45 protein-coding genes (1 of these 45 running past the window's edge) are annotated in these 57671 nt (G+C 73.4%); 34 read left to right on the top strand and 11 right to left on the bottom strand.

What is annotated here, in order from left to right; all coding sequences use genetic code 11:
- Positions 1-4129, bottom strand: partial view of an ATP-dependent helicase gene (locus tag ACWCYO_RS21125; protein WP_449785077.1) — the 5' portion only. Its footprint begins 641 nt before the window's first position; only the first 4129 of its 4770 coding nucleotides appear in the window; it begins with the start codon at positions 4127-4129; its stop codon lies off the left edge, out of view.
- A gap of 192 nt (positions 4130-4321) precedes the next feature.
- Between ACWCYO_RS21125 and ACWCYO_RS21120 the strand changes: the two genes are divergently transcribed.
- The 6 genes from ACWCYO_RS21120 (at position 4322) to ACWCYO_RS21095 (ending at position 10352) form a co-directional block, all read left to right on the top strand.
- Positions 4322-5869: a S8 family serine peptidase gene (locus ACWCYO_RS21120; RefSeq protein WP_270143681.1), complete on the top strand. Its 1548-nt coding sequence runs from the start codon at positions 4322-4324 to the stop codon at positions 5867-5869.
- Positions 5870-5900: 31 nt separating this feature from the next.
- Positions 5901-6095, top strand: a complete 195-nt coding sequence (locus tag ACWCYO_RS21115) for a DUF3046 domain-containing protein (RefSeq protein ID WP_153462919.1) — start codon at positions 5901-5903, stop codon at positions 6093-6095.
- A 36-nt stretch (positions 6096-6131) separates the two neighbouring features.
- The gene (locus ACWCYO_RS21110; RefSeq protein ID WP_405000638.1) at positions 6132-7358 is read left to right on the top strand and encodes an AI-2E family transporter; all 1227 of its coding nucleotides are present in this window, start codon (positions 6132-6134) and stop codon (positions 7356-7358) included.
- Positions 7359-7569: 211 nt separating this feature from the next.
- The gene (gene recA, locus ACWCYO_RS21105; RefSeq protein WP_270143678.1) at positions 7570-8682 is read left to right on the top strand and encodes a recombinase RecA; all 1113 of its coding nucleotides are present in this window, start codon (positions 7570-7572) and stop codon (positions 8680-8682) included.
- A 4-nt stretch (positions 8683-8686) separates the two neighbouring features.
- A complete protein-coding gene (locus ACWCYO_RS21100; protein ID WP_449785076.1) occupies positions 8687-9787 on the top strand; it encodes a regulatory protein RecX in 1101 nt (366 codons plus the stop codon).
- Positions 9788-10169: 382 nt separating this feature from the next.
- Positions 10170-10352, top strand: coding sequence for a hypothetical protein (locus tag ACWCYO_RS21095; RefSeq protein ID WP_449785075.1), 183 nt, complete (start codon positions 10170-10172; stop codon positions 10350-10352).
- A gap of 19 nt (positions 10353-10371) precedes the next feature.
- Here the strand turns inward: ACWCYO_RS21095 and ACWCYO_RS21090 are convergent, their stop codons facing one another.
- From ACWCYO_RS21090 to ACWCYO_RS21070, 5 genes are all read right to left on the bottom strand, one after another.
- Positions 10372-12105, bottom strand: coding sequence for an FAD-dependent monooxygenase (locus ACWCYO_RS21090; protein ID WP_270143675.1), 1734 nt, complete (start codon positions 12103-12105; stop codon positions 10372-10374).
- Positions 12106-12227: 122 nt separating this feature from the next.
- On the bottom strand, positions 12228-13079 hold the full coding sequence (locus tag ACWCYO_RS21085; protein WP_270143672.1) for an amino acid ABC transporter permease: 852 nt from the start codon (positions 13077-13079) through the stop codon (positions 12228-12230).
- A 73-nt stretch (positions 13080-13152) separates the two neighbouring features.
- Positions 13153-13803 carry an amino acid ABC transporter permease gene (locus tag ACWCYO_RS21080; protein WP_270143671.1) on the bottom strand — a complete coding sequence of 217 codons (651 nt, stop codon included), beginning with the start codon at positions 13801-13803 and terminating at the stop codon, positions 13153-13155.
- Between the two features lie 43 nt (positions 13804-13846).
- The gene (locus tag ACWCYO_RS21075; protein ID WP_270143669.1) at positions 13847-14749 is read right to left on the bottom strand and encodes a glutamate ABC transporter substrate-binding protein; all 903 of its coding nucleotides are present in this window, start codon (positions 14747-14749) and stop codon (positions 13847-13849) included.
- Positions 14750-14868: 119 nt separating this feature from the next.
- A complete protein-coding gene (locus tag ACWCYO_RS21070) occupies positions 14869-15642 on the bottom strand; it encodes an amino acid ABC transporter ATP-binding protein (protein WP_270143666.1) in 774 nt (257 codons plus the stop codon).
- A gap of 391 nt (positions 15643-16033) precedes the next feature.
- Between ACWCYO_RS21070 and ACWCYO_RS21065 the strand changes: the two genes are divergently transcribed.
- The gene (locus ACWCYO_RS21065; protein ID WP_270143664.1) at positions 16034-16792 is read left to right on the top strand and encodes a response regulator transcription factor; all 759 of its coding nucleotides are present in this window, start codon (positions 16034-16036) and stop codon (positions 16790-16792) included.
- 6 nt (positions 16793-16798) lie between these two features.
- Positions 16799-18232 (top strand): sensor histidine kinase, encoded by a 1434-nt coding sequence (locus tag ACWCYO_RS21060; RefSeq protein WP_270143662.1) that lies wholly within the window; start codon positions 16799-16801, stop codon positions 18230-18232.
- Positions 18233-18247: 15 nt separating this feature from the next.
- Here the strand turns inward: ACWCYO_RS21060 and ACWCYO_RS21055 are convergent, their stop codons facing one another.
- Complete coding sequence (locus tag ACWCYO_RS21055; protein ID WP_449785074.1) at positions 18248-19267, bottom strand: TAXI family TRAP transporter solute-binding subunit; 1020 nt, start codon at positions 19265-19267, stop codon at positions 18248-18250.
- 141 nt (positions 19268-19408) lie between these two features.
- Between ACWCYO_RS21055 and miaB the strand changes: the two genes are divergently transcribed.
- Entirely contained in the window at positions 19409-20911 is a 1503-nt protein-coding gene (miaB, locus tag ACWCYO_RS21050) for a tRNA (N6-isopentenyl adenosine(37)-C2)-methylthiotransferase MiaB (protein WP_270143658.1), read from the top strand.
- A 109-nt stretch (positions 20912-21020) separates the two neighbouring features.
- Positions 21021-21719 carry a class III extradiol dioxygenase subunit B-like domain-containing protein gene (locus ACWCYO_RS21045; protein ID WP_270143656.1) on the top strand — a complete coding sequence of 233 codons (699 nt, stop codon included), beginning with the start codon at positions 21021-21023 and terminating at the stop codon, positions 21717-21719.
- A 5-nt stretch (positions 21720-21724) separates the two neighbouring features.
- Here the strand turns inward: ACWCYO_RS21045 and ACWCYO_RS21040 are convergent, their stop codons facing one another.
- Entirely contained in the window at positions 21725-21994 is a 270-nt protein-coding gene (locus ACWCYO_RS21040) for an antitoxin (protein ID WP_449785073.1), read from the bottom strand.
- A 165-nt stretch (positions 21995-22159) separates the two neighbouring features.
- Here ACWCYO_RS21040 and miaA point away from each other — a divergent pair, with 165 nt between their 5' ends.
- The 5 genes from miaA to hflX all read left to right on the top strand — a co-directional run bounded on the left by miaA (position 22160) and on the right by hflX (position 28837).
- Positions 22160-23095, top strand: coding sequence for a tRNA (adenosine(37)-N6)-dimethylallyltransferase MiaA (miaA, locus tag ACWCYO_RS21035; RefSeq protein WP_449785072.1), 936 nt, complete (start codon positions 22160-22162; stop codon positions 23093-23095).
- Positions 23096-23324: 229 nt separating this feature from the next.
- Complete coding sequence (locus ACWCYO_RS21030; protein WP_270143651.1) at positions 23325-23837, top strand: hypothetical protein; 513 nt, start codon at positions 23325-23327, stop codon at positions 23835-23837.
- A gap of 32 nt (positions 23838-23869) precedes the next feature.
- Positions 23870-24802: a diaminopimelate epimerase gene (dapF, locus tag ACWCYO_RS21025; protein ID WP_270143649.1), complete on the top strand. Its 933-nt coding sequence runs from the start codon at positions 23870-23872 to the stop codon at positions 24800-24802.
- 169 nt (positions 24803-24971) lie between these two features.
- Positions 24972-27338, top strand: a complete 2367-nt coding sequence (locus ACWCYO_RS21020) for a RelA/SpoT family protein (RefSeq protein WP_270143647.1) — start codon at positions 24972-24974, stop codon at positions 27336-27338.
- Positions 27335-28837, top strand: coding sequence for a GTPase HflX (gene hflX, locus ACWCYO_RS21015; protein WP_449785071.1), 1503 nt, complete (start codon positions 27335-27337; stop codon positions 28835-28837). The genes ACWCYO_RS21020 and hflX overlap by 4 nt, the downstream gene beginning before the upstream one ends.
- A gap of 71 nt (positions 28838-28908) precedes the next feature.
- Here the strand turns inward: hflX and ACWCYO_RS21010 are convergent, their stop codons facing one another.
- Positions 28909-30102 (bottom strand): trypsin-like serine peptidase, encoded by a 1194-nt coding sequence (locus ACWCYO_RS21010; protein ID WP_449785070.1) that lies wholly within the window; start codon positions 30100-30102, stop codon positions 28909-28911.
- 27 nt (positions 30103-30129) lie between these two features.
- The gene (locus ACWCYO_RS21005; RefSeq protein ID WP_449785069.1) at positions 30130-31305 is read right to left on the bottom strand and encodes a trypsin-like serine peptidase; all 1176 of its coding nucleotides are present in this window, start codon (positions 31303-31305) and stop codon (positions 30130-30132) included.
- 352 nt (positions 31306-31657) lie between these two features.
- Between ACWCYO_RS21005 and ACWCYO_RS21000 the strand changes: the two genes are divergently transcribed.
- The 5 genes from ACWCYO_RS21000 to ACWCYO_RS20980 are packed head-to-tail and all read left to right on the top strand — an operon-like array spanning position 31658 to position 39645.
- Positions 31658-33634: an IucA/IucC family protein gene (locus ACWCYO_RS21000; RefSeq protein WP_449785068.1), complete on the top strand. Its 1977-nt coding sequence runs from the start codon at positions 31658-31660 to the stop codon at positions 33632-33634.
- A complete protein-coding gene (locus ACWCYO_RS20995; RefSeq protein WP_405000635.1) occupies positions 33598-34257 on the top strand; it encodes a GNAT family N-acetyltransferase in 660 nt (219 codons plus the stop codon). The genes ACWCYO_RS21000 and ACWCYO_RS20995 overlap by 37 nt, the downstream gene beginning before the upstream one ends.
- 8 nt (positions 34258-34265) lie before the next feature.
- Complete coding sequence (locus ACWCYO_RS20990; protein WP_449785067.1) at positions 34266-35708, top strand: lysine N(6)-hydroxylase/L-ornithine N(5)-oxygenase family protein; 1443 nt, start codon at positions 34266-34268, stop codon at positions 35706-35708.
- On the top strand, positions 35686-37509 hold the full coding sequence (locus ACWCYO_RS20985; RefSeq protein WP_449785066.1) for an IucA/IucC family protein: 1824 nt from the start codon (positions 35686-35688) through the stop codon (positions 37507-37509). The genes ACWCYO_RS20990 and ACWCYO_RS20985 overlap by 23 nt, the downstream gene beginning before the upstream one ends.
- A gap of 12 nt (positions 37510-37521) precedes the next feature.
- The gene (locus ACWCYO_RS20980) at positions 37522-39645 is read left to right on the top strand and encodes an ATP-dependent DNA helicase (RefSeq protein ID WP_270143634.1); all 2124 of its coding nucleotides are present in this window, start codon (positions 37522-37524) and stop codon (positions 39643-39645) included.
- Positions 39646-39739: 94 nt separating this feature from the next.
- On the opposite strand, the gene lexA is transcribed toward ACWCYO_RS20980, so the two are convergent.
- Positions 39740-40525 (bottom strand): transcriptional repressor LexA, encoded by a 786-nt coding sequence (gene lexA, locus ACWCYO_RS20975; RefSeq protein ID WP_449785082.1) that lies wholly within the window; start codon positions 40523-40525, stop codon positions 39740-39742.
- 437 nt (positions 40526-40962) lie between these two features.
- Here lexA and nrdR point away from each other — a divergent pair, with 437 nt between their 5' ends.
- The 14 genes from nrdR (at position 40963) to ACWCYO_RS20905 (ending at position 57597) form a co-directional block, all read left to right on the top strand.
- Positions 40963-41460, top strand: a complete 498-nt coding sequence (nrdR, locus tag ACWCYO_RS20970) for a transcriptional regulator NrdR (protein ID WP_270143632.1) — start codon at positions 40963-40965, stop codon at positions 41458-41460.
- 238 nt (positions 41461-41698) lie between these two features.
- Positions 41699-44581: a vitamin B12-dependent ribonucleotide reductase gene (locus tag ACWCYO_RS20965; protein WP_270143630.1), complete on the top strand. Its 2883-nt coding sequence runs from the start codon at positions 41699-41701 to the stop codon at positions 44579-44581.
- Between the two features lie 163 nt (positions 44582-44744).
- On the top strand, positions 44745-45503 hold the full coding sequence (locus tag ACWCYO_RS20960) for an SDR family oxidoreductase (RefSeq protein ID WP_449785065.1): 759 nt from the start codon (positions 44745-44747) through the stop codon (positions 45501-45503).
- Positions 45504-45533: 30 nt separating this feature from the next.
- The gene (locus tag ACWCYO_RS20955; protein WP_449785081.1) at positions 45534-45701 is read left to right on the top strand and encodes a Clp protease N-terminal domain-containing protein; all 168 of its coding nucleotides are present in this window, start codon (positions 45534-45536) and stop codon (positions 45699-45701) included.
- Between the two features lie 227 nt (positions 45702-45928).
- Positions 45929-47683 carry a sensor histidine kinase gene (locus tag ACWCYO_RS20950; protein WP_449785064.1) on the top strand — a complete coding sequence of 585 codons (1755 nt, stop codon included), beginning with the start codon at positions 45929-45931 and terminating at the stop codon, positions 47681-47683.
- Entirely contained in the window at positions 47683-48120 is a 438-nt protein-coding gene (locus ACWCYO_RS20945) for a roadblock/LC7 domain-containing protein (RefSeq protein ID WP_270143624.1), read from the top strand. The genes ACWCYO_RS20950 and ACWCYO_RS20945 overlap by 1 nt, the downstream gene beginning before the upstream one ends.
- The gene (locus tag ACWCYO_RS20940) at positions 48117-48485 is read left to right on the top strand and encodes a DUF742 domain-containing protein (protein WP_270143622.1); all 369 of its coding nucleotides are present in this window, start codon (positions 48117-48119) and stop codon (positions 48483-48485) included. Before ACWCYO_RS20945 ends, ACWCYO_RS20940 begins: the two co-directional genes overlap by 4 nt.
- A complete protein-coding gene (locus ACWCYO_RS20935; protein WP_270143621.1) occupies positions 48466-49152 on the top strand; it encodes a GTP-binding protein in 687 nt (228 codons plus the stop codon). The genes ACWCYO_RS20940 and ACWCYO_RS20935 overlap by 20 nt, the downstream gene beginning before the upstream one ends.
- A gap of 25 nt (positions 49153-49177) precedes the next feature.
- Positions 49178-50416: a cytochrome P450 gene (locus ACWCYO_RS20930; protein ID WP_449785063.1), complete on the top strand. Its 1239-nt coding sequence runs from the start codon at positions 49178-49180 to the stop codon at positions 50414-50416.
- Between the two features lie 76 nt (positions 50417-50492).
- Entirely contained in the window at positions 50493-51707 is a 1215-nt protein-coding gene (locus tag ACWCYO_RS20925) for a cytochrome P450 family protein (RefSeq protein WP_270143618.1), read from the top strand.
- 366 nt (positions 51708-52073) lie between these two features.
- On the top strand, positions 52074-53459 hold the full coding sequence (locus ACWCYO_RS20920; protein ID WP_270143616.1) for an ABC transporter substrate-binding protein: 1386 nt from the start codon (positions 52074-52076) through the stop codon (positions 53457-53459).
- A gap of 210 nt (positions 53460-53669) precedes the next feature.
- Positions 53670-54692, top strand: coding sequence for a carbohydrate ABC transporter permease (locus ACWCYO_RS20915; protein ID WP_449785062.1), 1023 nt, complete (start codon positions 53670-53672; stop codon positions 54690-54692).
- 80 nt (positions 54693-54772) lie between these two features.
- Entirely contained in the window at positions 54773-55687 is a 915-nt protein-coding gene (locus ACWCYO_RS20910) for a carbohydrate ABC transporter permease (RefSeq protein ID WP_270143613.1), read from the top strand.
- A gap of 164 nt (positions 55688-55851) precedes the next feature.
- Positions 55852-57597, top strand: coding sequence for a DUF4153 domain-containing protein (locus ACWCYO_RS20905; RefSeq protein WP_449785061.1), 1746 nt, complete (start codon positions 55852-55854; stop codon positions 57595-57597).
- Positions 57598-57671 lie beyond the last annotated feature (74 nt).

Raw genomic sequence — 57671 nt, 5'->3', positions numbered from 1 at the left:
TCTGCGCCTGGGCGGTGGCCCGGACCGTCGGATCGGCGGCGAAGGCGGGCAGCAGCGACCAGCGCCCGGCCACCGTCGGCGGGCCGCTGCGCAGGGCGCCGCCGGGCCGGCCGAAGGCGCGGCCGGCGCCGCCGTAGCGGCCGCGCGGGGTGGCCCGGGTCGCCCGGTGGGCGGTGGCGCCGGGCGTCCGGCCGGAGCCGAGCAGGGCGCGCAGCGGGGCCAGGGTGTCATTGCTGACGTACCCGGCCCAGACCAGGTCCCAGAGGGCCTCGACCACCTCCGGTTCCGGCGTCTCCTCCGGCAGCTGCTGGACGAGCTGGCGGAAGAACAGGCCGTAGCCGCCGGCGAGTGCCTGCAGCAGAGCGCTGTGCAGCGGGGTGAGCGCGGGCGGCACGGGCTCGGGGCGCAGCAGGTGGGCGTTCTCGGCCAGGTGCAGGCTGAGCCAGCCGTCCTTGCCGGGCAGCGCGCCCGCACCGCACCAGCCGATCTCGCCGGCCGCCATCAGCTCGTCCAGCAGACCGGGCGAGTAGTCGCCGAGCCGGGCCGGGAGGATCAGCTTCTCCAGGGCCGAGGCGGGCAGGGCGGTGCCCTGGAGCTGTTCGACCACCCGGAGCAGGCCGTCCGGGCCGCGCAGCCGGTGCCCGGCCAGGTGCTGCCACTGCGGCAGGAAGGCGGCCAGGGCGCGCGGCGGGACGGGTTCGACCTCCTGGCGCAGGGCGGCCAGCGAGCGGCGGCGCAGCCGGCGCAGCACCTCGGCGTCGCACCACTCGGGGGCGGTGTGCCACTCGGGGTCGGTCTGGCCTCCGGCCGGCCGGAACTGGCCCTGGACCAGGCGGCCGGCCGCGGTGAGGCGCTGCAGGGTGCCGGTGACGACGGCGGTGCCCAGGCCGTAGCGGGCGCCGGCCTCGGCGGCGGTGAACGGGCCGTGGGTGCGGGCGTGCCGGGCGAGCAGGTCGCCCAGCGGGTCCTTGACCGGCTCGGTGAAGGCCTCGGGGACGCCGACCGGCAGCGGGGTGCCGAGCGCGTCGCGCAGCCGTCCGGCGTCCTCGATCGCGGCCCAGCGCTGCTCGCCGGCGATCCGGACCTGGATCACCCTGCGGGCGGCCTCCAGCTCCAGGGCCCAGAGCGGCTCGGCGCCGCGGACGGTCAACTCGGCCTCGGTGAGCGGGCCGAGCAGGCGCAGCGCGTCGGCGACGCCCTCGGCGTCCTTGATCCGGCGCTCGGGGGTGAGGCGTTGGAGCTCGGCCTCCAGCTCGGCGAGCACCTGCGGGTCGAGCAGTTCGCTCAGTTCGGCCTGGCCGAGGAGCTCGGACAGCAGCCGGGAGTCGAGCGAGAGGGCGGCGGCCCGGCGTTCGGCGAGCGGGGAGTCGCCCTCGTAGAGGAACTGGGCGACGTAGCCGAACAGCAACGAGCGGGCGAAGGGCGAGGGTTCGGGGGTGGTGACCTCGACCAGGCGGACGGCGCGGGATTCGAGGTCCCCCATCAGCTCGACCAGGCCGGGGACGTCGAAGACGTCCTGCAGGCACTCGCGGACAGCCTCCAGGACGATCGGGAACGAGCCGTACTCGGAGGCGACTTCGAGCAGCTGGGCGGCGCGCTGGCGCTGCTGCCAGAGCGGGGTGCGGCGGCCGGGGTTGCGGCGGGGGAGCAGCAGGGCGCGGCCGGCGCACTCGCGGAAGCGGGAGGCGAACAGGGCGGAGCCGCCGACCTGTTCGGTGACCAGCTGCTCGATCTCGGTGGAGTCGAACAGCGCGGCGTCGGCGCCGACCGGGGCCTCGTCCGGGGCCGAACCGGCGGGTTGTGACGGGCTGCTGAAATCGAAGTCGGGGGAGAGCAGGTCCGCGTCGGGCAGGCGGAGCACGATGCCGTCGTCGGCGTGCATGACCTGCGGGTCCAGGCCGTGCTTCTCGCGCAGCCGGGCGCCGAGGGCGAGTGCCCAGGGGGCGTGCACCTGGGCGCCGAAGGGGGAGTGGATGACGATCCGCCAGTCGCCGAGCTCGTCCCGGAAGCGCTCGACCACGATGGTGCGGTCGTCCGGGAGGTGGCCGCAGGCGGCCCGTTGCTCGGCGAGGTAGTCCAGCAGGTTGGCGGCGGCCCAGTCGTCCAGGCCGGCCTGCTTGAGGCGCTCGGTGGCGGCCTCGGGCTGGAGGGTGCCCAGCTCGCGGGTGAACGCGCCGAGGGCGCGGCCGAGTTCGAGCGGGCGGCCGAGGGTGTCGCCCTTCCAGAACGGGAGCCGGCCGGGGACGCCGGGGGCGGGGGTGACCAGCACCTTGTCGTGGGTGATCTCCTCGATCCGCCAGGAGGTGGTGCCGAGGGTGAACACGTCGCCGACGCGGGACTCGTAGACCATCTCCTCGTCGAGTTCGCCGACCCTGCCACCGCCCTTCTTGGGGTCAGCCCCGGCGATGAAGACGCCGAACAGGCCGCGGTCGGGGATGGTGCCGCCGGAGGTGACGGCCAGGCGCTGGGCGCCGGGGCGGCCGGTCACCGTGCCGGCCACCCGGTCCCAGACCAGCCGGGGGCGCAACTCGGCGAAGGCGTCCGAGGGGTAGCGGCCGGCCAGCATGTCGAGCACGGCGTCGAAGGCGGACTGCGGGAGGGTGGCGAAGGGCGCGGCGCGGCGGACCACGGCGAGCAGCTCGTCCACCGGCCAGGCGTCCAGCGCCGTCATCGCGACCAGCTGCTGGGCGAGCACGTCCAGCGGGTTGCGCGGGATGCGCAGCGCCTCGATCCGGCCCGCCCGCATCCGCTCGGTGACCACGGCGGACTGCACCAGGTCCCCCCGGTACTTGGGGAAGAACACGCCGGTGGAGACGGCGCCGACCTGGTGGCCCGCCCGGCCGACCCGCTGCAGGCCGGAGGCGACCGAGGGCGGGGACTCGACCTGGACGACGAGTTCGACGGCGCCCATGTCGATGCCGAGCTCCAGACTGGAGGTGGCGACCACGGCGGGCAGCCGACCGGCCTTCAACTCCTCCTCGACGAGGGAGCGTTGCTCCTTGGAGACGGAACCGTGATGGGCCCGGGCGATGACCGCGGGCGCGCCCTTGGCGGCGCCCGAGCCGCCCATCAGCTGGGCCGGGGCGTGCGCCTCGGGGAAGACGGCGCCGGTGGCGCGCTCGTGGGCGATCTCGTTCAGCCGGTTGCACAGGCGCTCGGCCAGGCGGCGGGAGTTGGCGAAGACGATGGTCGAGCGGTGCGCCTCGACCAGGTCGACGATCCGCTCCTCGACGTGCGGCCAGATCGAGGCTCCCCCGGCCTGGCGGCTGGGAGGTGCCCCCAGGCGCTGCGGGTCGGAGTCGGCGGCGCCGCCGGTGGCCGGGGCGGCGGGCAGGTCGTCCAGGTCGGGGACCGGGACGACCACCGAGAGGTCGAACTCCTTGGCGGAGGCGGGCTGGACGACGGCGGCGCCGCGCTGGGGGCTGAGGAAGCGGGCCACCTCCTCGACCGGGCGGACCGTCGCGGACAGGCCGATCCGGCGGGCCGGGCGGTCCAGTAGCTCGTCCAGCCGCTCCAGGCTGAGCGCGAGGTGGGCGCCGCGCTTGGTGCCGGCGACGGCGTGGACCTCGTCCAGGATCACCGTGTCGATGCCCCGGAGTGCCTCCCGGGAGGCGGAGGTGAGCAGCAGGAAGAGCGACTCGGGGGTGGTGATCAGGATGTCCGGCGGGTGGGTCGCGAAGCGGCGGCGGTCGGCGGCCGGGGTGTCGCCGGAGCGGATGGCGACCTGGACCTCGGGCTCGGGCAGGCCGAGCCGGACGGCGGCCTGGCGCAGGCCGGTCAGCGGGGCGCGCAGGTTCCGCTCGACGTCCACGGCGAGGGCCTTGAGCGGGGAGACGTAGAGCACCCGGCAGCGGCGCTTGGGCTCGGCCGGGGGCGGGGTGCTGCTGAGCCGGTCGAGCGCGGAGAGGAAGGCGGCGAGCGTCTTGCCGGAGCCGGTGGGGGCGACCACCAGGACGTCGGTCTCCCGCTGGATGGCGCGCCAGGCCTCGGCCTGGGCGGTGGTGGGGGCGGAGAAGGCGCCGGTGAACCAGGCCCGGGTGGCCGGGGCGAAGCCGGCCAGCGGGTCGGCGGGCCCGGGGGCGTCGGGCCCGGGGGAGCCGGCGGGCGGGTTCGGGTGCTGGGGCGCCATGCCCCCATGGTGCCGGGTGGGACTGACAAGCGGGGGTGGGGCGCGAGGAGGGTGTAGCTGCGGGAGCGGGAATGATGATCCGCTCATATGGTGAGGAATCGGACGCGTGATCAATCCGTGACCGTGGCTGTGACGGCAGTCGAACGGCTGCCCGGCCGGAACCTCGACGGACCGACGAGCGGAGAGCGTGGGATGGCGCAGGCGCACCAGTCCGGCGGTCCCGGCCGCGCCGGCCGCCGACGCCGGGTCTGCGGGCCGGCCCGGGCGCTGCTCGCGATGCTGCTCACCGCCCTGGTGGTCGGCGGCGCCGTGCCGTACGTGTCGGGGCCCGGACGGGCGTACCTCAGCTACCTGGTGCTGGCCGCGCGGGAGGACGCCGCCGGCGCGGCCCGGGCCGGGGCGGAGAGCCTGGCGGCGGGCGGACGGGTGGTGCAGGAGTACCCGCAGATCGGCGCGGTGCTGGCGTACGCGACCGGCGGCTTCGCGGACCGGGTGCGGAACAGGCCGGGGATCGCCGCGGTCGGGGCGACCCGGACGGCTCCGGTGGTGGGGCCGCCGCGGGCGGTGGACGGGGCCGGGGACTTCGCGGCGGGGGTGCGGCGCGGGGGCTCGGACGGGTGGGGCGGGGGATCCGGGCGTTCGGACGGGGCTTCGGACGGGCGGGTCAGGGGGACGGCCACGGTGCCCGATCCGGGGGAGGGCGGGGCCTGGAACCTCGCCATGCTGCACCAGGGGGCGGGGCCGGGGTCGACCGGTGACGGCGCCGGCGGCGTGCCGGGCCCGGAGGCGATGCGCAAGGTGCTGGTCGCGGTGCTGGACTCGGGCGTGGACGACACCCACCCGGACCTGCGGGCGGCCGTCGACCCGAAGGCCTCGGCCTCCTGCGCCGACGGTCGGCCGGACGCGCGCACCGGTGCCTGGCGGCCGGAGCCCGGGGTGGAGGAGGGCGGGCACGGCACCCACGTCGCCGGGATCATCGGCGCGGCCCGGGACGGGCAGGGCGTCACCGGCGTCGCCCCGGGGGTGCAGATCGCCGCCGTCCGGCTGCTCGGGCCGCTCGGGCAGTACTACGCGGAGAACATCGTGTGCGGCATGCTCTGGGCGGCCGACCACGGGGCCAAGGCGATCAACGACAGCTACTTCGCCGACCCGTGGAAGTACAACTGCCCCGGGGACCGGGACCAGGCGGCGCTGATCGCGGCCGTCGGCCGGGCCGTCGGGTACGCCCAGCGCAAGGGCGCGGTGGTGGTCGCCTCGGCCGGCAACGACGGGCAGGACCTCGGCGCGGCCCGGACCGACGAACGCAGCCCCAACGACCGGGGCTCCGGACCGGCCCGCACCCGCTACCTGGGCACCGAGTGCATCCGCCTTCCCGGCCAGCTGCCCGGCGTCGTCACCGTCACCGCCGTCAACCGGGACGGCCGTCCGTCCTCGTACACCAACTACGGGCGCGGTCTGGTCTCGCTGGCCGCCCCGGGCGGGGACCCGGACGGCGGGGCGCAGGGGGCGGTCGTCTCGGACTGGCCGGGTGGGCAGTACGCGGCGCTGGCGGGGACGTCGATGGCGGCGGCGCACGTGACGGGGGCGGTGGCGATCGCGGCGGCGCTGCATCCGGACTTCGGGTCGGCGCAGCTCGCCGACCTGCTGGCGAGCACGGCGGTGGCGGCGTGTCCGGCGGGGCCGCGGGGGTGCGGGGACCGGCAGTACTTCGGGGCGGGACTGGTGGCACTGCCCCGGTAGCGGGACCGGCGGGTCCGGGATACTGGGAGGCATGAGGCTGACCGAGTTCTGGCGACGGATGTACGCGCACTTCGGCGAGGCGTACGCGGAGTCCTTCGCGTCCGACCACGTGATGAGCGAGTTGGGCGGGCGGACGGTGCGCCAGGCGCTGGACGCGGGCTGGGAGGCCAAGGACGTCTGGCGGGTGGTCTGCGAGACCCAGGGGGTTTCGGCGCTGCTGCGCTGAGCACCTGACGCCGGGGTGGTGGGACAGACTGTCCGGGTGACTACGAACGGAGAGCGGGAGAGCCTCGGCGGGGCGGTGCGGGGCGCCGAGGGCGAACGGACCGGGCGGGGCGGGGCGCTGTGGGGCGGGATGCCGCCCTGGCTGCCCCGGGCGATGGTGCTGTTCCTGGTGCTGGTCGGGCTGTTCCAGCTCGCCGACTGGGCGTTCCGGCAGCTGATCGACCTGTTCGTGATGCTGCTGGTGGCGTTCTTCCTCTCGCTGGCGCTGGAGCCGGCGGTGGACCGGATGGCGGCGCGCGGGGTGCGCCGGGGGGTGGCCACCTTCCTGGTGTTCGTGGCGGTCGGGGTCGCGGTGGTGGGGTTCCTCGCCGCGCTCGGCACGCTGTTGGTGGACCAGGTGGCGAAGATCGCCGGGGACCTGCCGCACCTGGTCGACAACCTGATCGGCTGGGTCAACCGGACCTTCCATCAGGAACTGTCGCTGGGGGAGCTGCAGAAGCGGCTGCTGAAGGACTCCGGGACGATCGAGGGGTACGCCCAGCAGGCCGCGGACAACGTCTGGGGCGTCTCCTCGACCCTGATCGGCGGGCTGTTCCAGACGTTCACCGTGGGGCTGTTCACCTTCTACTTCACCGCCGAGGGCCCGCGGGTCCGGCGGACGGTCTGTTCGCTGCTGCCGCCCGACAAGCAGGGCGAGGTGCTGCGGGCCTGGGAGATCGCGCTCGTCAAGACCGGCGGCTACCTGTACTCACGGGCCGTGCTGGCGGTGGTGTCGGCGGCCGGGCACTGGGTGATGTTCGCGCTGATCGACCTGCCGTACTCGGCCGCGCTGGCGATCTGGGTCGGCGTCATGTCGCAGTTCGTGCCGACCATCGGGACGTACCTGGCGGGTGCGCTGCCGGTGCTGGTGGCGCTCACCGAGGAGCCGGTGGACGCGCTGTGGGTGCTCGTGTTCACGGTGGTCTACCAGCAGGTCGAGAACTACGTGCTGCACCCGAGGATCACCGCCAGGACGGTGGACGTGCACCCGGCGGTGGCCTTCGGCGCGGTGATCGCGGGCGCGGCGCTGCTGGGTGCGGTGGGCGCGCTGATCGCGATCCCGGCGGCGGCGACCCTGCAGGGCTTCGTCGGGACGTACGTGCGGCGGTACGAGGTGGCCACCGATCCGCGGATCGACCGGGGGGAGCAGCGGCGGGCCCGCCGGGAGCTGCGCCGGGAGGCGGCGCGGCGGCTGCGCCGGATGGTCGGCGGCGACGGGGAGTGACGGACGGTGCGGGGCGGGCGGCGGGGAGTGACCCCGCCGACCCGCCCCGCGGCGTGTTCGGACCTGTGAGGCTTGAATCGAACAGATGTTCTTTTGTACTCTCCGGCGAGGAGTTTTCCACAGGCCGAGCCGGGTGGGGCTCGTTTGTCAGTGGGACGCGCTAGCGTCGATGACGATGAAGCGCACAGCACAGAACCCGAGGGAAAAAGCCATGGCAGGTACGGACCGCGAGAAGGCCCTGGAGACCGCACTCGCCCAGATCGAGCGGCAGTTCGGCAAGGGCTCGGTGATGCGCCTCGGTGAGAAGGCGAACGAGCCGGTCGAGGTGATCTCCACCGGGTCGACCGCCCTGGACGTCGCCCTCGGGGTCGGCGGCATCCCGCGCGGCCGAGTGATCGAGATCTACGGCCCCGAGTCGTCGGGCAAGACCACCCTGACCCTGCACCTGGCCGCCAACGCCCAGCGGGCCGGCGGCACGGTCGCCTTCGTCGACGCGGAGCACGCGCTCGACCCCGAGTACGCCAAGAAGCTCGGCGTGGACACCGACGCCCTGCTGGTCAGCCAGCCGGACACCGGTGAGCAGGCCCTGGAGATCACCGACATGCTGATCCGCTCCGGCGCGATCGACCTGGTGATCATCGACTCGGTCGCGGCGCTCGTCCCGCGCGCCGAGATCGAGGGCGAGATGGGTGACTCGCACGTCGGTCTGCAGGCCCGTCTGATGAGCCAGGCGCTGCGCAAGATCGCCGGTGCGCTGAACCAGTCGAACACCACCGCCATCTTCATCAACCAGCTGCGCGAGAAGATCGGCGTGATGTTCGGCTCGCCGGAGACCACGACCGGTGGCCGGGCGCTGAAGTTCTACGCCTCGGTCCGCCTGGACATCCGCCGGATCGAGACCCTGAAGGACGGCACCGAGGCGGTCGGCAACCGCACCCGCGTCAAGGTCGTCAAGAACAAGGTCGCCGCGCCGTTCAAGCAGGCCGAGTTCGACATCCTCTACGGAATCGGCATCAGCCGCGAGGGCGGCCTGATCGACATGGGCGTCGAGCACGGCTTCATCCGCAAGTCCGGCGCCTGGTACACCTACGAGGGCGACCAGCTCGGCCAGGGCAAGGAGAACGCCCGCAACTTCCTGCGGGACAACCCGCAGCTCGCCGACGAGATCGAGCGGAAGATCAAGGGCAAGCTCGGCATCGGCCCGAAGACCGAGGAGTCGCCCGAGAACGCGCCGGAGGCCGCCGTCGACGGCGCCGCGAAGCCGATCACCGCGACCGCCGCCAAGACGGCCGCGGCGAAGAAGACGGCGGCGGCCAAGGCCTGAGCCGTTGACGCAGTACGACACGGTGGGCGGCGGCCCGGTGGGCCCCGAGGACGACGACTACGGGCCGCCGGACTGGTTCGCCGCCGTCGCGGAGGAGCCGGAGTCCGGGCCGGAGCCGGTGTTCGAGTCGGCGCCGGCGCGCTCGCGGTCCCGCAGGGGGCGGTGGGAGCGCGCGGCCACCACGCAGTGGGAATCCGGGCCGTGGGCATCCGGGCCGTGGGACTCCGGCCCGGAGCCGGAGTCCGATCGCGCTCCGGTCCGGGTGGCGCGCGGCGCGGCGCCCGGACCGGCTCCTGAACGGGAACGGCCGGCGCGGACCCCGGTCGAGGAGCTCGGCCTGGTCTCCGCCTCCGAGCTGCCCGCCGGCCGCCGTCGGCGCCGCTCGGCACTGGCGGCCGAGGATCCGGAGGTCGGGGGCGACGGCCTGCCCACGCGCCGGGATCAGGGCGAGGCCGAGGCGGCCGGTCACGGGGGTGTGGCCGCCTCGCCCGCCCGAGCGCGCCGCGGCAGTCGGAGCGCACGCTCCGGCGAGGGACTACCGGGCGAGGGACTGCCCGGCGAGGAGGCGAGCGCTGCCCGTACCTCCCGCAAGCGGGCCGAGGAGGAGGCCGACCCGGAGAGCCGCGCCCGGGACATCTGCCTGCGGCTGCTCACCGGCGCGGCCAAGTCCCGCAAGCAGCTCGCCGACGCCCTGCGCAAAGGGGAGATCCCGGAGGACGTCGCCGAGCAGGTGCTCACCCGGCTGGAGGAGGTCGGGCTGATCGACGACGCCGCCTTCGCCGCGGCCTGGGTGGAGTCCCGGCACGCCGTCCGGGGCCTGTCCCGACGGGCACTGGCCCAGGAGCTGCGTACCAAGGGCGTGGCCGCCGACCTGGTCGAACAGGCTGTCGCCCAGCTCGACCACGACGACGAGACGGACGCGGCCCGGGCGCTGGTCGAGCGCAAGCTGCGGTCCACCCGGGGGCTGGACCCGCAGGTCCGCACCCGGCGGCTGGTCGGGATGCTGGCCCGGCGCGGCTACTCCGAGGGGCTGGCCTTCCGGGTGGTGCGCGGCGCGCTGGAGGAGGAGGCGGCCGGCGAACCGTCCGGTACCGGATGGGAGTAGCGGCCGCTCCGGCCCGCTCTTGGCCCGCACCGGGGAGAGTCTTGACCCTTTCGTGACCCGCACCTAGCCTCGCACTCAGTGCGGGGCCGTGGCCGGACGGCGCCCCCGCAGGGAGGGCGCGCGCGGCGACGGCCCGCGCAGTGACGGGGAGTGGGGCGTATGCGGACTTCGCCCGGCGGCACGGGGAGTCCGACGAGGTGGTGCACGCGATCGCCGCGCACCACGGCGAGGGAGCCGCGTACCGTGACGGCCGTGCTGACCCAGGCCGCGGACGCCTGCTCGGGCGGGCGGCCGGGGGCGCGCAAGGAGTCGCTGGAGCTGTACGTGCGGCGGCTGGCCCGGCTGGAGGAGATCGCGCGCTCGCACCCCCGGGGTGGCGGAGGTGTACGCGATGCAGGCCGGGCGCGAGGTGCGGGTGATGGTGCGGCCGGACACGGTGGACGACTTCGGGGCGGAGCTGATCGCCCGTGAGGTGGCCCGGCAGGTCTCGGCGGAGCTGACCCAGCCGGGCCGGATCCGGGTGACGGTGGTCCGGGAGAGCCGGGCCACGGCGGTCGCGGGCTGAGGGCGCCCGGACCGGACACCTAGGCGGTGGGTTCCACCTGCTGCGCGGCGGGCTCCGGGGCTGCCTCGGGCTCGGGCTCGGGCTCGGGCGGGCCGGTGATCGGGGCGGGGCCGCCGCGGGCGCGGTCGGCGAGTGCCAGGAGGTCCTCGGCGGCGGCACCCTGGGTGACGCCGACCAGGTGCCCGTCCGGTCGGATCAGCAGCACGGTGTGCGGTCCGGCACCCGGGTACTCCTCGGTGACCAGCACCTCGGCCGGCACCGGCAGGGCGGCGGCGACCTCGGCGAGCCGGGGCATCAGTCCGGCGCCGAGCCAGTGCTCGGCCGACCAGACCGCGGTGCCGGGGGCGACCAGCAGCAGCAGGAAGGTGGCGCCGAGCCGGGCGTGCAGGTGGTCCGGGGTGCCGTCGGCGGCGAGCACCGGCAGGTCCGGGACGAGTACGCCGGGGGCGGTGGCGGGCAGCAGCTCGCTGAGCGAGGTGACTCCGCGCGCGCCGCGCTGCACCGGCACCCGGCCGGGGACCCCGGAGGGCGCCGCCGGGTACGCGGGCGCGCCGCCGAAGCGGCCGGTGCCCAGCTGGCCGTCGGCGAGCAGCGGGGCGTGCTTGCGGAAGCCGCCGACCAGCAGCGAGCGCCGGGTCTGCTGCCAGCCGCGCAGCGGGCGCAGCAGCGGCATGGACTGGTCGACGGCGCGCAGCCGGGCGCCGACCGCGCCGCGCCGCTCGGCCTCGTAGCCGTCCAGCAGGGAGCCGCCGGGCTGGGGACCGCCGGAGTGGAGGTGCCAGGCGAGGGCGAGCCGCCAGGCGAGGTTGTCGGCGTCGCGCAGCCCGTCGGCCAGGTTCTGCATGCCGAGGGCGCCGTGCAGGTGGGCGGCGTCGCCGGCCAGGAAGCAGCGGCCGCTGCGGAAGCGGGCGGCGAGGCGCTGCTGGGCGGTGTGGTCGGCGGCGGCGAGCAGCTCGTGGCGGGGGAGTTCGCCGCACCAGCCGGTGAGGGTGGAGGTGACCCGGGTGAGCAGGGTGTCGCCGGTGACGATGCCGGGCCAGGTGGCGTGCGGGTCGACCTGTTCGGTGGGGGCGGGCCGACCCGGGGGCAGCCGCCAGTCGAGCCGCCAGACGCCGTCCGGCAGCGGGCGGGCGGTGGCCTCGCGGTCGCCGCGCCACGGGGGTTCGCGGTGCAGCCGGGCGCCGTCGAAGGGCAGGTCGACCCGGACGGTGGCGATGGCGTTGCGGTCGACGGCCGGGCGGCCGGGGAAGCGGATCTTCAGCAGCTTGCGGACGGTGGAGCGGGCGCCGTCGCAGCCGACCAGGTGGCTGCCGCGCCACCAGGTGCTGGAGCCGTCCTGGGTGCCGTGGGTGCGGACGCTGACCCCGTCGCGGTCCTGTTCGAGCTCGACGACCCGGTTCAGCGGGACCAGCCGGACCAGCGGGGTGCCGGTCAGGGCGTCGCGCAGGCCGCGTTGGAGGCGGTGCTGGGGGAGGTGGAAGGTGGGCGAGTCGGTGAGGTCGATCCGCAGCACCTCCTGGCGGCGCCGCCAGATGGTGAAGGAGTCCCACAGCGCCGAGTCGGAGACGGCCCGGGAGTAGCCGATCCGGGTCAGGAAGGCGGTGGAGTCGGCGCCGAGGACGACGCTGCGGGGGCCCTCCGGGCAGAGCCCGGAGCCCTCGTCCAGGACGACGGTCGGCACCTCGTGCCGGGCCAGCGCGAGGGCCAGGGCCAGACCGACCGGTCCGGCCCCGACCACGATCACCGGGTCCATGCGGGGACCTCCGGGCACGAACCGGCCCATGGGCCGGCGTCAGTTACCGCTGCCGCATATGCCGCGTGGATGCTCCCGGGAGGTGTCACGAAGAGCAATGCAACAGTTCACCTGCGTGTCCGTCAAGCAGCAGCTGAAGTGCGCCGGTTCGCGCCGCGACGGCCGCGTGCTTCGATCCACCGCGCGAGCGCGGTCAGCAGCAGGCACAGCGCGATGTAGATCGGGGCGATCACCAGCACCACGGGGATGTAGGGGAAGCCCGCGGCGTTCATCGGCTGGCCGGCGATCTTCTTGCCCATGAACAGCAGCTCGTTGTACGTGATGATGTAGCCCAGCGAGGTGTCCTTGAGGGTGACGACCAGCTGGCCGATCATCGACGGCAGCATCGAGCGGACGGCCTGCGGCACCAGGATGGCGGACATCACCTGGGTCTTGCGCATCCCGAGGGCGTACGCCGCCTCGCCCTGCCCGCGCGGGACGGCGTTGACGCCGCTGCGGATGATCTCGGCCTGGACCGAGCCGTTGTAGAAGGTGAGGCCGAGCACCAGCGCCCACATCGGGTCCTTGGCGAAGAACGCGTAGTAGAGCGCGACGATCAGGATCAGCAGCGGCATCGCCCGGAAGAACTGGACGACCGCGGTGCAGGCCCAGCGGACCGGCTTGTGGTCGGAGAGCGTCCCGGAGGCCAGCAGCGCGCCCAGGGTGAGCGAGAAGGCCGCCGCCAGGCCGAAGGCCTTCAGGGTGGCCAGCAGGCCGTCCACGATCATCTGCTGGACGAAGTTGTACTGGAACGGGTCCCACAGGTCGGCGTCGAACTGGCCGTTGTCGGCGAGCGCGCTGACGGCGTACCAGAGCAGTCCGGCGATGCCGAGCACCGAGAGGACGCCGAACAGGCGGTAGCGGGCGCGGGTCCGGGGGCCGGGGATGTCGTAGAGGACGCTCGCCGAGCCGCCCTGGCGCTGGAAGAGACTCATGCGCCCACCTCGCTGCGCTCGGCAGGGGCATTCGCCCATGCGCGCCTCTTGATGATGTGCTCGCTGCGCTCGCTCATCGGACCACCGCCAGTCGGGATTCCAGGAAGCGGAAGAAGGAGGCGACCGTCGCGCTGATCAGCAGGTAGGCGCAGGCCACCCAGAAGAAGATCGAGAAGATCGAGTAGCCGCGCTCGGAGAAGGTCTGCTGGGCGCTGTACAGCTCGCCGACGCTGAACGCGCCGGCGATCGCCGAGTTCCTCGGCAGCGCGATGAACACGCTGCTCATCGGGGCCAGGACGGTCCGGGTGGCCTGCGGCAGGATCACCAGGGTGAGGGTCTGGAAGAAGCTCATGCCGAGACTGCGGGCCGCCTCGGCCTGGCCGAGCGGCACGGTGTTGATGCCGGAGCGGATCACCTCGCAGACGAACGAGGCGGTGTACCCGCCGAGCGCCAGCGCCGCGAAGGTGAGGTGGCTGAAGTGCACGCCCAGCGGCGGCAGGCCGAAGGTGACGGCGAAGAACAGCAGGGTCAGCGGGGTGTTGCGGAACAGCGTCACCCAGGTGGTGCCGAAGGCGCGCAGGACCGGCACCGGGGAGACCCGGAAGGCCGCCAGCAGGGTGCCCAGCAGCAGGGCGAGCAGGGCGCTGAGCGCGCTCAGCTCGATCGTCTGCAGGAAGCCGTCGCGGAACAACGCGAAGTTGTCCTGCTCGAACAGGAACCCCATCCGGCGGCCCTCCTCTCACAGATGGTCGGGAAGCGGGAGTCGGTCAGTAGCGGTCGAGGGTGGGGATCTCCGGCGCGGCCGAGCCGGACGCGCCGAGGGTCGCGTCGTAGGCCTTCTTCCAGTCGCCGTTGTCCTCGTGGGCCTTGAGGGCGTCGCTGATCGCGTCGCGCAGCGCCTTGTCGTCCTTGTTCAGGCCGACGCCGTAGTTCTCCTTGGTGAACGGCTTGCCGACCACCTTGAGCTTGGGGGCGTACTTGGAGGCGTAGCCCTTGAGGATCGCGTCGTCGGTGGTGACCGCGTCGACCTCGTTGTTCATCAGCTTCTCGACGCAGGCCGAGTAGGTGTCGAACTGGGTGATCTTCGGGCTGTACTGCTGGATGTTCTTGATCGAGGTCGAGCCGGTGGCGGTGCAGATGTTCTTGCCGTTGACGCTCTCCGGGCCGGTGATCGAGGTGTTGTCGCTCTTCACCAGGAAGTCCTGGCCGGCGATGTAGTACGGGCCGGCGAAGGAGACCGTCTTCTTGCGCTCGTCGTTGATGCTGTAGGTGCCGACGTAGAAGTCGATCTGGCCCTTGGCGATGGCCGGCTCGCGCTGCGAGGAGACCAGGGTCTGCCACTTGATCTGCTGCGGGGTGAAACCGAGGTCGGCGGCGATCATCTTGGCGATCTCGATGTCGAAGCCGCTGCGGTCGCCGCTGGCGACGTCCTCCCAGCCGAGGTTCGGCTGGTCGGCCTTGGCGCCGATGATCAGCTGGCCGCGCTTCTTGGCCTCGGCGAGGACCGGGGAGTCGACCTTGACGTCCGTCTTGACCGTGTAGGTCGGCAGCGGCGGGGCGCTGCTCACGCTGGCCGCGCTGGAGGCCGGGGTGCCGTCCTTGCCGCAGGCGGCGGTGGCGGTGAGCGCGACGGCACAGAGCGCGACGGCGAGGGTGCGGGAAGTCCTCATGAGGGTTGTACTCCTGGGGCTGGGCCACGGTGTCGACCGGGCTCTGGCGTCTGGAAGTCGTGCACGGGCAGGGCCGGCCGGCGCCGTTGCCGGCGGCGGCCCCACGTGATCTCGAAGCGTCAGTGGTGCAGGATCTTCGACAGGAAGTCCTTGGCGCGGTCGGAGCGCGGCGCGGTGAAGAACGCCTCCGGGGTGTTCTGCTCGACGATCTTCCCGTCGGCCATGAACAGCACCCGGTTGGCGGCGGAGCGGGCGAAGCCCATCTCGTGGGTGACGACGACCATGGTCATGCCGTCGGCGGCCAGCTGGCGCATGACCTCCAGCACCTCGTTGACCATCTCCGGGTCGAGCGCCGAGGTGGGCTCGTCGAAGAGCATCACCTTCGGCTTCATCGCCAGCGCCCGGGCGATCGCCACGCGCTGCTGCTGGCCGCCGGAGAGCTGGGCCGGGTACTTGTCCGCCTGCGCCCCGACGCCGACCCGCTCGAGCAGCTCGCGGGCGGTCTTCGTGGCGTGCGAACGGAGCACCTTGCGGACCTTGACCTGGGCCAGGACCACGTTCTCCAGCACGGTCTTGTGGGCGAACAGGTTGAAGCCCTGGAACACCATGCCGACCTCGGCGCGCAGCCGGGCCAGCTCCCGGCCCTCGGCGGGCAGCGGGCGGCCGGACAGGGTGATCGTGCCGGAGTCGATCGTCTCCAGCCGGTTGATCGTCCGGCAGAGCGTGGACTTGCCCGAGCCGGACGGGCCGATCAGCACGACCACCTCGCCCTGGTTGATCTCCAGGTTGATGTCCTGCAGCACGTGCAGCGCGCCGTAGTGCTTGTTGACCTTGCTCAGCACGACCAGCGGGGCGGCTGCGGGGGTGGAGTCCTCGACCGGGCTCTCGGTCATCGCGCCTGCTCCCTCTGTGTCGAACTGGGTCGTTTCGTGCCTACCCGAGAAGTCCCAACTCCCTTGGGTGGCAAAGGTGGTGCGAATCCGGGAGCCGCGACCGGCGGAGCCGCAGCCCCCGGTGGGGCGACCATAGGAGTGCTGACGGTGCCCCGTCAGCCGATCTGAGCGGAACTTGAGCATCACGAAACGGACACACGACGCGTACGCACTGTTCGCGAAGGCGTCGACGGGGCATGTCACAGCGGGAATCCGCGCCGGTGCTCGCCGTCCCCCACGAGGCCGGTCCGCGGTCGAACCTGGCGCCGAGCCGCCCGCTGGCCCATACTGCGCAGGACCGGGCCCCGACCGAATCGGCCCGGCGACCAGGTGGGGGAGGGAGGAGTACGGGATGCGACTGCTGCTCGTCGAGGACGACGAACGCGTGGCCGCGGCGCTGGTCGCGGTGCTCGGCCGGCACGGCTTCCAGGTGCGGCACGCCCGCAGCGGGCACGAGGCGCTGGACGCCCTGGTGCCGGACGGCAACGAGCCGTACCGCGTCGTGCTGCTCGACCTCGGGCTGCCCGACCGCGACGGCTTCGAGGTGTGCAGCCGGATCCGGGCCGGCAGCGGCGTGCCGGTGATCATGGTGACCGCCCGCGCCGACATCCGCTCCCGGATCCACGGCCTCAACCTGGGCGCCGACGACTACGTCACCAAGCCGTACGACATGGGCGAGCTGCTCGCCCGCATCCACGCCGTCGCCCGCCGCGGCGCCCAGCCGTCCTCGGTCGCGGTGCCCGCGCCCGACACCGTGCCGCAGCAGCGCGGCCCGCTGGAGTCCCGCGGCATCCGGATCGACCGGGAGCGCCGCCGGGTCAGCGTGGACGGCCGCGACGTGCCGCTCACCCGCAAGGAGTTCGACCTGCTGGCGCTGCTCGCCCAGAGCCCCGGCGTGGTCTACCGGCGCGAGCAGATCTTCAGCGAGGTCTGGCGCAGCGGCTGGGAGGGCAACGGCCGCACCCTGGAGGTGCACATCGGCTCGCTGCGCAACAAGCTCGCGCTGCCGGGCCTGGTCGAGGCCGTGCGCGGCGTCGGCTACCGGCTGATCCCCGACGGCCCGACCTCCACCGCGGCCGACCAGGCCCCGTCCGCCCCCGCGGAGCACTGACCGCACGTGCGCACCCGCCTGCTCGGCATCCTGATCGCCCTCATGCTCTGCGTCCTGGCCGCCCTGGGGCTGCCGCTCGCGGCGGCGTTCGCGGCGGCCGAGCAGAGCAGGGTGGTGGTCGACCGGCTGGACGACGCCGCCCGCTTCGCCCAGGACCTGCCCACCTCGGGGGCCGGCGCCCTGGACTCCGCCTTCAAGGCCGACCCGGAGCCCGCCCCCGGCGACCTCAGCCGGCGGCACGCGATCGAAGCCGAGGTCCAGCGCTACTTCGACCTGTACGGCGTGCGCCTGGGCATCTTCCAGCGCGACGGCTCGCCGATCGCGGTCGCGCCCCGCGACTGGCGGGTGCCCGCCGCCGGCTGGGGCGCCCAGGCCTTCCAGGAGGCGCTGGACGGGCGACGCAGCCACAACCCGCCGCAGGTCTGGCCGTGGACCGAGGACCGGACGATCACCGTCGCCGCCCCGGTGGTGCGCGACGGCGACGTGGTCGCGGTGGTGCTGAGCGAGTCCCCGACCGGGGCGTTGCGGGCCCGGGTGCTGCACAAGTGGCTGGTGCTGGCCGGCGGCGAGGCCGCCGCGATGGCCGTCGCCGTGGTGCTGGCCGTGCGGCTCACCGAGTGGGTGCTGCGCCCGGTGCGCACCCTGGACCGGGCCACCCACGACATCGCCACCGGCCGGATGGCCGCGCGGGTCGCGCCCGGCGGCGGCCCGCCCGAACTCCAGCGGCTGGCACGCTCGTTCAACGAGATGGCGGACCACGTGGTGCACGCCATGGACCAGCAGAAGGCCTTCGTCGCGGACGCCTCGCACCAGCTGCGCAACCCGCTCTCGGCGCTGCTGCTGCGGGTCGAGGTGCTCGGCCTGGAACTGCCCGAGGGCCACGAGGAGGAGCTCAGCGGCGTCCGGGAGGAGGGCACCCGGCTGGCCCGGGTGCTGGACGACCTGCTCGGGCTGGCCACCGCCGAGCACGCCCGCCCCGAACCCGAGCAGACCGACCTCGCCCAGCTGACCCTCGCCCGGGTGGACGGCTGGCGGCCGGTGGCCGAGCAGCGGGGGATCGACCTGACCTGGGACGGCCCGGCGCTGGCGATCGGCATGGCGGACCCGATCGGCTTCGGCTCCGCGCTGGACGCCGTCCTGGACAACGCGCTCAAGTTCGGCCCGTCCGGCAGCCAGGTGCGGCTGCGGGTCGCGGTGCGCCGGGACGAGGTCGCGGTGACCGTCAGCGACGCCGGGCCCGGGCTGACCGAGGACGAGCTGTCCCGGGCCGGGGACCGGTTCTGGCGCAGCCCGCGGCACCAGAACGTGGACGGCTCCGGGCTGGGCCTGTCCATCGCCCGCACCCTGTTGGCGGCCGGCGGCGGCTCGCTCGGCTTCGCCCCGGTCAAGCCGACCGGGCTCGCGGTGACCCTGGTGGTGCCGCGGCCGGAAAGGCCTTAGCGGCCTCTCGGGTTCCTACGGCTTCACGGACCGGTAGTAGCGCGCCGCGCCCTCGTGCAGCGGGAGCGGGTCGGTGTAGACGGCGGTGCGCAGGTCGACCAGCTGGGCGGCGTGCACCTGGGCGCCGATCTGGTCCCGGCTGTCTATCACCGCCCGGGTCATGCCCTCGACCAGGCCCGGGTCCACGTCGTCCCGGGTGATCAGCAGGTTGGGCACGGCCATGGTGGCGACCGGGTCCTTGGGCTCGGCGTTCGGGTAGGTGCCCTTGGGCATGGTGGCCGCCCGGTAGGCGTCGACGCCGTCACCCTCCGTCTTGTGCAGTGCCTCGGACAGGTCGGCCAGCGGGACGATCCGGATCCGCATGTGGTCGGAGAGGTCGGTGAGCGCGCTGGTCGGCAGGCCGCCGGACCAGAAGAAGGCGTCGATCTTGCCCGCGCGCAGATCGTCGGAGCCGTCGCTGACACCCGCCGGGACCGGGGTGATGTCGTGGTCCGGGTCCAGGCCAGCCGCGGTCAGCAGCTGCCTGGTCACCAGGTTCACCCCGGACTGCTTCAGCCCGACGCCGACCCGCAGGCCCTTGAGGTCGGCGGTGCGGTGCACCGGGGAGTCGGCCGGGACGATCAGCTGCAGGTAGTCGTCGTACAGCCGGGCGATCGCCCGCAGCCTGCCCTTGCCGGGGCCCTGGTAGGCGGCGACCGCGTCGGCGGTGGCGATGGCGAAGGTGTCCTGGCCGGTGATCACCCGGGTCAGGTTCTCCACCGAGCCGTCGGTGCTGTCCAGGGCCAGCCGCACCCCCGGCATGGTCTGCGACACGTGGGACTGCAGCAGCTGCCCGTACCGGTCGTAGACCCCGCGCGGGACGCCGGTCGCGAAGCGGGTCTCCCCGCGCGGGTAGCCGGGCGAGCGGCCCGCCGACAGCCACCAGCCGCCCAGGCCGGCCACCAGCAGCACCAGCACCAGCACCGTCCGCCACAACGGGCTGCGGGCCGCGCGGCGGACGGCGGCGCCGAGACGTGACGGATTGGTGGGGGCCATGCAGGGATACTGCCAGGAGCTCCGGCCGAACGGGAGGGGAACGGCCGGCGGAAAGCGCCGGGACCGGCCCGGTGGAGATCCGGGACCGGCCTGTCGAAGATCCGGGGAATGGCGGCCCGCGGCTGCCCGTACCCTGGTCTGGTGAGCGGTGAGAGCGGATTGAAGAGCTACAAGGTCGTCACGCACGGCTGTCAGATGAACGTCCACGACTCCGAGCGGCTGTCCGGCCTGCTCGAGGACGCCGGGTACGTCAAGGCCGGGCCGGACGGCGACCCGGACCTGGTCGTGTTCAACACCTGCGCGGTGCGCGAGAACGCCGACAACAAGCTGTACGGCAACCTCGGACAGCTCGCGCCGGCCAAGAGCCGCCACCAGGGCATGCAGATCGCCGTCGGCGGCTGTCTGGCCCAGAAGGACCGCGAGACCATCGTCAAGCGCGCCCCCTGGGTCGACGTGGTGTTCGGCACCCACAACATCGGCCACCTGCCGGCGCTGCTGGAGCGGGCCGCCGTCGAGCGCAAGGCCCAGGTCGAGATCCTCGAGTCCCTGGAGACCTTCCCCTCCACGCTGCCGACCCGCCGCGAGTCGGCGTACGCGGCCTGGGTCGCCATCTCGGTCGGCTGCAACAACACCTGCACCTTCTGCATCGTCCCCGCGCTGCGCGGCAAGGAGGAGGACCGCCGTCCCGGCGACGTCCTCGCCGAGATCGAGGCGCTGGTGGACGAGGGCGTCATCGAGGTGACCCTGCTCGGCCAGAACGTCAACGCCTACGGCTCCGACCTGGGCGACCGCGAGGCCTTCTCCAAGCTGCTGCGCGCCGCCGGCCGGATCGAGGGCCTGGAGCGGATCCGCTTCACCTCGCCGCACCCGCGCGACTTCACCGACGACGTGATCGCGGCGATGGCCGAGACCCCGAGCGTGATGCACCAGCTGCACATGCCGCTGCAGTCCGGCTCGGACCGCGTCCTCAAGGCGATGCGCCGCTCCTACCGGCAGGAGCGTTTCCTCGGGATCATCCGCAAGGTCCGCGAGGCGATGCCGGACGCGGCCATCTCCACCGACATCATCGTGGGCTTCCCCGGCGAGACCGAGGAGGACTTCGAGGAGACGATGCACGTCGTCCGCGAGGCCCGCTTCACCAACGCCTTCACCTTCCAGTACTCCAAGCGCCCCGGCACCCCCGCCGCGGAGATGGCTGACCAGGTGCCGAAGGAGGTCGTCCAGGCCCGCTACGACCGGCTGATCGCCCTGCAGGAGGAGATCTCCTGGGACGAGAACAAGAAGCAGGTCGGCCGCACCCTGGAGGTCCTGGTCGCCGAGGGCGAGGGCAAGAAGGACGACCGGACCCAGCGGCTGTCCGGGCGCGCGCCCGACAACCGCCTCGTCCACTTCAGCAAGCCGGACGAGCCGGTGCGCCCGGGCGACATGGTGACCGTCGAGATCACCTACGCCGCCCCGCACCACCTGCTGGCCGAGGGCCCGGTGCTCGCCGTGCGCCGCACCCGGGCGGGCGACGCCTGGGAGAAGCGCCAGGCCAAGCCCGCCGACAAGCCGGCCGGCGTGATGCTCGGCCTGCCGAAGATCGGCGCCCCGGCCGAGCTGCCGCTGGCCGCCCCGGCGGGCGGCGCCTGCTGCGGCGACTGACCCACGTGCCGTGACGGCGGCCCGGCGGGAGCGTTGGTGCTTCCGCCGGGCCGTTGCCGTGTGCGGGAGCGTTACCGGGACCCGGGCGACAGGCCCTAGAGTGATCAGCATGCTGGTAGCCGCCGCCGTGTGCCCCTGTCCGCCGCTGCTCGTCCCCGAGGTCGCCGCCGGGGCCGCGCCCGAGCTGGACGCGCTGCGGGCCGCCTGCGACGAGGCGCTGGCGGCGCTGGTCGCGGCCGAGCCGCAGCTGGTCGTGGTGGTCGGCGCCGGGCCGGAGGCCGAGGTGTGGACCGAGGGCGGGGCCGGCTCCTTCCACCGCTACGGGGTGCCGCTGGTCGCCAAGCTGCCCGGCGACCGGGTCGAGGGGCCGGAGCTGGCGCCCTCGCTGACCGTCGGCGCCTGGCTGCTGGAGCGTGCCGGGGTGACCCTGCCGACGCACGCCTGCGCGGTGCCCGCCGACGCCCCCGCCGACCGGATGCTCGGCCTCGGCCAGGGCCTGGCCGGCCTCGCCGACCGGGTCGCCCTGCTGGTGCTCGGCGACGGCAGCGCCTGCCGCTCGGTGAAGGCGCCCGGCTACCTGGACGAGCGGGCCGAGGGCTTCGACGCCGCGCTGGCCGCAGCCCTGGGCTCGGCCGACCTGCCCGCCCTCGCCGCCGTCGACCCGACGCTGGCCGCCGAGCTCAAGGCCGAGGGCCGGGCGCCCTGGCAGGTGCTGGCCGGCGCCGCCGAGGGCGCCGGCCTCACCGCGCGGCTGGGGTACCAGGACGCGCCGTACGGGGTGGGGTACTTCGTGGCGTCCTGGAACTGATCGGCTTACGGCTGCGGGGGCTGGGGGGTCTGCCCCTCGCCGCCCGGCTTCGGCTTGTGGGCGAAGTCGCCGACCGCGTCCTTGGCCTTGCCGGCGCCGTGCTCGATCTTCTCGCTGTACTTGCCCTTGGTGGCCTTGTCGATCGCGTCGCCGGCCTTGTCCACGATGTGCTCGATCTGGTCGCTGTGCTTGCCCGCCAGCTCGCTGGCCTTCTCCTTGAGCTCCTCGGCCTTGCCCTTGAGGTTGTCCATCAGACCCATGGCGATCTCCTTCATTCCCTGTCTCCTGTCACAACGCGCGGGACGGGTAAAGCGTTCGCAAAACGACGGTCGACTGCGGAAGCGGCCGGAGACAGTCCGGGGAACAGTCATATCCTCGCGCAGTCGGGGGCGGGCGGCAGCCCGGTCCCGGGTGCCGCGGCGGTTTGCGAGACTGGAGCGGTGAGCAGCTCCCGTGTGATCAGCATCGTCGGCGCGACCGCCGCCGGAAAGTCCGACCTGGCCGTCGCCATCGCCCGCAGCCTCGGCGGCGAGGTGATCAACACCGACTCGATGCAGCTGTACCGGGGCATGGACATCGGCACCGCCAAGCTGACCATGGACGAGCGCGGGGGAGTGCCGCACCACCTGCTGGACGTCTGGGACGTCACCGAGGCGGCCAGCGTCGCCGAGTTCCAGCGACTGGCCCGGGCCGAGATCGACCGGCTGCTCGCGGCCGGGCGCACCCCCGTCCTGGTCGGTGGCTCCGGCCTGTACGTCCGGGCCGCGATCGACGAGATGGAGTTCCCCGGCACCGACCCCGAGGTGCGCGCCCGGCTGGAGGCCGAACTGGAGCAGGCCGGCCCGTACGCGCTGCACCGGCGGCTGGCCGAGTTGGACCCGGCGGCCGCCGAGGCGATCCTGACCGGCAACGGGCGGCGGATCGTCCGCGCACTGGAGGTCATCGAGATCACCGGGCAGCCGTTCACCGCCAACCTGCCGAGCAACACCGCGGTGTACGAGGCGGTGCAGATCGGCGTCGCCGTCCCGCGCCCCGAACTGGACGAGCGGATCACGCTGCGGGTCGACCGGATGTGGCAGGCCGGGCTGCTGGACGAGGTGCGGGAGCTGGAGAAGGCCGGACTGCGGGAGGGCCGGACCGCCTCCCGGGCGCTCGGCTACCAGCAGGTGCTCGACCACTTCGCCGGCGAGTGCACCGAGGACGAGGCGAGGGCCGAGACCGTCCGGGCCACCAAGCGCTTCGCCCGCCGTCAGGAGTCCTGGTTCCGCCGGGACGACCGCATCCACTGGCTCTCCCGACCGGCCGGCACCGACCCGGTCGAGCTGCTGGAACACTCCCTGGAACTGATCGGTGGTCAGGGAGTTCCGGCCGCATAGGACGTGTTCCGGCCAATTCGGCGGTGCACCTGCGCGCGCAGGTGACCGTGCAGGACGAACCGGGGGTCACGGCCGGATCACGTGATGGCCACGGATCACCCGAGGACCCCGGTCAGGCCGCGAACGCCCCCTCTGGACATGCCATCATCGATGCCATAAGGGTCGGCCCGCACGGGTCGACCGTGCCCGGCCGCGAGTCCGCTCGTGTCGAACTGTCAGGGGAGGCCGTGTGTCGACGGGTACCGGCCCCGAACCCGGCCAGAGCGGGAGCGTCACCGCACCGGCCGAGGAGTTCGACGAGTCGACGATGGGTGACCTCCCCGTGCTGACCGGCCTGGAGGCGCCGACCTCGTACGCGGCCGCGGTGCCCGCGCTGGACACCCGCACCCCGCCGGACGCCGCCGTGCACGAGCGGGAGATCCGGCCGCGGCGCCGGCTCCGCTGGTGGCAGACCCTGCCGATCGCCCTGCTCGGCACCCTCGGATCGCTGATGTTCGCCTTCCCGCTCGCCTTCGGCTCGGCCGGCGCACGGGCCACCATGGTGGGGATGCTCGGGCTGCTGTTCACCGCGGCCTCGTTCGGCTGGGGCGCGATGGCCGCCCGGCACGCCGGCTACAAGTGGCCGGGGCTGCCGCGCCGGGGCTCCGGGCAGCGGGCCGGCTGGAAGGCCATCGTGGTCTACACCCTGATCGCGCTGGCCGGCTGCGCGCTCGCGGTCTGGCGGGTCGCCTACCTGCGCTGAGCGGTTCGCCGGACCTCCATACAATCGGAGGGGTGAGCGCATCCTCTCCCCAGCGGGCCGGTCTCCCCTTCTTCAAGGGCCACGGCACCCAGAACGACTTCGTGATCGTGCCGGACCCGGACGGCGTGCTGGAGATCGGCCCGGAGGCCGTCGCCGCGCTGTGCGACCGGCGGGCCGGCATCGGTGGCGACGGGCTGCTGCGGGTGGTCCGCGCCGCCGCCGACCCGGCCGCCGCGGACCTGGCCGACCGGGCCGAGTGGTTCATGGACTACCGCAACTCCGACGGCAGCATCGCCGAGATGTGCGGCAACGGTCTGCGGGTCTTCGCCCGCTTCCTGGTCGAGGCCGGCCTGGCGAAGCCCGGCGAGCTGGCGATCGCCACCCGCTCCGGGGTGCTCACCGCGAAGGTCGCCGAGGACGCCGAGGACGGCACGCCCGGCGAGGTCACCATCGACATGGGCCGCGCCCGACTGCCCGGACCGGACGGCATCGAGGTCGCGGTCGGCGAGCGGCGCTGGCCCGCCCTGAACGTCAACATGGGCAACCCGCACGCGGTGGCCTTCGTGGAGAGCCTGGACCACGCCGGGAGCCTCTTCACCGCTCCGCTCACCAGCCCCGAGGGCGTCTACCCGGAAGGCGTCAACGTCGAGTTCGTGGTGGACCGCGGCCCGCGGCACGTCGCGATGCGGGTGCACGAGCGCGGCTCGGGCGAGACCCGCTCCTGCGGCACCGGCGCCTGCGCCGTCGCGGTGGCGGCCATCCGCCGGGACGGCGCGGACCCGGCGGTGACCGGCGAGGCGGTCTCGTACACCGTGGACGTGCTGGGCGGCCGCCTGGTCATCACCGAGCACCCGGACGGCCGGGTGGAGATGACCGGGCCGGCGGTGATCGTGGCCGAGGGGCGGCTGGACGGGCGCTGGTGGGAGTCGCTGAGCCAGGGCTTGTCTGAGAAGCGCTGGCGCTGACGGCCCGGTTTGCCCAATTCGTGCGGCGACGAATCCCCCCGATCGGGTGATACCGGTCGCGGACGGGAATCACGGCGTCGCGGAACGTGCTCCGCTCGGTAGCATGGACCACCGGGTCGATCACCCCCGCGGGGAGGGGCAGCGCCCGGCGACGTTGCCGGAGGTGCCGATGACCATCGAAGCCGGGCAGCCCCCTCTCGCGGGGCGGCCGACGAGCGCACGGCAGGCCGGGGCCAGGCGGCCCCTGGGAGAGCTCGGCCGGGCCGCCCTCGGCCGGGCGGGGCGGGCCGCGTTACTGGCCACCGGGCGCCCGCCCGTGCCGGACGCCCTGGAGCCGCTGGTCCGGGTCCACCGGCAGCACCATCCGCAGGCGGACCTCGCCCTGCTGGCCCGGGCCTACCGGCTGGCCGAGGCCAGCCACCGCGGCCAGAAACGCAAGAGCGGTGAGCCGTACATCACCCATCCGCTGGCCGTCACCATGATCCTGGCCCAACTCGGCGCCGGGACGACCACCCTGGTCGCCTCGCTGCTCCACGACACGGTCGAGGACACCGAGTTGACGCTGGACCAGGTGGGTGCCGGGTTCGGGCCCGAAGTCGCCTATCTGGTCGACGGGGTGACGAAGCTGGAGAAGGTCGACTTCGGCGCCGCCGCCGAGGCCGAGACCTTCCGCAAGATGCTGGTCGCCACCGGGGACGACGTCCGGGTGATGGTGATCAAGCTCGCCGACCGGCTGCACAACATGCGCACCATCCGGCACATGAAGCCGGCCAGCCAGGTGCGGATCGCCAAGGTCACCCGGGATGTGCTGATCCCGCTGGCCGAGCGGCTCGGCATCCAGGTGCTCAAGGCGGAGTTGGAGGACATCGTCTTCGCCACCCTGCACCCCGAGGAGCACGCCCGCACCCGCGCCCTGATGGCCGCTCACGAGGCCGAGCCGGACACCCTGCTGGAGCCCTTCGCCCGGCAGCTGGCCCGCCAGCTGGCCGAGACCGGGGTCGCCGCCGAGGTGACCGTCCGGCCCCGGCACTGCGTCTCGCTGCACCGGGTGCTGCTCAAGCGGGCCGCCGCGCCCGGGCCGGACGGGCAGCCGCAGCGGCCGCAGCCGGCCGACTTCGGGCGGCTGCTGGTGGTGGTCGAGGAGAACGCCGACTGCTACGCGGTGCTCGGCGAGCTGCACACCTGCTGGACGCCGCTGCCCGGGGAGTTCAAGGACTTCGTCGCCGCCCCCAAGTTCAACCTGTACCAGTCGCTGCACACCGCCGTGGCGCTGGACGGCGAGGTGGTCGAGGTGCTGGTCCGGAGCCGGCGGATGCACGAGGTGGCCGAGACCGGGGTGGTCGCGCTCGGCGACCCGTCCCGGAGCGGCGCCGCCCAGGACGCCGACGAGCTGGACCGCACCGATCCGGCCCGGCCCGGCTGGCTCAGCCGGCTGCTGGAGTGGCAGCAGGAGACCCCCGACCCGGACGCCTTCTGGTCCGCGCTCACCGCCGACCTGGCCGGCGACCGCGAGATCACCGTGGTGACGGAGAGTGGTGAAACGCTTCAGCTCAGGGCCGGGGCCAGCTGCGTGGACGCCGCCTACCTGCTCGGCGAGGAGACCGGCCACCGATGTATCGGCGCCCGGGTCAACGGCCGGCTGACCGCGCTGTCCACCGTGCTGCAGGACGGTGACGTGCTCGCGGTGCTCACCGAGAGCCTCCCGGCCGGTGGCGGCCCGCGCGGCGCCGAACCCTCCGGCCCGTCGCCGGAGTGGCTGGCGCACGTCCGCACCCCCGCCGCCCGGCTGGCCATCGAGCGCTGGCTGGCCGACCACCCGGCCCGCCTGCCGGTGGTGCGCACCGGCCCGGCCGGCGGCCAGCCCGCCCCGCCCGCGCACCCGGCGGGCGAGCGCCGGGCCGCGCCGGTCGCGGTGGTCGGCCGGCCGGGGGCGACGGTGCGACTGGCCCGCTGCTGCACGCCCGTCCCCCCGGACGAGGTGGCCGGCTACCCGATCCGCGGCGGCGCGGTGGCCGTGCACCGCACCGGCTGCCCCGCCGGGCAGCGGCTGCGCGCGGACGGGCGCGCCGAGCTGGAGGTCCGCTGGCAGCCGGCGGACGGCCCTGCGGCCGGCCACCGGGCCACCCTGCTGCGGGCCACCCTGCGGGCCGAGGCGCTGAACCGGCCCCGGCTGCTCGCCGACCTCACCGCGGCGATCTCCGCCGAGGGCGTCGGCATCGTCTCCGCCGAGGTCGAACCGCCGCAGGAACTGCGGGTCCGGCACACCTACACCGTCGAACTGCCCGAACCGGGCGCGCTGCCGGCCCTGATGCGGGCGATGCTCAAGGTCTCCGGGGTGTACGACGTGAGCCGCCCGCACGCCCCCGAGGGGACCCAGACCCGGCACTCCGGCGGAAATGGGGGTGACCGGCCCGTGCCGGGCATGGGACCATCATGGGGAATGCACGGCCGGGCCACGGCGTTCTCAGGGCAGAGGAGCTCTGGCGGGACCCAAGGGCCCCCACCACGGCAATCCACCGACCAAAGGACAGAATGACCTCCACGTTCGACACCCGCGACCACGCCGACGCCACGCGCCGCCTTGACGGTCTGCGGGCGGAAGCCCTCATGGACGAGGACCTCGCGGCCATCGACGAGGACCTCGGCCACAACTACGACGGCGACCAGTACGACCGCAGCGAGCGCGCAGCCCTGCGCCGGGTCGCCGGCCTCTCCACCGAACTCGAAGACGTCACCGAGGTCGAGTACCGCCAGCTCCGCCTGGAGCGCGTGGTGCTCGTCGGCGTCTGGACCGACGGCACCCTGGAGGAGGCGGAGAACTCGATGGCCGAGCTCGCCGCGCTCGCCGAGACGGCCGGCTCCGAGGTCCTGGACGGCGTCATCCAGCGCCGCGACAAGCCCGACGCGGCCACCTACATCGGCTCCGGCAAGGCGCAGGAGCTGCGCGACATCGTCGCCTCCAGCGGCGCCGACACCGTGGTCTGCGACGGTGAGCTCACCCCCGGCCAGCTGATCCACCTGGAGGACGTGGTCAAGGTCAAGGTCGTCGACCGGACGGCCCTGATCCTGGACATCTTCGCCCAGCACGCCAAGTCCCGGGAGGGCAAGGCGCAGGTCTCGCTGGCGCAGATGCAGTACATGCTGCCGCGCCTGCGCGGCTGGGGTCAGTCGCTGTCCCGGCAGATGGGTGGCGGTGGCTCCGGCTCCTCGGGCGGCGGCATGGCCACCCGTGGTCCCGGTGAGACCAAGATCGAGACCGACCGGCGCCGGATCCGCGAGAAGATGGCGAAGCTCCGCAAGGAGATCGCCGACATGAAGAAGGGCCGCGACACCAAGCGCCAGGAGCGCAAGCGCCACCAGGTGCCGTCCGTGGCCATCGCCGGGTACACCAACGCCGGCAAGTCCTCCCTGCTCAACCGGCTCACCGGCGCGGGCGTGCTGGTGGAGAACTCGCTGTTCGCCACCCTGGACCCGACCGTGCGCCGGGCGCAGACCCCGAGCGGGCGGCTGTACACCCTGGCCGACACCGTCGGCTTCGTCCGGCACCTGCCGCACCACCTGGTCGAGGCCTTCCGCTCGACCATGGAGGAGGTCGCCGACGCGGACCTCATCCTGCACGTGGTGGACGGCTCGCACCCCGAGCCGGAGACGCAGCTGGCCGCCGTCCGCGAGGTCATCGTCTCGGTCGAGGCGCAGAACGTGCCCGAGATCGTGGTGATCAACAAGGCGGACGCCGCCGACCCGCACGTGCTGCAGCGACTGCTGCGCCGCGAGCCGCACGCCATCGTGGTGTCGGCCCGCAGCGGCGCGGGCATCGACGAGCTGCTGAAGCTCATCGACGACGAGCTGCCGCGGCCGGCCGTCGAGGTGCGGGCCCTGGTGCCCTACACCCAGGGCGCGCTGGTCTCCCGGGTGCACAAGGAGGGCGAGCTGCTCGCCACCGAGCACACCGGCGAGGGCACGCTGCTGCACGCCAAGGTGCCGGCCGAGCTGGCCGCCGAGCTGGAGCACTTCGCGGTCGCGCTGCAGGGCTGAGCCGACCTGCCGAGGCCCGTCCGGCGGATCTTGTCGGACGGGCCCAGCCCCCGGACGACCGCGTCCGGGGGCTACTTCACGTTCTTGGCGAAGTAGTCGAAGGCCTGCTTCGCCTGGTCCTGCAGGGACGGGCCGGCCAGGTACCCGGCCGGGCCGCGGTCGCCGATCGAGCTGACGCTGACCAGGTTGGGCTTGCCGTCCTTGGTGATGAACCAGCCGCCGCCGCCCGCGCCGCCGGTCATGGTGCAGCCGATCACGTACATCGGCGGGCGGGCCCGGTCGAAGGACAGCCGGCCCGGCGCGGCGGTGGAGTCGCAGTGCTCCAGCTCCATGCCGTCGAAGGGCCGCTCGACCGGGTAGCCGAAGGCGGCGGCCGAGGTGACCTGCTCGCGCGGGGCGTTGAACCAGACCGGGACGGAACCGCCGACGGTCTCCTCCAGGGAGGGGCCGGAGCCGGACTCGGCGCGCACCCGGACGATCCCGTAGTCGTACTGGTCGTGGGCGCCGACGCCGCTCTCCTGGAGCCAGGTCGGCGACACCAGCGCGCGCACCGCCGTCCAGCGGCCGTACGGGGCCGCCTGCCGGTCGTCGTCCGGCTTGCCACGGGCCCCCCGGCCGTCCTGGTTGCCCGTCTGTCCGTCCCGGTTGAAGGCGGGCACGAAGACCAGGTTCTTCACCCAGCCGCCGCCCCTGCCGTCGTGCAGGCAGTGTGCGGCGGTGAAGACCAGGTTGCTGCGGCCCGGGTCGAGCGGGTCGGAGACCACCGTGGCGGAACAGGCCGAGTCGCCCTGGGGCGTGGTCATCAGCAGCTTGCCGACCAGGGCGGAGTCCCGGCCGTACGGGTGCGGCTGCGGCCGGGCCTGGACGGCGGCGGGCGGGGCGTCCCGCTGGACGGTGGCCGGCGAGGCGGCGGTCAGCGAGTACTCGGGGGTGGGCTGGGCCCGGGCGGCCGCCATCCGGGCGGTCGTCCAGTAGCCGGGGGCCGTCTGGTTGGTGAAGCCGCTGTCGGCGACGTACCGGGCCCAGTCCTCCAGCTTCCAGCCGCTCAGGTCACCCAGGCTGGTGGGCGCGGCCTTGGGCAGCGCCGCCGGCGGGGTGACCGGGGCGGTGGGGCCGTCCGGCCCGCAGGCGGCCGCGGTGAGCGTCAGGGCGGCGAGCAGCGCGGCGCCGGCCGCGGCGACCCGCCGTCCCCTGGTGCCGACGGCGCTATTGGCGCTGGTGATTCCGTTGGTGCTGGCAGTGCTGCTGGTGCTGATGGTGCGCAAGCTGAGGAGTCCCCGTGGTGGTGCCGGTCACTGCTTCCTGGAGATCCAGTCCAGGGCCTGCTTGGCGACCGTCTCCAGGTACGGCCCGCTCAGCGAGGTGTGCTCCTGGGTGCCGATCGAGGTGTTGCTGACCAGGGCGGTCTTCCCGTCGGGCATGGTGGCGAACCAGCCGCCGCCGCTGGCGCCCTGGGTCATGTCGCAGCCGATGGTCAGCATGGACGGGCGCTTGGCGTCGAAGGACAGCCGGGTGGGCTTGCCGCCGTCGCACTTGTACAGCTCCTGGCCGTCGAACGGCTTGACCAGCGGGTAGCCGATGGCCGAGACCCTGAGCTGGTCGCGGGGTGCGTCGAACCACACCGGGGCGGCCGAACCGACCGTCTCCTCCAGGGACTTGCCGGTGTCGTTCTGGTTGTGCACGCGCATCACGGCGAAGTCGTACTGGTTGGCGGCGTCACCGGTCGGGCCGCCCTCCACCATCCACTGCGGGGAGGTGACGACCTGGTCGGCCCACCAGGTGCCGAGCGGGGCCAGCTCGGACAGTGGGGCCTTCTTGCCGCCGCTGGAGGCACCCGAGTTGTTGTAGGCGGGGACGAACACCAGGTCCTTGTAGAAGTCGCCGCCCTTGCCCTCGTGGACGCAGTGGGCGGCCGTCCAGACCAGGTTGCTCCTGCCCGGGTGCTGCGGGTCGGCGATCACCGTCGCCGAGCAGTTGCCCCGGCCGCCCTGGGCGGAGAAGAACACCTTCCCGGAGGGCTGCTTGAGGTACGGGCGGGGCACCTGGACGGCCTTGACCACCGGCGGCTCCGGGTCGGTCACGCCGTTGTCGGCGGCCGGCTTGGCGGGCGGGGCCGGGTCGGCGGGCTTGGCGTCGCCCATCTTGTCCGGGTTCCAGAAGTCCTTCACCACCGGGTTGTTGAAGACGTGCTTGGACGCCCACTTGTCCCAGTCGTCGAACTTCCACTTCTTCAGGTCGTCCCAGCTCTTCGGCAGGCCCTCCAGCAGGCTGCTCGGCAGGCCGGACGGCAGGGTGATCCCGCCGATGACGCCGCCGCCCGGGGTCGCCGAGGCGCTCGCGTCCGCGGCGGGCGGCGGCGCGGCGGTCTTGCCGCCGCCCGCCGGGCCGTCCGGTCCGCAGGCGCTCACGGCCAGCAGCGTTCCGGCGACCAGGGCGGCGGCCAGGGCTGACCGGTGGATCGATGGCATCTGTGCGCTTCCCCCTGTGCTCGGTCGGATTCCGGTCTCGGATCGGACTCCGGTGTGGCGGCCCGCCGCCCTGGAGTCTTCCATCGCAGTGCAGGACGGCGGCGGCCGCCCCCCGGGTTCCGGAGCTGACCGGAGGTCACCGATCCGTGACGCGGAACCGTTCCTCTCGTTGGCACAGCAGGGCCGCCCCGCCCGGTGGTGCACTATCCCCGGTCTTCACCCGGACGAGTGATCAGTCCTTGTGATCTCCCGTCAGGGATAGGTAACCCTTACCTGACGCGACGGTGCGAGTGCCCGCCGACCCCCTCCACCACCAGCGCGTCCGCACCCCCACGCGCACCAAGGAGCAGCCTTGAGCACCGCCCTCACCGGAGCCCCGCCCGTACCGCCGCCGACCGCGGGCCCCCCTTGCGAGCCGAAGGACGCGCCGGCGCCGAAAGTGACGAGCGACGAGGGAGCGGAGCGAGTGCAGGAGCGAGGACCGTCGGCGCCGGATCGTGAGCGTCCGGAGGCGAGCGAGGAACACGGGCTCGGGCCCGACCCGCTGCTGCACCCCGATCCCGCAGTCGCCGCCGAACAGGCCGCCGTGGAAGCCCTGTTGCGCTGCTGGACCCGGGAGACCGGAGCCCGCCCCGGACCGGACGGCCGACTGCGGATCGACGTCCTCGGCGGCGCCGTCCGGCTCGCCGCCCCGGTCCGCTACTGGTCGCCCGGCGGCTGGCACCGCTTCGGCCCGGCCACCCTCTCGGCCGGCGAGGGCGGTGTCGTGGCGGAGGGAGCCGAGGCCCCGGTGGACGCCGTCACCGCCGCCGCACTCCTCGCCGCCGCGGCCGCCGACCGGCCCGACCCCGGACAGGTCGCCGACCTCGCCGCCCGGGTCGCCGACTCGGTCGTGCGCACCGCCGAGATCCTCACCCACCGCCGCACCGCCGCCGAACCCGGCGGACCGGAACGCTCCCACTTCCTCGCCGCCGAGCAGTCCCTGCTGCTCGGCCACCCGCTGCACCCCACCCCGAAGAGCCGCGACGGCCTCGGCCCGGCCCAGAGCGCCGCCTACTCGCCCGAACTCCACGGCTCCTTCCAACTGCACTGGTACGCCGTCGACCGTGCCCTGCTCGCGGCCGGCTCGGCCGTCGCCGAGAGCGCCGACCGGCTCACCGCCGCCCTGCTCGGCCACCGCACCGCTCTGCCGCCCGGCACCGCCGCCCTGCCGCTGCACCCCTGGCAGGCCCGCGAACTCGCCCACCGCCCGGCCGTCGCCGCGCTGCTCGCCGAGGGGCTGCTGCACGACCTCGGCCCGGCCGGCGAGCCCTGGTACCCCACCTCCTCGGTGCGCACCGTCTACCGGCCCGGCACGCCGTGGATGCTCAAGCTGTCGCTCGGCCTGCGGATCACCAACTCCCGCCGGGAGAACCTGCGCAAGGAACTCCACCGCGGCCTGGAGATGCACCGGCTGCTGGAGAGCGGCCTCGCCGCCGAGTGGCGGGCCGCCCACCCCGGCTTCGACATCGTCCGCGACCCGGCCTGGATCGGCGTCGACCACCCCGGCCTCGGCGACCCGGGCGGCCTGGACACCGTGCTGCGCGCCCAGCCCTTCGCGCCCGCCGAGCGCGCCCTGTGCGTGGCCGGGCTGGTCGCCGAACAGCCGCGCGGCACCGGCGCCACCGTGCCCTCCCGGCTCGGCGACACCCTGCGCTCGCTCGCCGCCCGCACCGGGCGCCCGCTGCGCACCGTGGCCGCCGAATGGTTCCTGCGCTACCTGGAGGCCGTCGTGCTGCCCGTCCTCTGGCTGGACGGCCGGGGCGGCATCGCGCTGGAGGCGCACCAGCAGAACAGCATCGTCCTGCTGGACGCCGAGGGCTGGCCCAGCGGCGGCCGCTACCGCGACAACCAGGGCTACTACTACCGGGAGAGCGCCGCCGAGCGGCTCACCGCCCGGCTGCCCGGACTCGGCGCGCAGAGCGACACCTTCCTGCCGGACGCGGTCATCGACCACCACTTCACCTACTACCTCGGCATCAACCACGTGCTCGGGCTGATCGGCGCCCTCGGCTCCCAGGGGCTCGCCGACGAAACGGTGCTGCTGGCCGGGCTGCGCCGGTTCCTGGCCGGCCCGCGGGCGGCCGCCACCGGCTCGGCGCTGCCCGCGCTGCTGCTGGACGCGCCCACCCTGCCCTGCAAGGCCAACCTGCTCACCCGGATCAACGGTCTGGACGAGCTGGTCGGCCCGGTCGCCACCCAGTCCGTGTACGTGGACATCCCCAACCCGGTGGCGGAGGCAGTTCGCGAGCGGTGGGGGTCCCCCCGGCCGGAGGCCGGGGGAGAGTGAACCGGCAAGAGGTGCGTGTGGGCAAATGCCCCCGCCGAGCGGAGCGAGGCGGAGGCAACTCGTCGGACGACCTGCCCGGGTGGGGCGAAGTCCCCACCCCGGCCGGCCGGTTCCGGCTCGGCCCGGTCCGGCTGCCCGCCGACCTGGAACTGCTCGCCGGCTGGATGAACGACCCCGAGGTCGACGAGTTCTGGGCGCTCGCCGGGCCGCCCGCCGTCACCGAACGGCACGTCCGGGCCCAACTCGACGGCGACGGACGCAGCCTGCCCTGCCTCGGCCTGCTCGACGGCGCGCCGATGAGCTACTGGGAGGTCTACCGGGCCGACCTCGACCCGCTCGCCGCGCACTATCCGGCTCGGCCGTACGACACCGGCGTGCACCTGCTGCTCGGCCCCGCCGCCAGCCGCGGCCGGGGCCTGGGGGCCCAGCTGCTGGCCGCCCTCGCAGAAATGATTCTCCGGCAACGGCCGCGCTGCGAACGGGTGGTGGCCGAACCGGACGTCCGCAACCGGCGCTCGGTCCGGGCCTTCGAACGGGCCGGATTCCGGGTCGCCGCCGAACTCGACCTGCCCGACAAGCGCGCCGCCCTGATGGTCCGCGACCGAGACCCGCACCCCGCCTAGGACACCCAGTGGACACCTCCCTCCCGCACGACCCGCCGTACGACCTGCTCGGCGTCGGCGTCGGCCCGTTCAACCTCTCGCTCGCCGCCCTCGCCGAGCCCGTACCCGGACTGCGCACCCTCTTCTGCGACCAGCGCCCGGAGTTCCGCTGGCACCACGGCATGCTGGTGGACGGCGCCCGGATGCAGGTGCCCTTCCTCGCCGACCTGGTCTCGCTGGTGGACCCGACCAGCCCGTGGTCCTTCCTCAACTACCTGCGCGCCCAGGACCGGCTGTTCCCGTTCTACTTCGCCGAGCGCTTCCAGCTGCCCCGCCGGGAGTACGACCACTACTGCCGCTGGGCCGCCGAACGGCTGCCCAACTGCCGCTTCGGCACCGAGGTCACCGCCCTGCACTGGGCCGCCGGCCCGGAGGACGGCGCGTGCTTCCGGGTCGAGTTGACGGACACCGCGACCGGGCTGCGCAGCGAGGTCAGGGCCCGCAACCTCGCGCTCGGCGTCGGCACCCGCCCCGTGCTGCCCGAGGCCTTCGCCGCCCTGGCGAACCACCCGCGGGCCTTCCACTCCGCCGAGTACCTGGACCGCCGCGCCGACCTGACCGGCGCCCGGGACATCACCGTGGTGGGCAGCGGGCAGTCCGGCGCCGAGGTCTTCCTCGACCTGCTCCGCCGCCACGAGGGCGACGGCGTCCGGCTGCGCTGGCTCACCCGGACCAGGGCGCTCGCCCCCATGGAGTACTCCAAGCTCGGCCTGGAGCACTTCACCCCCGACTACACCCGCTACTTCCACAGCCTGCCCGGCCCGGTCCGGGACACCCTGGTCGCCGCCCAGTGGCAGCTGCACAAGGCCGCCAGCGCCGAGACCCTCGCCGAGATCCACGACCACCTCTACGAGCGCACCATCGGCCGCCCGATCGACACCGCCCCGGTCGAGATCACCCCCGGCACCGCCGTCACCGAGGCCCGCCCGGGCCCCTGCGGCGGCCTCGAACTGCACTGCCGGCACACCGACTCCGGCACCGAGCACGTGCTGCGCACCGACGCCGTGGTGCTCGCCACCGGCTACCGCGCCGCCCGCCCGGCCGCGCTCGAACCGCTCGCCCACCTGATCGACTGGGACGAGTCCGGGCGCTACCGGGTCGACCTCGACCACCGGGTCGCCACCCGGCCCGGGCTCACCGGCGGCCTCTACGTCCAGAACGCCGAACTGCACACCCATGGCGTCGGCACCCCCGACCTGGGGCTCGGTGCCCACCGGGCCGCCGTCATCCTCAACGCCGTCACCGGCCAGACCGTCCACCGGCTGCCCGACCGCACCGCCTGGACCGGCTTCGCGCCGCCCGTCCCGCCCGTCTCGACCGTCCCAACCGTTTCGACCGTCCACACCGCACAGCCCGACACCGTCGTCCCCCGCCCCCAGGAGCTGACCCGTGCCGCAACCGTCGGCCGCTGAACCGCCGCTCTACCTGCCCCCGCACCTCACCGCAGGGCACTGGCGGCGGGCCGGCCGCGCCCTGCTGGCCAAGATGCTCGGCGAGTTCGCCTACGAGGACCTGCTCAGGCCCGTCCCGGGCGCCCTCGACGGCGAGTACCTGCTCAAGCTGCCCGGGGCCGAGTACCGCTTCGCCGCCCGGCGCGGCGCCTACGACAGCTGGCAGGTCGACCCGGAGTCGATCCGCTGCTCCCAGCCGGACGGCCTGGACCCGCTGCGCTTCCTCCCGTACGCCCGGGAGACCCTCGGGATGCGTGGCGAGACCACCGCCCACCTGATCCGCGAGCTCACCGCCACCCTGACCGCCGACGCCCGCCAGCTGGCCACCGCGCTCACCGCCGCCGAACTCGCCGACCTCGACCACCCCGCGCTGGAGGGGCGGCAGGGCGGCCACCCGTGGATCGTCCCCAGCAAGGGCCGGATCGGCTTCTCCGGCACCGACGCCGCCCGCTGGACCCCGGAGGCCCGCAGCCCGCGCCCGCTGCCCTGGATCGCCGTCCACCGCCGGCTCGCCCAGTACCGCGGCGTGCCCGGTCTGGAACACCCCGAGCAGCTGTACGGCCGTGAAGTGGACGACCTCGACGCGCTGCGCGCCCCGCTCGGGGCCGGCGCCGACGACTACCTGCTGCTGCCCGTCCACCCCTGGCAGTGGGACGAGACGATCCTGCCGTTGTTCGCGCCCTGGATCGCCTCCGGCGAGATCGTCCCGCTGCCCTCGGACGGCGACCCACGGCTGCCCCAGCAGTCCATCCGCTCCTTCTTCAACACCGCCCACCCCGAGCGCTGCACCGTCAAGCTGCCGTTGTCCATCCTGAACACCCTGGTCTGGCGCGGCCTGCCGGTCGAACGGACCCTCGCCGCGCCCGCCGTCACCGCCTGGCTGCACGGGCTGCGCGACGCCGACCCGTACCTGCGGGACGAGTGCCGGGTGATCCTGCTCGGCGAGATCGCCTCCGTCACCGTCGACCACCCCCTCTACCGGGAGATGCCCGAATCGCCGTACCAGTACAAGGAACTGCTCGGCGCGATCTGGCGCGAACCGCTCGGCCCCTTCCTCGCCGCGGACGAACGCGCCCGCACCCTCGCCGCCCTGCTGCAGACCGGCTCCGACGGGCGCGCGCTCGCCGCCGAGCTGATCGCCCGCTCCGGCCTCACCCCCGCCGAGTGGACCGGCCGGCTGTTCGCCGCGATGCTGCCGCCGCTGCTGCACTTCCTCTACCGCTACGGACTGGTCTTCTCCCCGCACGGCGAGAACGCCATCGTGGTCTTCGACGACCGTGGCACCCCGGCCCGGCTCGCGGTCAAGGACTTCGTCGACGACGTCAACCTCAGCGACCAGGACCTGCCCGAACTGCGCGACCTGCCCGCCGAGGCCGCCGGCGTGCTGCTGCGGGACGACCCCCAGGGGCTCTGCCAGTTCATCCACTCCGGGCTGTTCATCGGCGTCTTCCGCTACCTCGCCCCGCTGCTGGAGGCGCAGACCGGACTGCCCGAGACCGAGTTCTGGGCCCTGCTGCGCACCGAGATCCACCGCTACCAGGACCGCTTCCCCGAGCTGCGCGAGCGCTTCGAGCTGTTCGACCTGTTCCGGCCCCGGATCGACCGGCTCTGCCTCAACCGCAACCGGCTGATCATGGACGGTTACCAGGACCGCCCGCACCGCCCGCACGCCGTGCGGCACGGGACGGTGCCGAACGCGCTGGTCGTCGTGGAGGTGCGTCCTCCGGCCCAGCGGGACCGGATTGTCACCCCCGCCCCGTAGGGTGGAAGGGTCATGACGAACGACTCCGAATCCCACGACTCCGAATCCCAGCGGGCGACGGACCTCGGCGACGAGGCCGAGGAAGCCGTCACCGTCCCGCGCTCGCGGATCCCCGAGCTGCTGCACGCCGCGGTCGAGGCCGTCGGTGGCGTGGAGCGTCCCGGCCAGGTGCGGATGGCCGAGGCCGTCGCCGACGCCGTCGAGCACGCCGAGCACCTGCTCGTGCAGGCCGGCACCGGCACCGGCAAGTCCCTCGCCTACCTGGTGCCGGCGCTCGCCCACGGCGACCGCGTGGTGGTCGCCACCGCCACCCTGGCGCTGCAACGCCAGCTGGTGGAGCGGGACTTGCCGCGCACGGTCGAGGCGCTGCACCCGGTGCTGCGCCGCCGCCCGCTGTACGCGATGCTCAAGGGCCGCTCCAACTACCTGTGCCTGCACCGGGCCAACGAGGGCACCCCGAGCGACGAGGGCGAGGGCCTGTTCGACCCGGTGGACGCGCTCGGCGGCCCCACCGGCAAGCTCGGCCAGGAGGTGCTGCGGCTGCGCGACTGGGCGGAGGAGACCGAGACCGGGGACCGGGACGACATGAGCCCCGGCGTCTCGGACAAGGCCTGGGCGCAGCTGTCCGTCAGCTCCAAGGAGTGCCTGGGCGCCACCCGCTGCGCGTACGGGCAGGAGTGCTTCGCGGAGAAGGCCCGGGAGCGGGCCAAGCTGGCGGACGTCGTGGTCACCAACCACGCGATGCTCGCGATCGACGCGATCGAGGGCGCGCCGGTGCTGCCCGAGCACGGTTTGCTGATCGTGGACGAGGCGCACGAGCTGGTCAACCGGGTCACCGGCGCGGCGACCGCCGAGCTGACCGTCGGCGCCGTCAACCGGGCGGTGAAGCGGGCGGCCCGGCTGGCCAACGAGAAGGCCGTGGACCAGCTGCAGGCCGCCGCCGAGAACTACCACGGCCTGATGGAGACCGCCCAGCCCGGCCGGGTCGAGGAGCTGCCCGAGTACCTGGCGTACGCGGTCACCGCGATCCGGGACGCCGCCCGGCAGGTGATCACCTCGCTCGGCGAGACCAGGGACAAGGGGCTCAGCGACGAGGACGCGGTCCGCAAGCAGGCGATGGCCTCGGCCGAGACGCTGCACGAGACCGCCGAGCGGCTGCTGGAGGACTCCGAGTACGACGTGGTCTGGATCGAGCGCAGCGACCGCTACGGGCTCGGCACCGCCTCGCTGCGGGTCGCGCCGCTGAGCGTGTCCGGGCTGCTGCGCGAGGGCCTGTACAAGGAGCGCTCGGTGGTGCTCACCTCCGCCACCCTCAAGCTCGGCGGGGACTTCAACGGCGTGGCAGGCTCGGTCGGCCTGCCCAAGGAGACCCGGCTGCCGGACCAGCGCACGCCCGGCGACAACCCGGAGCCGGGCTTCGGCGAGGACGCCGTCCCGCACTGGCGGGGGATCGACGTCGGTTCGCCGTTCAAGTACCCCAAGCAGGGCATCCTGTACGTCGCCAAGCACCTCGCCGATCCCGGGCGCGATCCCGAACGGCCGGACATGCTGGACGAGTTGGAGGAGCTGATCGGCGCGGCCGGCGGGCGGACGCTGGGCCTGTTCTCCTCGATGCGCGGCGCCCAGGCGGCCGCCGAGGCGATGCGGGAGCGCCTGGACCACCGGATCCTGCTCCAAGGGGAGGACACCCTGGGCGAGTTGATCCGGGAGTTCGCCTCGGACGCGACCACCTGCCTGTTCGGCACGCTCTCGCTGTGGCAGGGCGTGGACGTCCCCGGCTCGGCCTGCCAGCTGGTCGTGATGGACCGCATCCCCTTCCCGCGGCCGGACGACCCGCTGATGAGCGCCCGTCAGAAGGACGTCGAACAGCACGGCGGGAACGGCTTCATGGCCGTCGCGGCGACCCACGCGGCACTGCTGATGGCGCAGGGCGCGGGCCGGCTGGTACGCGCGGCGGACGACCGGGGTGTGGTGGCGGTGCTCGACCCGCGGGTGGAGACCAAGCGGTACGGGGGCTTCTTCCGGTCCTCGATGCCGGAGTTCTGGTACACCACGGACCGCAACCAGGTGCGCCGCTCGCTGGCGGCGATCGACGCCTCGGCGCCGCCGGTGCGGCCGGTGGTGAAGCGGGGCTGAGGCCCTGACTCCTGACCTGACTCCTGAACGCCGGAGGGGCTCCCCGCAGTCGCGGTGGAGCCCCTCTCCGGTGGTGCGGTGGTGTGCGTGGAGGTCAGAGGCGGCGCAGGACGGCGACGACCTTGCCCAGGATGGTGGCGTTGTCGCCGTTGATCGGCTCGTACGCCGGGTTGTGCGGCATCAGCCAGATCCGGCCGTCCTCGCGCTTGAGCCGCTTGACGGTGGCCTCGCCATCGATCATCGCGGCCACGATGTCGCCGTTCTCGGCGACCGGCTGGCGGCGCACGGTGACCCAGTCGCCGTCGCAGATGGCCGCCTCGATCATCGAGTCGCCGCGCACGGTGAGCGCGAACAGCTCGCCCTCGCCGACCAGCTGGCGGGGCAGCGGGAAGACGTCCTCGACGGTCTGCTCGGCCAGGATCGGACCGCCGGCGGCGATCCGGCCGACCAGCGGCACGTAGGAGGTGGAGGGGCGCCCGGCCGTCTCGGCGGTGTTGGGGCGGGCCACCTCGACGCCGCGGACCTCGTAGGCGCGCGGGCGGTGCGGGTCGCGGCGGAGGAAGCCCTTGCGCTCCAGGGCCATCAGCTGGTGGGCGACCGAGGAGGTGCTGGACAGGCCCACGGCCTGGCCGATCTCGCGCATGGACGGCGGGTAGCCGCGGCGCTGGACGGAGTCCCGGATGACCTCGATCACCCGGCGCTGGCGCTCGGTGAGGCCGGCCTCGTCGGTGCGGATGCCGGGGGGGCGGCCGGGCATGGCGCGGGCCGGGGAGGAGTGGGTGTCGTCCATTGTGGTGGAGTGTTCGAGCGGCTGGTCGGGGACGCGGCCCGTGGTGGAAACGGCCGGGCCGGAGAGGCGGTGGTCTTCGCTACGGTCCATGCTGATGTCCACGCTCTGCTGATTCGTGGTGCGCTGCCCCACCTTGAACTGGGAGTGTTCCTGCACCGGGATGGTGTTGCTTTCGATGGTGTTCACGGCGGCCCCTCTCGACGGCTGTCCTCTCCCTTTTCCAGCCCAACGCACCTCCTATCGAAAGGTTGCGCCAAACACACGTTCGAGTGAATTATTCGGGAGTTGGCTGACTCGATCAAGGCTTTGTTGTACATCGAGTAAATGTTCGACCGGATGTCGACTCCGGCAGTCTAATCGGCGCCGACACGCCAGGGGTGTCTCTTCCCCGAAGGCCTACATGTAGTGGCTAGAGTCCTCTCCGTGCCCAGTACTAGTGGTCGCGTCGCATGATCAGCTTGCCGAGGCCGGGGGCACATCGCATAGACTCAACCGGTCCGCACGTCCTGCCAGGGAGGGATCCCCAGGTGCACTGCCCCTTCTGCCGGCACTCCGACAGTCGCGTCGTCGACAGCCGGACCACCGAGGACGGCAGCTCCATCCGCCGTCGTCGACAGTGCCCGGACTGCGGTCGCCGTTTCACCACCGTGGAGACGGCCGCGCTCATGGTCACCAAGCGCAGCGGCGTCACCGAACCCTTCTCCCGGCAGAAGGTGATCACCGGAGTCCGCAAGGCCTGCCAGGGCCGCCCGGTCACCGAGGACGCCCTCGCCCAGCTCGGGCAGCGGGTCGAGGAGTGCGTGCGCGCCAGCGGCAACGCCGAGCTGACCACCCACGACGTCGGGCTGGCCATACTCGGCCCGCTGAAGGAACTCGACCTGGTCGCGTACCTGCGCTTCGCCAGCGTGTACCAGGCGTACGACGGACTCGAGGACTTCGAGGCCGCCATCGCGGAACTCCGGGCCGAGCGGCCCGCCACCGAGGCGGACGGCACCTGCGTGCCCGTTCCCGCCGCCGCGCCCTAGGAGGCGCGCCGGGCCCCCGCGGGCCCGCCACAGCCAACACAACGCAGGCCCCCAGCGGGCCGTCAGCACCACACCGGCCCCGCGAGGGCCCACGCGTGCCCGAAATCGGGGCACGAAACACTACGAACCGTGCGTAAGCGGGCGAGGTCTCCGCCTGCCCGCACACCGGAAGAACGAACCAGCGGTGCCCGGATTTTTCGGGGCACTTCGGGCGTTTGCCCAGGAGGAGGAGCGAGAAGTGACAGACACCACGAGCGGTTCCGCACGCGGGTCGAAGTCCGAGAAGGCCGCGGCCAAGGGCGCCAAGGCCCCGAAGGGCGGTCTCCGGATGGAGCGCATCTACACCACTCCTGGCGTGCACCCGTACGACGAGGTCCGCTGGGAGCGGCGCGACGTCGTCATGACCAACTGGCGCGACGGCTCGATCAACTTCGAGCAGCGCGGCGTGGAGTTCCCCGAGTTCTGGTCGGTCAACGCCGTCAACATCGTCACCTCCAAGTACTTCCGCGGCGCCGTCGGCACCCCGCAGCGCGAGTGGAGCCTCAAGCAGATCATCGACCGCGTGGTGCTCACCTACCGCGCGGCCGGCGAGAAGCACGGCTACTTCGCCAGCAAGGACGACGCCGAGATCTTCGAGCACGAGCTGACCCACGCCCTCCTCCACCAGGTGTTCAGCTTCAACTCGCCGGTTTGGTTCAACGTCGGCACCAAGCAGCCCCAGCAGGTCAGCGCCTGCTTCATCCTGTCCGTCGACGACTCCATGGAGTCGATCCTCGACTGGTACAAGGAAGAGGGCATGATCTTCAAGGGCGGCTCCGGCGCCGGCCTCAACCTCTCCCGCATCCGCTCCTCCAAGGAACTGCTGTCCTCCGGCGGCAACGCCTCCGGCCCGGTCTCCTTCATGCGCGGCGCCGACGCCTCGGCCGGCACCATCAAGTCCGGTGGCGCCACCCGCCGCGCGGCCAAGATGGTCGTGCTCGACGTCGACCACCCGGACGTCGAGGCCTTCATCGAGACCAAGGTGAAGGAGGAGGAGAAGATCCGTGCCCTGCGCGACGCTGGCTTCGACATGGACCTCGGCGGCGACGACATCACGTCCGTCCAGTACCAGAACGCCAACAACTCGGTCCGGGTCAACGACGAATTCATGACCGCCGTCGAGAACGGCACCGAATTCGGCCTGCGCGCCCGGATGACCGGCGAGGTCATCGAGACCGTCGACGCCAAGAAGCTGTTCCGCAAGATGGCCGAGGCCGCCTGGGCCTGCGCCGACCCCGGAATCCAGTACGACTCCACCATCAACCACTGGCACACCTGCCCCGAGTCCGGTCGCATCAACGCCTCCAACCCGTGCTCGGAGTACATGCACCTGGACAACTCCAGCTGCAACCTCGCCTCGCTGAACCTGATGAAGTTCCTGCGCGACGACGACTCCTTCGACGCCGCCACCTTCGCCAAGGTCGTCGAGCTGGTCATCACCGCGATGGACATCTCCATCTGCTTCGCCGACTTCCCGACCGAGAAGATCGGCGAGACCACCCGCGCCTTCCGCCAGCTCGGCATCGGCTACGCCAACCTCGGCGCCCTGCTGATGGCCACCGGCCACGCCTACGACAGCGAGGGCGGCCGCGCCCTGGCCGGCGCCATCACCTCGCTGATGACCGGCACCGCCTACCGCCGCGGGGCCGAACTCGCCGGTGTGGTCGGCCCGTACGACGGCTACGCCCGCAACGCGGCCGCGCACCAGCGGGTCATGAAGCAGCACGCCGACGCCTCGCTGGACGCCGTCTCCTTCGACGACCTGGACGCCCCGGTCTGGCTCGCGGCCAACAAGTCCTGGCAGGACGTGCTGCGGATCGGCGCGCAGAACGGTTTCCGCAACGCCCAGGCCTCGGTCCTCGCCCCGACCGGCACCATCGGCCTGATGATGGACTGCGACACCACCGGCGTCGAGCCCGACCTCGCCCTGGTCAAGTTCAAGAAGCTGGTCGGCGGCGGCTCGATGCAGATCGTCAACGGCACCGTCCCGCGCGCCCTCAAGCGCCTCGGCTACCAGGACGAGCGGATCGAGGCGATCGTCGCCCACATCGCCGAGCACGGCAACGTGGTGGACGCGCCCGGCCTGAAGACCGAGCACTACGAGGTGTTCGACTGCGCGATGGGCGAGCGCTCCATCTCCCCGATGGGGCACGTGCGGATGATGTCGGCGATCCAGCCGTGGATCTCCGGCGCCATCTCCAAGACGGTGAACATGCCGGCCGGCGCGACCGTCGAGGACGTCGAGGAGATCTACTTCGAGGCGTGGAAGATGGGCGTCAAGGCGCTCGCCATCTACCGCGAGAACTCGAAGGTCGGCCAGCCGCTCTCGGCCAAGAAGAAGGACTCCGAGGACAAGGCCGAGGAGACCGCCGTCGCCGCCACGGTCGAGAAGGTCGTCGAGTACCGCCCCGTCCGCAAGCGCCTGCCCAAGGGCCGCCCGGGCATCACCACCTCCTTCACGGTCGGTGGCGCCGAGGGCTACATGACCGCCAACTCCTACCCGGACGACGGCCTCGGCGAGGTCTTCCTCAAGATGTCCAAGCAGGGCTCGACCCTCGCGGGCATGATGGACGCCTTCTCCATCGCCGTCTCGGTCGGCCTGCAGTACGGCGTGCCGCTGGAGACCTACGTCTCGAAGTTCACCAACATGCGCTTCGAGCCGGCCGGTCTGACCGACGACCCGGACGTGCGGATGGCCCAGTCGATCGTCGACTACATCTTCCGCCGCCTGGCGCTGGACTTCCTGCCGTTCGAGACCCGCTCGGCGCTCGGCATCCACTCCGTCGAGGAGCGCACGCGCCACCTGGAGACGGGCTCCTACGAGCCGCTGGAGGCCGAGGAGCTGGACACCGAGTCGCTGGCCCAGTCCGCCCCGGTGGCCCCGGCCAAGCCGGCCCCGGCCGTCGAGGCGCCCAAGCCCGCCCCGGCCCCGAAGCAGGCCCACAACTCCACGGAGCTGATGGAGATCCAGCTCGGCCTCAACGCCGACGCGCCGCTCTGCTTCTCCTGCGGCACCAAGATGCGCCGCGCCGGCAGCTGCTACCTCTGCGAGGGCTGCGGCTCCACCAGCGGCTGCAGCTGACCGCCGGACTGACCCCGCGCGGGTGAGCCACGCCTAGGGCGGGGCGAGGACTTCAGGTCCTCGCCCCGCCCCTTTTCGTTGCCCGGCGGCACCGATGTCACGAATGCGGGCGGTGTCCGGTCCGTAGGGGGTGACGGCGTCTTCCGAGAGGAGTGGTGTGGTGATGGGGACGGTGCTGGTGACCGGGGCGACGGGGACGTTGGGCCGGGAGGTGGTGCGGCTGTTGGTGGCGCGCGGGGTGGCGGTGCGGGGGTTGAGCCGGCGGGCGCGGGAGGCGGCGGACGGGGTCGAGTGGGTGGTCGGGGACCTGGTGACCGGGGCGGGGATCGCGGCGGCCGTGGCCGGGGTCGAGACGGTGGTGGACTGTGCGACCACGCAGGGGAAGAAGGACGTGACCGCGCTCGGGCGGCTGGTGGCGGCGGCCCGGGAGGCCGGGGTGCGGCACCTGGTGTACGTGTCGATCGTCGGGATCGACCGGGTGCCGATCGCGTACTACCGGGCGAAGCTCGGCTGTGAGCGGGTGCTGCGGGAGTCGGGGCTGGGGTGGACGGTGCTGCGGGCGACGCAGTTCCACGACCTGCTGCTGAAGGCCTTCGAGCTGAGCGCGAAGCTGCCGGTGTTCCCGGTGGTGAGCGGCGCCCTGATCCAGCCGGTGGAGGTCCGGGAGGTGGCGGAGCACGTCGTGGAGCTGGTGGGGCGGGAGCCGGCCGGGTTCGCGCCGGAGGTGGGCGGGCCGCGGGTGCGGTCGTACCGGGAGCTGGCCGAGGCGTACCTGCGGGCGGCGGGCCGTCGGCGGGTGCTGCTGCCGCTGCGGATCCCGGGGGCGGTCGGCCGGGCCCTGCGGGCGGGCGGGCTCACGACGCCGGAGCGGGCGGTGGGGCGGGGGACCTTCGAGGAGGCACTGACGCGGCGTTCCGGGTGAGCACCCGGGCAGCCGTCAACCAGGGTTGACATCCGGTCGCTGCGCGAGTCGCTGCGGCTGAAGTCGGGGGAGATCGCGGCGGGCCACCTGCTGCTCGGGGTGCTCCGGGTGGAGGACGGCCTCGGGCTGCGGGTGGTCACCGAGCACGGGCTGGACCCGGCGGCCGTGGGGCTGGCGGTGGAGGCGAAACGGGCCTGAGCGGCCCGGTCCAGAGTGAATGAAGGAGATTGACCGTCAACTAGCGGGTTGAGGCCAATGTCTGAATCGATATGATCGGCCGAAAGCGTGAACCGATCAGCCGCCCGGAGACGTTTCGCGACGTCGCCGGGCGGTCTGGTATGCGCCCGACCAGCCGTCGGCGGCCGCGAACGTCGCCGACCCGCCGCCCGCGCCGCCGCCCGCCGACGTTGCCGAGGACCGCACCGATGAGAGATGCCACCAGCCCCGACGGTCGGCCGCGCCGTCGCCCGGCGCCACGCACCGCCGCGCTGACCGCGGCCGCCGTCCTGCTGGCGCTGGTCGCCGCGCCGGTCGGCATCGGCCGGGCCCTGGGCGCGCACCAGCCGGTCACCGCCGTCGCCGTGGCCGCGGTGGCGGTGCTCTGGCTGATCGCGGTCGGCCTCGCCGCGAGTGGCGCCGAGCGCTCCCGCATGCTGGCCGAGGAGCTGGCCGCGCAGCACGAGGAGACCCGGGCCGCGTTGGTCGCCGCCGGCACCGCCCGGCAGGCCGAGACGGCCGCCCGGGACCGGGCCGCCGCCGCGCTCACCGAACGGGACGCCGCCCGGGCCGAGCGGGCCCGGGCCGAGGCGGACGTCACCTCCGCGCACGCCGAGCTGGCCCGGCTGGAGGCCCGGCTGGACACCGAGCGGGCCGAGGCCGAGGCGGAACGGGAGCGGGCCGCCGCCGAGCGGGCCGAGCTGGAGCGGATCCCGGAGGGCGTGCTGCCCGAGGTGGTGAAGAAGCTGCGTGGGGGCGCGGCCGTGGACAGCGCGCTGGCCGCCCACCGCGAGCACCCCCAGTACGCGCTGCTGCGCGCCGTCGGCGAGGAGATCGGCCGGGGCGAGCGGCTGCGGGCCGCCGCGCTCGCGGTCTGCGCGACCGCCGCCGGCCGGGTCCAGGCGCTGGCCACGAGCATGCACGCCGAACTGCGCGAGATGCAGCACCGGCACGACGAGGAGGTCCTCGGCGACCTGCTGCGGCTGGACCACTCGACCGCCCAGGCGGGCCGGATGGCCGACAGCATCGCGGTGCTCACCGGCGCCCGCTCGGGCCGCCGGTGGGCCAAGCCGATCGCGGTGGAGTCGGTGCTGCGCGGCGCGCTCGGCCGGATCGGCGCCTACCAGCGGGTACGGCTGCACAACGCCAGCGCCGCCGCGGTCGCCGGCTTCGCGGCCGAGGGCGTGATGCACGCGCTGGCCGAACTGCTGGACAACGCCACCAACTTCTCCGCCCCGCCGGCCGAGGTGCACGTCTACGTCGAGGAGGTGCCGGCCGGTCTGGCGGTCACCGTCGAGGACAGCGGGCTGGGCCTGAGCGACAGTTGGCTGCGCCGGGCCGAACGCGCCGTCTCCGCCGAGCCGCTGGACCTCGCGACGCTGTCCGCCGGCACCCGGCTGGGCCTCGCGGTGGTCGGCGTGCTGGCCCGCAAGCACGGGCTGCAGATCTCCTTCCGGCCGTCGGCGCGCGGCGGCACCGGGGTGGTGATGCTGATCCCGCAGCAACTGGTCGCCCACCCCGTGCCGACGTCCACCCCGGCTCCCGCCCCGGCGTCAGCGCCCGCCACCGAGGCCGTGCGCCCCGCGCTCACCCCCGCCCGCCCGGCGCCCGCCTCACTGCCGCCCGCGCCCAGCGCGCCGAGCGCCCCCAGCGCCGTACCGTCCGCTGCACCGGCCACTGCGGCGGTCCCGGCACCCACCGTCCCCGCCCGGGCCCCGTCCGCTCCCGCCCGGATGACCGACAGCGGCCTGCCGCAGCGCCGCCGCGGGCAGACGCTGGCCACCACCCCGGCGGCGGCCCCGACCGCCAAGCCCGTACGGACCGACGCGGCGCGCGCCGCCGCCCGGTTCGGCGCCTTCCGTAGGGCCGCCCAGCCGGCGCTGCCCGCATCCACCGGGGCGGCGCCGTCCACGGACACCGACACCACGCCCGACGCTTCCACCGTCACCGACAAGGATTCCTGATGAGCAGCGCCACCGACCGCGACCTGGACTGGCTGTTGGAAAACCTGCTGGCCGCAACGCCCGGCACCCGGCACGCCCTGGTGCTGTCCGCCGACGGCCTCAAGCTCTGCCACACCGCCGGGCTGAGCGCCGACCAGGCCGACCAGCTGTCCGCGATCGCCTCCGGTCTGCAGAGCCTGGCGCACGGCGCCTCGATCGAGTTCGGCGACGGCAGCGGCGGAGTGCGGCAGTCGATGACCGAGTTCCACGGCGGCATCCTGTGCATCGTGGCGGCCGGTGAGGGCGCGCACCTCGCGGTGGTCACGGACGACGACGCGGACGTGGGCGTGGTCGGCCACAACATGCACGGCCTGATCGAGCAGATCGGCATCCACCTCAGCGCGCCCGCCCGGGGCGGGGAATCCGGCGGGGCCGCCGACGAGAGCGCCGGGATATGAACGGCGGGCCGGTGCTGCCGGGCCGGGACGACGACCCGGACCGCCTCTACACCATCACCGGCGGCCGCAGCCGTGCCCCGGAGACCGCCTTCGACCTGGTCACCCTGATCGTCGCCGAACGGGAGCCGGCGCCGGGGATGCAGTCGGAGCACGTCCGGATCCTGCGGATGTGCGAGGCCCCGACCGCCGTGGTGGAGGTGGCGGCGGAGCTGTCGCTGCCCGTCTCGGTGGTGAAGATCCTGCTCGGCGACCTGCTGGAGTCCGGCGCGGTCACCGCCCGCCACCCCAGGTTCGCGCCGAACAAGGCCCGGCTGCCCGATCTCGACACGCTGAAGCAGGTGCTGCATGGCCTCCAACGGCTCTGACGTCCCCCCGGCGGAGCGCACCCCGCTGCGGGCGAGTGCCGACAACGCACTGAAGATCGTCGTGGTCGGCGGCTTCGGGGTGGGCAAGACCACCCTGGTCGGCTCGGTCAGCGAGATCCGCCCGCTGAACACCGAGGAGGTGATGACCCGGGCGGGGGAGGGCATCGACCCGGCCGGCAGCTGGGGCAAGCGCTCCACCACGGTCGCCTTCGACTTCGGCCGGATCACCCTGTCCGAGCAGCAGGTGCTCTACCTGTTCGGCGCGCCCGGGCAGGAACGTTTCTGGTTCCTCTGGGACCGGCTGTTCAGCGGGGCCCTGGGCGCGGTGGTCCTGGTGGACACCCGGCGGCTGGAGGACTCCTGGTACGCGATCGACCGGCTGGAGCACCACGGCACCCCGTTCATCGTCGCCCGCAACAACTTCGGCGAGCCCGGCCACACCCTGGAGCAGGTCCGGGAGGCCCTGGACCTGCCGCCCGAGGTCCCGCTGGTGGACTGCGACGCCCGCGACCGGGAGTCCGGCAAGCGGGTGCTGATCGAACTGGTCCACCACCTGGCCGCCCTGGCCGGGGCCGACGCGGCCGCCCTCGTGGGGGCCGACGCCGACGAGGCGGCGGTCGCCTTCGCCGGGGCACCCGACGCGACCCACCAGCAGAGCACCCCGTGATCCGGATCTACGAGGAGAGCACCCCGTGACCCAGCCCGCCGCCACCCCGCCCCCGGGCTGCCCGGCGCACGCCGGCGCCGCGCCGCTGTACGGGCCGCGCTTCCAGACCGACCCGGCCCAGCTCTACCGCGAGCTGCGCGCCGCCCACGGCCCGGTCGCCCCGGTCGAGCTGGCCGGCGGCGTACCCGCCTGGCTGGTGATCGGCTACCGCGAGCTGCAGCAGGTCACCGGCCAGCCGCAGCTGTTCGGGCGGGACTCCAGCCGCTGGCACGCCTGGGCGACGCTGCCCGCCGACTGGCCGTTGAAGCCGATGATGGCGCCGGTGCCGTCGATGCTGTACACGGAGGGCGAGGAACACGTCCGCCGCTCCAGCGCGGTCACCGACGCGCTGGCCGGGATCGACCCGTACGAGCTGCGCAAGCACTCGGAGGAGATCGCCGACCGGCTGATCGACGGTTTCGCCGGGCGCGGCGAGGCCGACCTGGTCGCCGAGTACGCCCACCTGATGCCGTTGCTGGTGCTCTGCCGGGTGCTGGGCCTGGACGAGGAGCGGGCGGCCGAGCTGGTCGACGCGGTGCTCACCATGCTGGACGGCGGCGCGGGCGCGCAGGCCTCCGCCCAGCGGCTGCTGGAGCTGATGCTCGAGGTGGTCCGGGCGAAGGCCGAGCACCCGGGCGGGGACGTGGCCTCGCGCATGCTGGCCCACCCCGCGGGCCTGGACCACGACGAGATCATGCGCGACCTGCGGGTGCTGTTGATCTCCGGCCACCAGCCGAGCTCGTACTGGATCTCCAACGCGCTGCGGCTGATGCTCACCGACGAGCGGTTCTCCGCGTCGCTGGCGGGCGGGCGGCGCAGCATCAGCCAGGCGCTCAACGAGGCGCTCTGGGAGGACACACCGGTCCAGATCTTCGCCGGCCGCTGGGCGGTGCGGGACACCCAGCTCGGCGGTCAGCGGATCGCCGAGGGGGACATGCTGCTGCTCGGCTTCGCCGGAGCCAACGCGGACCCGTCGGTGCGCCAGCCCGACGGCCGCCCGGCCGAGGGGAACCGGGCGCACATGAGCTACTCGTACGGCGAGCACGGCTGCCCGTTCCCGGCCCAGGAAGCGGCCGAGGTGATCGCCACCACCGCGATCGAGGTGCTGCTGGACCGGCTGCCGGACCTGCGGCTGGCGGTGGCCGAGCACGCGCTGGTGTGGCGGCCCTCGGCCTGGGTGCGCGGGCTGGTCGCGCTGCCGGTCTCGTTCACCCCGGGCCACTGACACCCGTCGTTCCGGCCCGAGTCGACCCCACGTCCCCGTACGCGAAGTCCCCGTGTGTGAAGGAGAGTTGCCGCCGATGACCGCTGTCCCGGCCCCGATCGCGCTCGACCCGCTGGCCCGCGACAACGCCGCGGAGGGCGCCCTGCTGCGGGCCGCCGGCCCCGCGGTGCCCGTGGTGCTGCCCGGTGGGGTCGCCGCCTGGGCGGTGACCCGGCACGCGGCCGCGCGCGACCTGCTCACCGACGCCCGGCTGGTGAAGGACGCCCGGCACTGGGCGGCCTACCAGCGCGGTGAGGTGCCGAAGACCTGGCCGCTGATCGGCCTGGCGGTGCCCGGTCCGAGCATGGTGACCACGGACGGCGCCGAGCACCGCCGGTTGCGGGCGCTGGTCGCCCAGGCCTTCACCCCGCGCCGGGTCGAGCTGATGCGCCCGCGGGTGGAGGAGATCACCCACGCGCTGCTGGACGGCCTGGCGGCCGGGGAGCGGGTGGTCGACCTCAAGACCGCCTTCGCCTTCCCGCTGCCGATGACGGTGATCTGCTCGCTGCTGGGCGTCCCGGAGTCGGACCACGGCCTGCTGCGCGACCTGTACGAGCGGTTCTTCGGCATCAAGCCCGACCCGGGGGGCATCCAGGCGACCGTCGCCGGGCTGAACGCCTTCGTCAACGGCCTGGTGGCACAGCGCCGTTCGGCGCCGGGCGAGGACCTGGCGAGCGTGCTGCTGGCGGCGGACACCGAGGGCGGGGCGCTCACCGACGCGGAGGCGGCGGCCACCCTGCGGGTGATCATCGCGGCCGGCCACGAGACCACGGTGAACCTGATCGGCAACGCGGTGCGGGCGCTGCTGGCGCACCCGGACCAGCTGGAGCTGGTGCGTTCGGGCCGGGTGTCCTGGGACGCGGTGGTCGAGGAGTCGCTCCGCTGGACGCCGCCGACCAGCAACTTCCTGTTCCGCTTCACCGCCGCGGACATCGAGGTCGGCGAGCTGGTGATCCCGGCGGGCGAGCCGGTGCTGGTCTCGTACAACGCGATCGGCCGGGACCCGCTGCAGCACGGGGTGACGGCGGAGCTGTTCGACGTCACCCGGGACCCGACCCGGCACCTGTCCTTCGGCCACGGTCCGCACGTCTGCCCGGGCTCGCCGCTGGCCCGGCTGGAGGCGGGGATCGCACTGCCGGCGCTGTTCGAGCGCTTCCCCGGGCTGTCGCTGGCGGTGCCGGACGGCGACCTGCGGCCGAGCCCGTCGCTGGTGGTGAACAGTCTGCTGGAGCTGCCCGTCCGGCTCTGGTGACGTCGCTCCAGGAGCGGGGGCCCCGTCCGGCTTCCGGGCGGGGCCTCGGCGTCCGGTGGCCGCCGTCGTCCGGTGTTCGCGGGCGCGGTTTCGGGGCTCGTCGGGTTTCGGGGCTCGTCGGGTTTCGGAGGTCGTCGGGTTTCGGAGGTCGTCGGGTTTCGGGGCTCGTCGGGTTTCGGAGGTCACGGTCGGGGCACCGGTGTGTGAAGGTCGACCACGGACCTTGGCGGCGGCCGACGGCTGCGTTAACGTCGTCGAATCGGTTCGGCCGCCCGCTCGCTCAGCGACCCCTGTCCGCCCATCTCCGGTACAGCGCAATGTCGTTCAGCCAACCCCCGGCAGCTCGCCCTGGCGAGGAGGACCGCATTGACCCCCAACCCGACCGTGCCGTCCCAGAGTTCCCGCCGCCGACTGGTCGCCGTGCCCGCGCTGCTGGCGGCGCTGGCCCTGACCGCGGCCTGCTCGAACAGCTCCGGCGGTTCGGGTGACGGCGGTGGAGCCGCCCAGACGCTGACCGGCGACTGCGCCAAGTACCAGCCGTACGCGGGACATTCGGGCACCACGGTGACGATGTTCGCCTCGATCCTCAGCCCGGAGTCGGACAACCTGGAGAAGTCCTGGGCCGAGTTCAGCAAGTGCACCGGGATCAGGATCAGCTACGAGGGTTCCAACGACTTCGAGTCCCAGCTGCCGGTCCGGGTGGCCGGCGGCAACGCCCCGGACTTCGCGATCATCCCGCAGCCGGGCCTGCTGGCGCAGATGGTCAAGAGCGGCAAGGTGGTCAAGCCGCCCGCCCAGACCGTCGCCAACCAGGACAAGTGGAGCCCGGTCTGGAAGACCTACGGCTCGGTCGACGGCACCTTCTACGCGGCGCCGATGAGCGCCAACATGAAGTCGCTGGTCTGGTACTCGCCGAAGGCCTTCGCGGCGGCCGGCTACGAGGTGCCGAAGACCTGGGCGGACCTGATGACGCTCAGCGACCGGATCGCCAAGGCGGGCGGTCCCAAACCCTGGTGCGGCGGCATCGCCTCCGGCACGGCCACCGGCTGGCCGGCCACCGACTGGCTGGAGGAGGTGGTGCTGGGCACGTACGGCGGCGACGTGTACGACCAGTGGGTCGGCCACCAGGTGAAGTTCTCCGACCAGAAGATCACCACGGCGATGCGGACCGTCGCCGACTGGATGCTCAACCCGGCCTGGGTGAACGGAGGTTACGGCGACGTGAAGTCGATCGCCACCACCACCTTCCAGGATGCGGGCGCGCCGATCCTCACCGGCAAGTGCGCGATGCTCCAGCAGGCCTCCTTCTACGAGGCGCAGTGGCCCAAGGGCACCAAGGTCGCCCCGGACGGTGACGTCTTCGCCTTCCACCTGCCCGCGGTCAACCCGGCGATCGCCAACCCGGTCGAGGGCGGCGGTGAGTTCCTGGCGGCCTTCTCCGGCCGGCCCGAGGTGCAGGCGGTGCAGAACTACCTGTCCAGCTCGGACTGGGCGAGCAGCCGGGTGAAGACCGCGAGCGGCTGGGTCTCGGCCAACCAGGGCGTGGACAAGAGCCTGTACACCGACCCGATCGACAAGCTCTCGGCGGAGGCGCTGACCGACCCGAGTGCGACCTTCCGCTTCGACGCCTCCGACATGATGCCGGCGGCCATCGGCTCCGGACAGGAGTGGAAGTCGCTGACCGCCTGGTTCGCGGAGGGACAGTCGATCCAGAAGGTCGCCGGCGACATCGACGCCGCCTGGCCCAAGTAGCGGCCCACCGTCCGGACTTCAAGGCAGCCGCCGTCCGGACTTCGAGGCAGCCGCCGTCCGGACTTCGAGGCAGCCGCCGTCCGGACGTACCCGGGGACCACCTGTCGAGGGCGGTGCGGGGCCACCCACCCACCCGCACCGCCCGCCCGCACCGACCGGCACCGCCCGCTTCCCACCCGCTTCTCACCGGACCCGAAGGGACGTGCAGCCATGTCCGTATCCGGCTCCCCGCCGGCCGCCGACTCCCTGGCCGTCGGCGCCTGGGGTGACGCGGCGGTCAAGTTCGGCAACAGCGTCGGCGCGATCGCGGGCTTCCTCGGCATCCTGCTGGTGGTCTTCCTGGTGGCCGGCCGGGCCCGGGGCCGCCTGGCCCGCCCACTGGCGGTGCTGGTCTTCCTCGGCCCGGCCGTACTGCTGCTGGTGGTCGGCCTGGTGGCGCCACTGATCCGCACCGTCTACCTGAGCCTGCACAACGCGGACGGCAGCAGGTTCGTCGGCGGCGAGAACTTCGGCTGGGCCTTCACCACCGATTCGGTGCAGAAGGTGCTGGTCAACACCCTGCTGTGGCTGCTGGTCGCGCCGCTGGCGGCGACCGGCCTCGGCCTGGTGCTGGCGCTGCTGGTGGACCGGATGCGCGGCCAGTCGGTGTACAAATCGCTGATCTTCATGCCGATGGCGATCTCGCTGGTCGGCGCCTCGATCATCTTCAAGTTCGTCTACGAGGCGCGCGGGAAGGACCAGCCGCAGATCGGGCTGCTCAGCCAACTCGCGCACGCGGTGGGCTGGTCGGACCCGCCGAACTGGCTGCTCAGCCAGCCGCTGAACACCTTCCTGCTGATGGTCGTGATGGTCTGGGTGCAGACCGGGTTCGCGATGGTGGTGCTGTCGGCGGCGATCAAGGCGATCCCGGACGAGGTGGTGGAGGCGGCCCGGCTGGACGGTGCGACCGGGGTCCGGCTGTTCTGGCACGTCACCGTGCCGATGATCCGCACCACGGTGATGGTCGTGCTCACCACCGTCATGATCATCACCTTGAAGGCCTTCGACATCGTCCGCACCATGACCGGCGGCAACTTCGGCACCCAGGTGCTGGCCAACGAGATGTACTCGCAGTCCTTCGGGCAGTCCAACGACGGGCGGGGCGGTGCCCTCGCGGTGCTGCTGTTCCTCGCGGTGCTGCCGCTGGTGGCCTACAACATCGTCCAGCTGCGGAGGGAGCGTGAGGTGCGGTGAGCGATCGAGGCGGGGTGAGTGATCGGGACCCGGCGAGTGACCGGGGCCCGGCGGGTGATCGGAGCCCGGTGGGCCGCGCGATGACCGACCGTCCCCGGAACCCGGTGCGGAAGTCCTTCAGCAGCCCACTGGCCTCGGCGTTCGTGATCGCGATGACGGTGCTCTGGACGATCCCGACCTTCGGCCTGCTGGTGACCTCGCTGCGCCCCAAGAAGGACGTGACCACCGACGGCTGGTGGAACGCCCTGATCCACCCGGACTTCGGCCTCGGCAACTACCACGAGGTGCTGTTCGAGGGCGGCTCCGGCAGCTCCACCGGCATGATGCCCTTCCTGGTGAACTCGCTGGCGATCAGCATCCCGGCCACCCTCTTCCCGCTGGTGCTCGCGGCGATGGCGGCGTACGCACTGGCCTGGGTGCGGTTCCGGGGGAGCGACGCGGTGTTCTTCACGGTGTTCGCGCTCCAGGTGGTGCCGCTCCAGATGGCACTGATCCCGTTGTTGCGACTGTTCTCCGGCGGCGCGCACCTGGGCCCGCTGACGCTGATCCCGGCGCTGGGCGTGAAGGGCAGCTACGCCCCGGTCTGGCTGGCGCACACCATGTTCGCGATGCCGCTGGCGGTGTTCCTGCTGCACAACTTCATCGCCCAGCTGCCGCGCGACCTGATGGAGGCCGCTGTGGTGGACGGCGCCTCGCACTTCAAGATCTTCCGTTCGATCGTGCTGCCGCTGTGCGCGCCGGCGCTGGCCTCCTTCGCGATCTTCCAGTTCCTGTGGGTCTGGAACGACCTGCTGGTCGCGCTGGTCTTCGCGGGCGGCACACCCGAGGTGGCGCCGATGACGGTCCGGCTGGCGCAGCAGGCCGGTTCGCTCGGCGGGCGCTGGGAGCTGCTCACCGCCGGGGCGTTCCTGTCGGTGATCGTGCCGCTGATCGTCTTCTTCAGTCTCCAGCGGTACTTCGTCCGGGGGCTGCTGGCCGGGTCGGTGAAGGGGTAGTCGGGGGGAGGGATGGGTGCTCAGGGCTTCTGAACATGTTCAGTAGCAACTTTTGAACCTGTTCAGAATGGTCTACAGTCGGCAGCGGCAGAGGCGTCGAACAGCCGCCCGCGGACCGCCCGGAGGGCGGCCTGCGCATGCCCGTCGACCACCGAGGGGGACTCATGACAGGCCTGCCCACGCCTGCCCCGAACGATCCGCTGCCCGCCTCCGGGCCGCATCCGTCGGACGATCCGTACGTGCCGTACGCGGCGGCCGATCCGTATGCTGCGGCCGACCCGTACGCGCCGTACGCAGCGTCCGGCCGGGGTGCGTCGGCGTCCGGCCACGGCGCGTCGTCTGGCCGGCGTGCATCGTCCCGCCCGTACCGGCCCGGCGGTCCGCACGGCTCGTCCGTCGTGTCCGGGCCGACGATCGGGGCCCGGCTGCACCTCACCGACCCCGAGCGGCGGGCGGCGGCCACGCCCCGGGTCCTCCTGTTCGCCCTGCTCACCGGCCTGCTGACGGCCTGGCTGCTGTACGACGGGGTGGGTGCCAACCTGCTGATCTGCGGTGCCGCCACGGCGGTCGTGGCCGGTCTCGTCGCCCGCGCGGCCGGTCGCCGGATCCGGCCCTGGACGGTCGTCTGGAGTCCGCTGGCCCTGGCCCTGCTCGCCGTTCCGGCCTGCTGGGACGCGGGTTGGCCGGCCCTGCTGGCCTCCGGCTGCGCGCTGGGCCTGGCCTCGCTCGCGCTCCACGGTGGCCGCCGCTGGTCGGGGGTGCTGTTCGCCCTGCCCGCCGTGCTCTGGCAGTTGGTGCCGGGCGTCGGCTGGGTCTGGGACGGTCTGGAGGGGCGGCCGCTGCCGGGGCGCGGGCGGATCGTGCCGGTGCTCAAGGCGCTCGCGGTCGCCGCCCTCCTGCTGACCGTCTTCGGCCTGCTGTTCGCCAGTGCCGACGCCGCCATGGCGGACCTGCTGGCCGGCCTGAGTCCCAGCATCGACATCCACCAACTGCCACTGCGCGGACTGCTCTTCGCGCTCGGCACGCTCACCGCGTTGGGCTTCGCGCACATCGCGGCCGGCCCGCGCCGCTGGGACCGGATGACGGTCCGCCCGGGGCGGGAGCGGCGACGGCTGGAGTGGGCGCTGCCCCTGGTCGCGCTCAACCTGATGTTCGGCGCCTTCGCGGTGATCCAGGCCGTGGTGGTGCTCGGCGGCGCGGACGCCGTGCTGAGCAACACCGGGATGAGCCGCTCCGCGTACGCCCGGCAGGGCTTCTGGCAGCTGAGCGTGATCACCGTGCTGACCCTGGTCGTGGTGGCCGTCGCCAAGCGCTGGGCCCCGCGCACCACCCCGGCCGATCGCCGACTGGCGCGGATCCTGCTCGGGCTGCTCTGCCTGCTGGCGCTGGCGGTGGTCGCCTCGGCGCTCGGCCGGATGTGGTTCTACGTGGACGCCTCCGGGCTCACCCGGCTGCGGCTGTGGGTGCTGGTGGTCGAGCTCTGGCTGGGCGTCGTCTTCCTGCTGCTGATCACGGCCGGGCTCACTCGTGGCACCGGCTGGCTGCCGCGCGCCGTCGTCCTCAGCGGCATGCTCACCGTCGCGGTGTATGGCCTGATGGGGCCGGACGCGATCGTCGCGGAGCAGAACGTGGCCCGGTACGAGCGCACGCAGCAGATCGACCTGCGCAACGTCCGCGAACTCTCGGCGGACGCGGTGCCCGCCCTGGACCGGCTGCCGAACCCCCAACGGATCTGTGCGCTCGAACTGATCCGGGCCGACCTGGCGAACGATCGCGCGCCCTGGTACGCGACCAGCCACTCCGCCGCCCGGGCCCGCGAGATCCTCGCCGCACGGCCGTTGGTCGAGGGCGGGAGCGCGAGGACGAGCGCCTGCGAGCGGGCGGGACTGCACGTGGACCCGTACTTCTGACCGCCGGGCGCACGCGGCGGGCCCGCCGGGCCTCAACGTGATCCTGGACGGGATCGAGGCGAGGCGGTCCAGGG

This window comes from Kitasatospora sp. NPDC001683 (assembly GCF_053596495.1).
Note: the sequence above shows the minus strand (reverse complement) of the source record. Positions and strands in the feature narration are given on the sequence as shown.

Excerpts from the sequence above, each read along its gene's own strand:
- ACWCYO_RS21120 (WP_270143681.1), top strand. The coding sequence starts at position 4,322 with ATGGCGCAGGCGCACCAGTCCGGCGGTCCCGGCCGCGCCGGCCGCCGA.
- ACWCYO_RS21115 (WP_153462919.1), top strand. The coding sequence starts at position 5,901 with ATGAGGCTGACCGAGTTCTGGCGACGGATGTACGCGCACTTCGGCGAG.
- recA (WP_270143678.1), top strand. The coding sequence starts at position 7,570 with ATGGCAGGTACGGACCGCGAGAAGGCCCTGGAGACCGCACTCGCCCAG.
- ACWCYO_RS21090 (WP_270143675.1), bottom strand. The coding sequence starts at position 12,105 with ATGGACCCGGTGATCGTGGTCGGGGCCGGACCGGTCGGTCTGGCCCTG.
- ACWCYO_RS21085 (WP_270143672.1), bottom strand. The coding sequence starts at position 13,079 with ATGAGTCTCTTCCAGCGCCAGGGCGGCTCGGCGAGCGTCCTCTACGAC.
- ACWCYO_RS21080 (WP_270143671.1), bottom strand. The coding sequence starts at position 13,803 with ATGGGGTTCCTGTTCGAGCAGGACAACTTCGCGTTGTTCCGCGACGGC.
- ACWCYO_RS21075 (WP_270143669.1), bottom strand. The coding sequence starts at position 14,749 with ATGAGGACTTCCCGCACCCTCGCCGTCGCGCTCTGTGCCGTCGCGCTC.
- ACWCYO_RS21070 (WP_270143666.1), bottom strand. The coding sequence starts at position 15,642 with ATGACCGAGAGCCCGGTCGAGGACTCCACCCCCGCAGCCGCCCCGCTG.
- ACWCYO_RS21065 (WP_270143664.1), top strand. The coding sequence starts at position 16,034 with ATGCGACTGCTGCTCGTCGAGGACGACGAACGCGTGGCCGCGGCGCTG.
- ACWCYO_RS21055 (WP_449785074.1), bottom strand. The coding sequence starts at position 19,267 with ATGGCCCCCACCAATCCGTCACGTCTCGGCGCCGCCGTCCGCCGCGCG.
- ACWCYO_RS21045 (WP_270143656.1), top strand. The coding sequence starts at position 21,021 with ATGCTGGTAGCCGCCGCCGTGTGCCCCTGTCCGCCGCTGCTCGTCCCC.
- ACWCYO_RS21040 (WP_449785073.1), bottom strand. The coding sequence starts at position 21,994 with ATGAAGGAGATCGCCATGGGTCTGATGGACAACCTCAAGGGCAAGGCC.
- ACWCYO_RS21020 (WP_270143647.1), top strand. The coding sequence starts at position 24,972 with ATGACCATCGAAGCCGGGCAGCCCCCTCTCGCGGGGCGGCCGACGAGC.
- hflX (WP_449785071.1), top strand. The coding sequence starts at position 27,335 with ATGACCTCCACGTTCGACACCCGCGACCACGCCGACGCCACGCGCCGC.
- ACWCYO_RS21005 (WP_449785069.1), bottom strand. The coding sequence starts at position 31,305 with ATGCCATCGATCCACCGGTCAGCCCTGGCCGCCGCCCTGGTCGCCGGA.
- ACWCYO_RS20980 (WP_270143634.1), top strand. The coding sequence starts at position 37,522 with ATGACGAACGACTCCGAATCCCACGACTCCGAATCCCAGCGGGCGACG.
- lexA (WP_449785082.1), bottom strand. The coding sequence starts at position 40,525 with ATGGACCGTAGCGAAGACCACCGCCTCTCCGGCCCGGCCGTTTCCACC.
- ACWCYO_RS20960 (WP_449785065.1), top strand. The coding sequence starts at position 44,745 with ATGGGGACGGTGCTGGTGACCGGGGCGACGGGGACGTTGGGCCGGGAG.
- ACWCYO_RS20950 (WP_449785064.1), top strand. The coding sequence starts at position 45,929 with ATGAGAGATGCCACCAGCCCCGACGGTCGGCCGCGCCGTCGCCCGGCG.
- ACWCYO_RS20945 (WP_270143624.1), top strand. The coding sequence starts at position 47,683 with ATGAGCAGCGCCACCGACCGCGACCTGGACTGGCTGTTGGAAAACCTG.
- ACWCYO_RS20940 (WP_270143622.1), top strand. The coding sequence starts at position 48,117 with ATGAACGGCGGGCCGGTGCTGCCGGGCCGGGACGACGACCCGGACCGC.
- ACWCYO_RS20935 (WP_270143621.1), top strand. The coding sequence starts at position 48,466 with ATGGCCTCCAACGGCTCTGACGTCCCCCCGGCGGAGCGCACCCCGCTG.
- ACWCYO_RS20925 (WP_270143618.1), top strand. The coding sequence starts at position 50,493 with ATGACCGCTGTCCCGGCCCCGATCGCGCTCGACCCGCTGGCCCGCGAC.
- ACWCYO_RS20915 (WP_449785062.1), top strand. The coding sequence starts at position 53,670 with ATGTCCGTATCCGGCTCCCCGCCGGCCGCCGACTCCCTGGCCGTCGGC.
- ACWCYO_RS20910 (WP_270143613.1), top strand. The coding sequence starts at position 54,773 with ATGACCGACCGTCCCCGGAACCCGGTGCGGAAGTCCTTCAGCAGCCCA.
- ACWCYO_RS20905 (WP_449785061.1), top strand. The coding sequence starts at position 55,852 with ATGACAGGCCTGCCCACGCCTGCCCCGAACGATCCGCTGCCCGCCTCC.